This window comes from Neokomagataea thailandica NBRC 106555, assembly GCF_001598495.1.
Classification (GTDB): domain Bacteria; phylum Pseudomonadota; class Alphaproteobacteria; order Acetobacterales; family Acetobacteraceae; genus Gluconobacter; species Gluconobacter thailandicus_A.
In genome coordinates this window covers 1-57,296 of record NZ_BCZB01000010.1, presented here as the reverse complement: position 1 = coordinate 57,296, position 57,296 = coordinate 1, and the positions used below count along the sequence as shown (strand labels likewise).

The following is a 57,296-nucleotide window of genomic DNA, read 5'->3' as shown; positions in this document are numbered from 1 at the left end:
GGTTCAGTTGGGTTGCTCAAGGCAAGGATGAAGACAAGATGCCGGCCATTTATGCTGTTCAAGACCGTGGCGCGCGTGGGCGTTTATTTGCAGAAGATGAAGGCGCAACACGTTCCCCTTGGCAGCGCGACCGTGACCGGGTTGTGCATTCGACGGGATTTCGGACGCTGCAATACAAAACGCAGGTCTTTATCAATCATGAGGGTGATTTTTTCCGTACCCGCCTGACCCATTCTTTAGAAGTCGCGCAGATTGCGCGCTCTATTGCGCGGAGTTTGGGATTAAATGAGGATCTGACGGAAGCCTTGGCGCTGGCGCATGATTTGGGGCACACGCCTTTTGGCCATGCGGGGGAAGATGGCCTCTCGAAAGTGATGCAAGATTGGGGTGGGTTTGACCATAACACACAGTCTTTGCGTCTCGTGACCAAATTGGAAGCACGCTACCATACGTTTGATGGCCTGAACTTGACGTGGGAAACGTTGGAGGGGCTGGCCAAGCATAATGGCCCAGTTTTGAAACCTACGCCGTATATGGCGGAGTATGATGCTATTCATCACCTGGATTTGCAGAGTTTTGCATCGGCAGAAGCACAGGTTGCGGCATTAGCGGATGATATTGCCTATCACGGCCATGATTTGGATGATGGTTTGCGAGCTGGACTTTTGACATTTGAAGATATTGAAGACTTGCCGATTGTAGGCGAAGCGCTGGAAAAATCACGGGCTTTAGAGCGTGAAACGGGGCGTGGGAAGCAAGATCAGGCGCAGCGTGCGCGGCATGAGACGGTTCGTTTGGTGATTAATGCGCTGGCTACGGATTTGACGGAGCAAACGCGCCGGAATTTGGAAGTGTTGAACCCCCAATCAGCAGATGATATTCGTCATGCGCCGAAGGCAGTCGTCGCCTTCAGTCCCGAAATATGGGAAAAAAATAAAGCGATCCGGACATTTTTATATGCGCGGCTTTATCGCCACTGGCGCGTGAACCGCATGGCGCGTAAAGCACGGATTGCTGTAGCGGAGATTTTTGAAACCTTAACAGATGAGCCAAGGCTCTTACCTGATCCGTGGCGGGACCGGGCCGAGGCTGCTGATGATAAGCAACTTCGCCGTTTGGTGGCCGATTATATTGCTGGAATGACCGATCGTTTTGCGATGGAGGAACATCGGCGGTTGACGGATCTCTCTGTGCTGGGTTGATAAGGCCACGCTTTTTTTGACGATGATAGACACGACAGGACTCGAACGCATCATGGACGCAGCTTCTTCCACCCTTACGACCGACTGCTTGTTCGCACAGACGCGCGAATTAGTGTGCACGGCTCTGCGCTCTGTGGTGCCAGATGTGCCTGATGCTGTGTTGGCACGAGTGGAAGTCACGCCACCACGTGATGCGGCACATGGTGATATGGCGACGAATGCAGCACTGCTGGCTGCGAAGCCCGCGCGCCGTAAGCCGGTTGAGATTGCGGCGGACTTGGTTAAAGCACTGAGTGATTTGCCGATAATTGCAAAGGCGGAATCTGCAGGCCCAGGCTTTGTGAACATCACATTGAAGGCAGATGTTCTGCAGGACGTGACGCGTACGGTGCTGCGTGCGGAGAGTGCTTTTGGTCGTTCCCGTTTGGGGCATGGCACGCGGGTTAATGTGGAATATGTTTCAGCGAACCCGACAGGCCCAATGCATGTAGGGCATTGCCGTGGTGCTGTGGTGGGTGATGCGCTGGCCAACCTGTTGGAAGCGGCGGGCCATGATGTCACGCGGGAATATTACATCAATGATGCAGGGACGCAGGTTGTTGCCCTGACATGGGCTGTGTATTGGCGTTATTTGCAGGCTATTGGCACGGATATTGATGCAGAAACCTTTGGCAAGCTAACGCCAAATGGGCTGCAATATCAGGGAGAATATCTCATTCCGGTTGCTGAGGCGATTGCCGCAGAACATGGCCGCACATTGGCTGCTGAAGATGGTAGCCCAGCTGACGTGTCCGTCTGGTTCGAAGTCGTGCGCCAGACGGCTTTGGTACGGATGATGGCTGCTATCCGTGAAGATCTGAACGCTCTCGGTATTGAGCATAAGGTTTTTGCATCGGAAGCTGAGACGTTGGCTTCTGGTTTGGTTGATGACGCGATTGGTCAGTTGGACGCTAAGGGCCTGCTTTATGAAGGTGTGCTTGAGCCACCTAAGGGTAAGACGCCTGAAGATTGGGAACCACGCCCACAAACGCTGTTCCGTTCCACGGATTTTGGTGATGATACCGACCGTGCGTTGCGTAAGTCTGATGGAACTAACACGTATTTTGCCAATGATATTGGCTATCACGCCCAAAAGGCACGCAATGCTGATGTGTTGATTGACGTGTTAGGTGCAGATCACGGCGGTTATGTCTCACGGATGCGGGCAGCTGTCTCAGCGCTGACAGAAGGTAAGACGGGCTTTGAAGTTGTGATGTGCCAGATCGTGCGCATCATGAAGAACGGTGAGCCTGTGCGTATGTCCAAGCGTGCGGGAACATTCGTGACGCTGCGTGATCTTCTGGATGAAGTTGGGCGTGATGCGGTGCGCTTCACGATGTTGACGCGTAAGGCGGATGCGCAGATGGAGTTCGACCTTGACGTGGTCGTGGCACAAACGCGTGATAACCCTGTGTTCTATGTGCAATATGCCCATGCGCGTTGCCGTTCTGTCTTACGTTCTGCCGCGACGATGTTTGGTGCAGATGCGCTGACGGTTGAAAGCTTGAACGGTGCGGATCTGTCCGGCTTGTCATCAGATGCAGAAATCGCTGTGCTGCGCCGTTTGGCAGCCTTCCCGCGAACAGTTGAAGCCGCAGCCGTAGCGCGTGAGCCGCATCGTATCGCAACATATTGTGTAGATTTGGCGTCTGACTTCCATGCATTGTGGAACCGTGGGCGTGACGATGCAGCACTGCGTTTCTTGCATGAGAATGACCGTGCGTTGAGCTTGTCAAAATTAGCGCTGGTTTCTGCTCTTGCTCAGGTATTGCGTAATGCTCTGGCCATTCTTGGCGTGGAGCCGGTGGAGGAAATGTAATGGCAGATGGTGGTGACGGCTATCGGCATGATGAACCACCACGGCGGGATGATCTTCCTCGCCGCCCGTTAGGGGGCGGGGATGACCGTGGGTCTGCTGCACGGCCACCGGAGAGCCGTCCGCAAGGGCGTGAGCGGTTGAGCCAAGATTATGATGATGTGCCGTCTCGCCGTCGTGGCGCGGCACGTCCTGCGAATGCAGTGTCACCAGCTGGACAGGGGAAGGCAAAGGCTGTTGCTGGTGCAGGGGTTATGTCGTTCCTTGGAAGCGACCCGGCGACGCGTAAGCTGGTAGGTGGTGCTGTCGGCATTGGAGCGGTTTTGCTGGTTGCTGTCGGGGGCTGGAGCTTGGTTGGCAAGAATCACGGTGGTGTGCCCATTATTGGGCCGCCGTCTGGGGCTGTGCGTGAAGTTCCGGCAGATCCTGGTGGTATGCAGTTGATGGCCGGTGATGACAGCACAGATATGACAGGCAGCGGAGAAGCACACTTAGCTCCGGGACCAGAACAGCCTGATACGAAGGCTTTTGCACGGCAGTACGGTGCGCCTCCGGCACCAAAGCCGGTAGCACAAAATACGGTTACGTCTCCTGCGGCTACGGCAGAGAAGTCAGCGGATGCATCGTCACTGAATGCACAGCCGAAAGATGGTGTGGCATCTGACGCAGCAGAAGGGGAGCAGACGCAATTGGCTGACGCTGCGCCCAAAACCTCTTCTGCGCAGAGTGAAGCGCCTGCACCGGTCAAGCATGTGTCACCACCAGCACCTGTAAAGGCGGGGAATGTGGTAACACCGAGTGATGATGATGCGGATGCGGCCGAGACGCCTTCTTTGCCGGCTGTTCGGTCGGCGGTGACGTCCCGGCGGGTTTCTCCAGAGCGGGAGCGTATTATTCGGCAAGAGGTCGGGCCCGCTCCTGCGCCTGCGCCACGCCCTGCTGTGGCAGCGCCTTTGCCGCCGCCATCTCCTGTGCCGGAAAGTGATGATACGCCACGCGCGGCATCGGGTAATGGGCATCATGAGGTGCAATTGGCTGCGCTTAATAGTGAAGCCATGGCGCATCATGAATGGGAGACCTTGCGCGTGCGTGCTGCAGGTTTATTGAGTGGGCATACGCCGCTCTTTGAGCATACGACGCAGGGAGACCGTAGTTTTGTGCGTCTCCGTATTGGTGGTTTTGCTGATAGTAAGGCTGCCCGTGCGTTTTGTGTGAAGCTGCATGCGCAGTCTATCGCGTGTACGCCAGCGCAATTTTGAGTGTGCTTTGAACGACGATACGCTCCACCTCACGCTGGATGGTTATGAGGGGCCTCTGGATTTGTTGCTTGAGTTAGCTCGGGCGCAGAAAGTGGACTTGGCTCAGATTTCCATTCTGCAACTGGTGGAGCAGTATCTTGCTCTAGTGGAAAAGGCGCGTGCTGAGGCACGTTCTTTTCGGCTGGAATTGGCCGCTGATTGGTTGGTTATGGCGGCGTGGTTGGCGTGGTTGAAGTCACGCTTGCTGCTGCCTGTAGAACAAAATGATGCCACGGCTGAAGAAGCGGCAGAATTATTGCAAGAGCGTCTGGTTGCGTTAGAGCACATGCGTGAAGCTGCCTTGTGGCTCGGAAAACAGCCCAAGTTAGGCGTTGATGTTTTTCGGCGGGGGGCTGGAGAAGATCATACTGAAATTGATCGCTCTGGGTTGAAAGTAGACCTGACATCGTTGATCACGTCTTATCTGTCTGCACGTCGTAGAACGTTTAAGAAGCGTGTTTATACGCCCAAAATACGCCGATATTGGAGCTTGCAAGATGCTTTGGCGCGGTTAAAGGCCATGTTGTCAGATGGGGTGGGGGAAGAATGGTGCGCTTTGAATGCCATCGTGCCAGATATTTTTCCAGAAGAAGAAACGACTATTGGACGGCATGCGGCTCTGGCAGGTTCTTTAGTCGCAGGATTGGAAATGGCTAAAATAGGGCGTGTTCAGCTGCGGCAGGATGAGGCTTTTGCCGATATTCATTTTCGGAGTGTACCATGAAGGGCGCGAAGAGCATGAATGCAGCATGTTTGCTGGAGGCATTGATTTTTGCCTCTCCAGAGCCTGTTCGCCTCTCAGAAATGGTAGATCTTTTGCGTTCGCAAGGTTTAGAAGTACATGCTCCAGAAGTACTTCTGGAGATACAAAAGCGTTTTGAGCATCATGCGATTGAATTGGTTGAGGTGGCTGGTGGCTGGCAGTTTCGGACACGTGCCGAATATGCGGGGGCTTTGACGCGGGTTATCGAGAAACCACGGCGTTTGAGCAGGAGTACGATGGAGACGCTTGCTGTTATTGCATATCATCAGCCGTGTACGCGCTCAGAAGTGGAGGCTGTGCGCGGGGTCTCTTTAGGGCAGGCGGTGTTGGATGCGCTCTTGGAAGACGGTTTAGTGTCTCCCAAAGGGCGAAAAGATGTGCCGGGTCGGCCGGTATTATGGGGCACAACGGCGCGTTTTTTAGAAGTATTTGGTTTGTCTTCTTTGGCGTCTTTGCCGCGCCGGGAGGACTTCTTGCTAGACCGTGCGACGACAGAAGATACAGAAACGGTAGGAATGACGCGTGATCCGCAAGATGAAGGATAGGCGAGAAGGCCGTGAAGGGGTAGGGTTGGCGCATGTTCGACTTTAGTTTTTCTGAGATTGCGCTGTTCGTGATCGTGGCGATGATTTTTATCCGCCCGAAAGACCTGCCTGTTGCGATCCGTACAATTTCGAATGGGATTAAAGCGATGAGGCGGATGGCTTCAGAGTTTCAGTCTCATGTGGATGATATGGTGCGTGAAGCGGACCTCTCCGATGCACGTGATGAGTTCCGAAATCTACGGAATTTCAATCTGCGTGATCGTGTTGGGCGTTTTGTTGATGCAGATGGCTCTTTGAGAGAAGGTTTGTCACTGGATGACAAGCATGATCCATCGGCATTACCGCGTGTACCACCTGCGCCATTGCCTCCACCGCCACCTATGCCGGAAGCGTATGAGCCATTTGGTGGGGGAGCGCCGGTAGAGCAGCCAGTCGTTGAGCATGTGTTAAATGAGGATGTCGCGCAGGCGCCTGTGATTATGCCGCCAAGCACGGCGCGTCGTTTGTTAAGAGAGCGTTCCCGCTGGGAGGCTCCGCATATTTTACCCCCGGTGCGGACGCTCCATCATGGCCGCCGTGTGCCGATTAGACGTGAGGAGACGCAGGCATGAGCGAGGCGGATGCACTTGATGATAAGCCGATGCCTCTGCTGGAGCATATTGTAGAACTTCGGCGGCGGTTAATCTGGTCGATTGCAACGTTCGTGGTGGCTTTTGGGATTTGCTACCACTTTTCAGGTGAGTTGTATCGGTTTCTAGCTGCGCCTTTGGGCACAATCATGCGGCAGAAGGGGGAGCAGCCACATTTGATTTATACGGCGCTGTATGAAGCGTTTTTCACGTATATTCGTGTGGCGTTGTTCGGGGCGACGTTCTTATCGTTTCCGATGATTGCCATTCAGGCGTGGATTTTTATTGCACCGGGTTTGTACCGGAGTGAAAAGAAAGCTTTTGCACCGTTTTTAGTGGCAACGCCTGTCATGTTTTTGATGGGGGCAGCGCTGGCTTACTACGTTGTGTTCCCGTTTGCGTGGCAGTTTTTCCTATCGTTCCAGAGCGGTGCGCCCGGTAGTGACGGGATGCAGATTGAGTTACAGGCGAAGGTTTCAGAATATCTGACCTTGGTTACCAAAATGATCCTTGCTTTTGGGGTGTGTTTTGAGTTGCCGGTTGTTTTGACGCTCTTGGCGCGTGTTGGGTTGGTGAGCGTCGCTCAGTTAAAGAAATTCCGTCGTTATGCGGTTGTGGCGTCTTTTGCAGTCTCTGCTGTGATTGCACCGCCGGATGCGATTACGATGTTGAGCCTCGCAGTTCCGCTAGTGGCGTTGTATGAGGTCTCTATTCTTACGGCACGTTTGGTTGAGCCAAAGCCGGAGCCTGATGATGTTGATTGATTGTAAGACGAAGAAACGGAGCCTGAACCATGCACGACCTTAAAGCCCTGCGCGCGGACCCCGCCGCGTTTGACGCAGCTCTTGAGCGTCGTGGCCTTGCTCCGGTCGGGCAAAAGATTGTTGAAGAAGACGAAGCACGTCGTGCAGCATTAGCTGCACTGCAAGACGCACAAGCGGCACGTAAGACAATCGCGAAAGAGATCGGGCAGGGTAAGCGCAGCGGCGCGGATACGAGCGAATTGGAAGCGCGGGCAGTCGCTCTGCGTGAAGAGATCGTGACGTTAGAAGAAAAGGCGAATGCTTTGCAAACGGGCATTGATGATGTGCTCAAAGCATTGCCGAACCAGCTTGATTCTTCTGTGCCGGATGGCAAGGATGAGAGCGATAATGTTGTTGTGCATGCGCGTGGCACGGTGCGTGATTTTGCGTTCACACCAAAACAGCATTTTGAATTGGGCGAACAACTTGGCCTGATGGATTTTCCGACGGCCAGTAAATTGTCCGGTGCGCGATTTGTGGTGTTACGCGGTGCCTTGGCGCGCTTGGAGCGTGCGTTGGGGCAGTTTATGCTCGACACGCACACCACGGAGTTTGGTTATAGCGAAACGACCGTGCCGCTTTTGGTTGGTGATGATGCCATGTATGGCACGGATAAGCTGCCGAAATTTTCGGAAGAATCTTTTCGTACAGAAGATGGCCGTTGGTTGATTCCAACAGCTGAAGTGCCTTTAACCGCTTCGGTTATGGGAGATATTCTTCCAGAGACTACGTTGCCGATCCGTATGACGGCTTTGTCCGCGTGTTTTCGTTCTGAAGCGGGGGCATCTGGGCGTGATGTACGTGGGATGTTGCGTCAGCATCAATTCATGAAATGTGAGTTGGTGTCCGTGGTTGCGCCTGAGGCAAGCGATGATGAACATGAACGCATGACGCGGGCTGCAGAAACAGTGCTAGAACGGTTGGACATTCCTTTCCGTCGTATGCTGCTTTGTGCGGGTGATACGGGTTTTGGTGCGGCTAAGACGTATGACCTTGAAGCATGGTTGCCTGGGCAGGGAGCGTGGCGTGAAATTTCATCCTGCTCTAATACGCGTGCGTTTCAGGCGCGTCGTATGAATGCGCGTTATCGGACGGCTAAGGGGCCAGCCTTTGTGCATACGCTGAATGGTTCTGGCCTAGCGCTGGGGCGTACGATGATTGCGCTTATGGAAACATATCAAAATGAAGATGGCAGCATTACAGTGCCGGAAGCTTTGATCCCTTATATGGGCGGTATGAAGGTGATTACGGCCGTTTAAGCCATTATTGCGGAGTGATGTTCTTTCTGGCGGTTGTCTCTTCACAGATAGGTGATGATGGCAACAGTCAGGCAGGGGGCGGCGTTTTCTCGTGCAGAGTGCTCCTTACGTGTAAGGGGCAAAAATTTTGAGCGAGTTTCTGTCATGCCCACAAAAATCCCTCCGCAATCACAGGAACATCAGCCGGGCAAAGAGTCCGCGTTAGAGCCATTGGCTGTACATATCCGTGAAGATTATCGTGGGAGCGGTAAGCTTGCGGGTAAAAAGGCATTGATCAGCGGTGGTGATAGCGGGATTGGTCGTTCTGCAGCGCTGCACTTCGCCCGTGAGGGAGCGGATATCGCGTTTCTTTATCTGGAAGAGCATGATGATGCCCAAGAGACAGTCCGTCTCATTGAGGCTGAGGGGCGCAAGGCTCTGGCGATTGCGGGTGATGTCGCTTCCAGTAGCGTATGCAAAAATGCGGTCGAGCAGGTCGTTCGTGAGTTTGGTGGTCTTAATATATTAGTCAATAATGCTGGCATTCAGGTTGTGAGTGAAGATATTTGCTCAATTTCTGATGATGAATGGCAGCGCCATATGGATATTAATATCAACGGATATTTTTATCTGGCGCGCTCAGTTGTTCCGCATTTGTCGTCAGGTGGGGCAATTATTAATACGTCTTCTATTAATGCCTTTATGGGCAATAAGGCGCTGCTTGCATATTCGACTACTAAGGCTGCAGAACTCGGTTTTACACGTGCTTTGGCCTTAGAGTTGGTGTCTCACGGCGTGCGGGTGAATGCGGTGGCACCTGGTCCGGTATGGACGCCTTTGCAACCTGCAAGTTGGGGGCCTATTGATCCGCAGACGGTTGCCGATTTGACGAAAAGCACTCCCATGCAACGTTGCGCAGACCCTGCGGAGTTGGGGCCAGCTTATGTATATTTAGCCAGTGATGATGCTTCTTTTGTGACGGGTCAGACGTTGCATGTGAATGGCGGCATCATTGTGAATGGTTGATATTTTCATAGGGTGGGTCTTTTGTGCGAAGATCCACCCTATGAAAAGAGGTCTTTAGAGCCTGTTTGAAAATTGGCTGAAATGTGCCTTAAGCTCTGGATATAGTCGCTAGAGCGAAGAGGCTGTCATTTTTTTAACTTCTATTGTTTTATAAAGCTTTTATTTACACTTTTTCTGTATTTATTTTGCATAATTATTTTTTGTTTGGGTAAGTTGAGACGTTATTTTATTAGAGTATGGATGGAGTTTATTTCGTTCATGTGGGTCGTGTAGTCTAGGGTGTGGGTGGCCGACTGAGGGTGCCTGCGGTGACTATTTAATGTCTGGCTGATATAAAGCACTTCGGCATGATCATGATCTAGTAATTCGATGTATGCGCGCCAATCTCCGGCTATTTTATAGGTTTCGAGGTCGTTTTTACAGCGCTGTAGTGCGTTGCCTAGTGCAGCTCGTTTGAAGATGGCGCTGCTAACATTCAAGATGGTGTTGCGTTCGGAGAGGCATGATTGGATGAAGTGACGGCCTTTAAAGCATGCATCATGATCTAACAAGGTGCCGGTGCTTTCTGCGCAATAAGGTTTATAGCTGGGGTGGAGTACGCGTCCTTTCGGGTCGATGGCGCGACTATCCGAAAAGGCCATAACAGCGTTGGGTTTTTGTAGGGCGGCATTAAGAAGATTTTCTAGGAATGTTGAGTCGCAGAGGTCATCGGCTTCAGCGATCCATATCCACTCACCTTGGGCGAGTTCGAGGCCTTTTTGCCATTGGTGAAAGACGGAGCCTGATGAGGTGCGGTTGGTGACAAGGCGGATTGTGCGTCCCCAGTGATGTGCGGTTTCTTGCGCTAGGGCTGGGCTGCCATCATGGGATGCATCATCAAGAACAATAATTTCAAGAACGGGGTGAGTCTGGGCAAAAATAGAGGCCAGTCTTTGGGCTAGATATTGTGCGTAATTATAAGACGGCACAACAACAGAAACACGTGGAAGGTGTGGAATAGTATGAGCTAAGAGGTGATCCACATAATGTGTAAAATTAAAGCGCTGTGCCATCCGGTGTGATTGCAGTTTACGTTGCTGTGCTGTGAGTGCCGGTGTGGTGGATATGGAATGTGCCATATCGTGCACATGCCCAAAGGGTAGGATATGGTGCTGTAAGAGGGGCTGTGGTTCTACGTTGAGTTTTCTGAGTAGGTCAGGAATTCCTCCGGTCTCATCAAAGGTCAAGCAGGGAAGGCCAGAAGCAATCGCTTCAAGGGCGACGGATGGGTAGGGATCTTCACGTGATGTAAGGGTGAAGAAATCGGCGGCGGAAAGCCAGTGATTAACATCTTTAACGTGACCAAGCATATGAAACCGCTTGCTTTTTGAGGCGTATTCGAGGTCACGCATGAGGCCTTTATGGAGGGTGGGATCGATATCTCCCAACCAGAGAGCGTGTGTATCATCTGGTAGATTGCGCCAAAGTTGCACGAAGAGATCGAACCCTTTGCGTATATCTGCGTACCCGATGCCGATGACGAGTTTTTCTGTGTCGGAAATGCCTATTTGTGCGCGTAACTCACGTCGTATCGGTGTTGTATAATGAATATGTGTGTAGAGGCCTTGTGGGAGAATATGCAGTTTAGGGTTGCTTGATAAAAGAAGCTGGTGCGCAACAAACGGGGCGGGTGTAATGATGGTTTGAGCCAGAGCGCAGGCGATATCCATACTCGGCCGAAGTTGCCGTTCTTGGATAATATAAGGCAGCTCGTGAATTAAAAATGTAAAGGCAATCTGAGCGTTATTAAGTGAGGGAGATATGCTGGCGGTAGCGGCGCTGTTCAATATGGCGTGCTGAAAGCCGTTCTTATGAAGATGTCTCAGTCTTGCGGTGAGGTCCGGTGTATCTGAGGGGAGGATATCGACCGGTGCAATGGCACGATATTCATCAAGTAATGCTCCGCCATCAAGAAGAATAAATCGTAAATCTATTCCTCTTTTACTTTTGAGGGTACGTGCAATTTCAAGGAGAAGGGTCTGCGCACCGGCAGGAAAAGCATCGTGGCCAATGAGTAGAAGTTTTGTGGTGTTTTGTGTGGTATGAAAGCCTGCGCAGGCTTCTGCGGTGGCGTTTAAATAGGCGCTGCCGAAATGCTGGTCAGGCTCTAAATATGCGCCTTCAGCCCATTCATTCCATGCGTTTACGCATATAAGGGTTTCGTTATAAAATGGGTTATTTTGGGCATAGGTAATAAGACCATTGAGCCATTTTTTATAGAGAGCGGGGGTGGAGCCGTGCAGGACAAGGCCTTTGCCTTGGCGGCGTGCGTCATTGTCCCATGATGGGCATGCGGTACGGATGAGTGGGTAAGGAGGGGGGCTTTCCTGTAGGGCGTGTGTGACGATGTCTTCATAATCGTAAATTTGCCCGCTAAAATCTTCATCAAATAATGTGACATCGTCATTTAAGAGAGGGCGGCCATTAACGATTTTATGAGGGGGAAACTCGAACGCGCCATCAGCCCCGAATGGGCGCGGATCTGTGCTGTCGAAGGCTTGTCCTGTTATGATGAGGGGGCAAAGGTTGTGACGATTTTTAAAAATTTGTCGCCAGCGTGCAATGGTGCTGTGCGGGTTGGGGATGGTGTCTGGGCGGTAAATTTTTAGCAGTGGCCGTTGATTGATATGAATATAGCGCGGGTCTTTCATATAGCGTGCAAAGCAATCAATGAGGGCGTCATCATCTTCAGGATGGTAATTTTGTGCGATGAGGAGATCGTCCTCTGATCCATCCCATCGGCGGCTCCAGTTTTCATTGGCCCACATAAGGCAGAAGGGGAGATCAATTTCGGGGTGCTGTAATAAAATTTCGAGCGGCGTTTCGAGGAGGCGCTGTCTATTAAACCAATAAAAATAGAATACAAATCCTTCTACCCCTGAATCGCGGGCCATTTTGGCTTGTTGTGCGAGTAGGTGGGAAGAATTGATGGTATAATGTCCGAGATCACGCGGAATTCGTGGCTGATAATGACCAGAAAAGCGCGGCATGGTACGGGCTGTATTGGTCCATTCTGTAAAACCATTGCCCCACCAAGTGTTATTTTCTGGAATTGTATGAAATTGAGGGAGGTAATATGCCAATATACGAGCGCGTTTAACGGTATTTTGTGGGAGTGGTTTTTGTGTTTCAAAAAAAGGGCCAGCGCTGCTGAAGCGCTTTACATCTCGAAAAACGCTAATGCCATCAAGTGGTTGTGCTGGATGAATATCTGGTCGTGTTTTGTTGTTGAGATAGTGCAAAAGAGGGTTGCTGTCGGGCATAGATTTCAAATAACGCCGCCGATAATAAAAGGGGTCAAACCCTTCAAAGGGGCGTCTATTTTCTCGGAAACCTTGCAGCATATAATGTTCTAATGGGTCCATATTAGCTGCGGCGACGTCTGTGTATGTTTTGAGGTAAAAAGCGGGGTCAAACTCAGGAATGGGTCGTATATCTGGACGTTGGCGGTTTAAAAGATAATGCGCTAGAGCCAGCATGCCCTCAGGAATGGCATAGGTGTTTTTGTACCAAACGGGATCAAACCATGAAATTGGTTGGCGCCCTTCGTGTTCCCCTTGCGTGATATAATGTAGAAGAGGATCTTGTCGGACATCTCTGTTGTTGAGTATGTACCATCTTGGATCAAAGAGTGGATTTGGTTTTCGACCTTCTTTCCATCCGTAAGTATGATAATGCCTAAGTGATTCTGTTCCTATTTCTTTTAAATCTTTATTGTTATTGATATAATATATTGGATTAAATAACCCAGAATGACCTATTATATGAAGATTTTTTGTTTCATCTGTGGTTATTGTAACTTTCAATGTCTTGTTCCTAATATATTTCTTGAAAAATATATGTCTATTCACTCCTCATGGATCATATCACTCGTTAATTTATCGTCAATACCCCTGTGGGTTTACGATTTTGAGCCTGAGTGCCATATCTGGGGGGGCAGGTGAAGTGACTTTGTAGTCACGCTGTGGTCGCTATCGGTACGGCGGATGTGTAGGGAAGTGTGGTATGTCCAACGGTAATAATGAAAATGGTGCTACTGCGTCAGTTGGGCAGGGGGGATCTTTATTTACGCATAAAATGGTGCGGTTAGAGAATGGCTTATCACTGGAGTGCGGAGAAAGCATTGCGCCGTTAGAGATTGCTTATTGTACTTATGGAAACTTGTCTTCTGCGCGTGATAATGCTATTTTTATTTGTCATGCACTGACGGGGGATCAGTATGTTGCGGAACAAAACCCGTTAACCGGTAAGCCTGGGTGGTGGGCGCGGATGGTGGGGCCGGGTAAGCCCATAGATACGGATCGGTTTTTCGTTATTTGCTCCAATGTTTTGGGCGGGTGTCTGGGGACGACTGGCCCAACTTCTGTGTGTGCCGAAACAGGTACGGCATGGGACTGTGACTTTCCTCAAATTACGATGAAAGATATTGTTGCCGCGCAGGTAAAGCTGATTGATCACCTGGAGATTGGTCGGTTATTTGCTGTTATAGGTGGATCGATGGGAGGGATGCAGGCACTGACGTGGATTGCGCATCATTCAGAGCGTGTTTTTGCGGCGATGCCTATTGCGACATCCCCATATCATTCTGCGCAGAACATTGCGTTTAATGAGGTCAGTCGGCAGGCTATTTTTGCCGACCCAGAATGGCATAAAGGGCGCTATAGGGACTATGGCGCTATCCCTGCGCGCGGCCTGGGGGTGGCGCGTATGATGGCGCATATAACGTATTTATCGGAAGAAGCGTTAAATCGTAAATTTGGTCGGCGGGTAAGGCAGTCTGGCTTATCCTCTGACGCGTTTTTGTTTGGTGAAATGTTTGAGGTCGAGAGTTATTTGCGGCATCAGGGATCGACGTTTGTACGGAGATTTGACGCGAACTCGTATCTGACGATTACACGTGCCATGGATTACTTTGATTTATCGGCCGATCATGATGGAGATTTGTCGGTTCCGTTCCAAAAGTGCCCAACACGTATTTGTGTCGTGTCTTTTAGTTCCGATTGGCTCTTCCCGACAACGCAGTCTCGTACTTTGGTGAGGGCTTTGAGTCGGGCGGGAGCGAATGTCTCGTTTGTAGAGATCGAAAGTGACCGTGGGCATGATGCGTTTTTGTTGGATGAGCCTGATTTTGATCGCACGGTGAGAGGGTTCTTGGATGGGGCGGCTGAGCATGCCGGTTTGCGGAGAGGGCAAGGATAATGCGTGTTGACCAGCAACTCATTGCGGAAATGATTACCCCGGGTTCTCGTGTTCTGGATGTGGGAAGTGGCGATGGCACTCTCATTGATTATCTGTATCGCACGCGAAAATGCGATGCGCGCGGCATAGAATTGGATATGCAGAGTGTGACGCAATCTGTCGCGCATGGTTTGCCTGTTGTGCACGGTGATGCTGACCATGATTTGGCGCATTATCCGGATGATACGTTTGACTTTGTGGTTTTGCAAAGAACGCTTCAGGCTGTTGAGCGGCCGCAAGAGGTTTTGCGGCAGATGTTGCGTATTGGACGGCACGCTATCGTTTCATTCCCGAATTTTGGTTACTGGCGCTTGCGTTTGCAGCTATTGACCACGGGCCGCATGCCTATGACGCCGGTTTGGAGTACGCCGTGGCATCAAACGCCGAATATCCACCCCTGTACGATCCGAGATTTTGTCGCGTTGTGTGAAGAGGAAAATTATACGATCCGGCAGTGGCTGGCGATTGATGAAGATGGTGCAAAAGCGCCGTGGCGTCGTTCTGTACGGTGGGCTAATCTTTTTGGTGAGCAGGCGCTGTTTTTATTAAGCCGCCAGTGAATGAAACCTGTTGGGAGTGGGGCGTTAACGGAACGCTACTTCATCACGGAGACAATGTGCCATGAATGCTATTATTGATGCGATGCGTGCACGGCGTGCGCAAAAGAGCTTTGATGCTTCTTATGTCATTTCAGATGAAGAATTGACTTCTATTCTGGAAACAACGCGGCATGCGCCAACGGCGTTTAACCTTCAAAATTATCGTTTCTTAGTGGTGCGTGATGCGGAGCAGCGCCGTAAAATTAAAGAGGTTGCGTGGAATCAGCCGCAGGTTGAGGATTGTGCCGCACTGATCGTTTTATGTGCTGATGTTCAAGCATGGCAAAAAGAGCCTGCGCGTTATTGGAAAGATACGCCAGAACAGGTGCAAAACATTTATACGGGTCTTATTCAGCAGTATTATGAAGGAAAACCGCAGGTCCAGCGTGATGAAGCTTTCCGCTCCTGCGGTATAGCGGCGTATGCGCTCATGATGGCTGCGGCTGCGCATGGTTTGCAGACCTGCCCTATGGATGGGTTTGACTTTGATAAGGTGGCAGAGATTATCCGCCTGCCTGAAGATCATGCGTTGGTCATGTTTGTTGCTTTGGGGAAGGGGCTGGAAGCGCCTAAAGGACGTGGTGGATTTTTGCCACTGAATGAGATTGTCCTGCACGATACGTTCTAACCTCGTGTAACATTTTGGATGGTAAAGAGGCGTTTTGTGTCTCTTTGTCATGGTTCTCTTGCGGGCGCGAGGGAGTTGCTATAGTGGTGCCGCCCTCGGCTCGTGGTTTGTAGAGCCGAGGGTGATGGTTTTCCGTTACGTTGTTCTTATGGAGCACGGGCGTAACGATGCTGAGAGCAAAGCTTGTATCTTTGTCTTAAACGCTAGAAAGCATCTCCGCTTGCGTTCAGGGTTCGTGCCGCTATGCGCGCTATGATGCGTTGGACGCCGCTTACTCGCGAACCGTGTTTAGCCGTCCCTTAGGAGGGGGCCATGACAAATTTTGCCGCGCTGAATCTAGCGGATCCTATTCAAAAAGCGTTGACCGAAGCCGGTTACGTTACCCCGACCCCTATCCAAGCGGGTGCCATTCCGTATTTGCTTGAGGGGCGTGACCTGCTCGGTCTAGCGCAAACGGGTACAGGCAAGACCGCCGCTTTTGCATTGCCTATTCTTGACCATCTGTGCCGTGAACGCCGCAAGGCACCGCCAAAGGGTGTGCGTGCGCTGGTGCTGGCACCAACGCGTGAACTGGCGTCCCAGATTGCGGAGAGCTTTTCGACTTATGCGCGTCATATGCCGTTTAAGCATGCTGTCGTTTTTGGCGGTGTGGGGCAGGGGCGTCAAATTGAAGCAATGCGCCGTGGCGTAGATGTGCTGGTGGCGGCACCGGGACGTTTGTTGGACCTGATCGGTCAAGGCCATATAGATTTATCCGCTTTGGAAATTTTGGTTCTTGATGAAGCAGACCGTATGCTGGACATGGGGTTTGTGCGGGATATTCGTCGTATTATGGCGTTGGTTCCCGAAGAGCGTCAGACGCTGTTGTTCTCGGCAACGATGCCTGCCTCGATCAATGACCTTGCACATTCATTGCTGAAAAACCCTGCTAAAGTGCAGGTCACGCCTGAATCCAGCACGGTGGACCGTATTCGCCAAGCTGTGATGTTTGTGGATACGCCGAACAAAAAAGACGTGGTTCATATGCTGGTGGATAGCCCAAATGTGGTGCGGGCTGTTGTCTTTACGCTGATGAAGCATGAAGCCAATAAAGTGGCTGAATTTCTGAACAAAAAAGGCATCACGGCGGAGGCTATTCACGGTAATAAATCACAAGGTGCGCGTGAGCGCGCTATGAGTGGTTTCCGTAACGGTACGCTGAAAGTGCTGGTTGCTACGGATATTGCCGCGCGTGGTATTGACGTTGATGATGTGACGCACGTCTTCAATTATGACCTGCCAAATGTGCCTGAGTCTTATGTGCATCGTATCGGCCGTACGGCGCGTGCGGGCCGTGACGGCTGGGCGGTGTCGTTGTGTGATGCCGAGCAGCGTGCGTGGCTGCGTGATATTGAGCGTAAGATTGATAAGGAGATTCCGGTTGTGACGGATCATCCATATCATTCTGATGCAGCGCAAAATTCGACACAGCGTCCGCCCGTTTTAGGCGGTGGCCGTGGTGGTGGTGGTCAGCGCGGTGGTGGCGGCGGTGGCCGTCGTCGTCCGCAGCAAGGGGGCGGTGGTGCTCCGGGTGGTGCTCCGGGTGGTCGCTCGAATGGTGGCCCTCGTGCGGGTGGCGGCCGTCCACGCTCATCCGGGCGCCGTCCATCCTAAAAATCTTATGCCTGTATGGTGTTGTCTGTAGGGCGTAGATGATTTTTACGCCGGTACAGTGATGATATAAAGGGCATAATGTATTGGTACTCCGGGCTCTTTCTTCAGGGCTCGGAGTTTTGTTTTAAGTGCTAGAATATGCTGCTTTTGAGGGAGCTCTCTACGGGGTAGAGATAGCGCTCATCTCTTTTTAGCGTATTGCCGCCATCTGTTTTGAGTTCAAATAAGGGCTTTAGAGCGGATTTCTCTTAAAGCATTCTTGTCTTGCTGCCGTGCTGGCGCCGGTGGTGCGTTATGGTCACTGATTGATCGAAGATCTGTCTGCCCTACGAAGTGAAAGTGAACGCTATGATCATTCTGTATGGAATTAAGACGTGTGACACCGTGCGGAAAGCCTGTCGCTGGTTGGATGCAGCAGGGATTGCTTATCAATACCATGATTTTCGTAAAGATGGCCTCACGCGTGATGTTCTGGAAAGCTGGTTGCCGCAGGTTGGGTGGGAGACGTTGCTTAATCGTGGCGGCATGACATACCGCAAGCTTTCAGTGGAAGAGAAAGAATGTTTCAGCGCGGATACGGCTCTTGAGATGTTCTTGGAGCAACCAACGCTCATGCGACGCCCTATTATGGTAAAGGGTGGCAAGGTCTTACATCTGGGCTTTAAGCCGGAGCAGTATGACGCTTTGTTCGCGTTGTAAAAAAAGAAAAGCCGCCCCTTTGAGTGGGGCGGCTTTGCTGCTCGTACTTTAGAAAGTTGCGTTGATACGGCCGTAATAATAGCCGCCAAACATCGGGACCTGTGCAGAGTCTTGATCGTACACACTGGCTCCCAAGGAGTTGAGGTTTGCGGGGAGTTTACGCGGGCGGATGTTGAAGAGGTTATTCCCGCCAACGGCAACGTGCCAGTGATCATTGAAACGGTATCCGACTTCAAGATCGGTCAGCCAGCGTGGTGTGTTCTTAAACTGAGCAAAGCATGAGTTAGAGTATTGAAGAGCTTGGTTGTTGGCCTTGGGGCAGACTGCCGCAGATGGTGTCCAGTCTTCATAGGTCATCATACCTGTGGTTTCCCCGTAGCGGGTTTGACGCAGGTTGACGTCCCAGTTTTGGTAGGTCCAGTAAGCGTTCAAGATGAGCTTGCTGCGTGGATATTCCGTTGTAATCGCTGCGATATTTTGTTGGGTTAAGAGCTGTTCCCCATTGGAGCCAATACCATTGTGGTGCAGACGTGTGCGGTTCAAATCCAGTGCGGCGGTAACGGCGAGATTGCCGTATTTGTGTAGGTGGAAGAGATAATCCGTCTTGATATCCAAGCCCTGTGTACGGGTGCTTGCTCCATTGGCGAAGTACGAGGCTGTGACGTTGGAATAATCCGCAGGGCTCAGGTCGCTCGGGAGGGCAAGGCCCATTTGCTTGATCGCGGCAACGGCGGTCGGGCCATTGGTTGTGCCGCCTTGGACGACGCGGTCACGGATATTGATTTGATAGACGTCCGTTTCAATATGCCAGCCGGTGACAGGTTCAACAACGATACCGCCGCTTGCGCTGACGGAACGTTCCGGCTTCAGAGGTGACGCACCGAGAGAGCGTGCTGCGGCTGAGTTTACAGGAAGGAGGCCGCCAGCGCCGTTCGGGGCAACGTTGAGAGCGCTGAAGTTTTGTTCAGCCAGTGTGGGGGCGCGGAAACCATTGCTAATGGTGCCACGAATGCCAATACGCTTGGTGAAGTCATAACGGGTTGAGACTTTGCCAATCGCGTTATTGCCAACGTCGGTGTAGTGCTCATAACGGCCTGCGAAATCGACCTCCCATTTCGGGGTGAAGTGGAAGTCAGCATCTGTGTAGCCAGCCCAGATGTTGCGCCACCATTTACCTGCATCTTGGGGGGTCAAGCCTGCATAGCCTGCTGTGCCGCCCATAAGGTAAGATGCTGGGTTTCCTGCGGTAATCTGGTAGCCATCCAAGCGGTGCTGCGCGCCAAAGGCCCAAGTGACCGGAACGGCGTTAAACAGGCTAAAGTGACGGCGGAAGTCCAGCGTGTTGGTCCACTGGGACATGCTATATCCCTCAGCAAGGGCATCTGTCGGCGTATAGCCAGTGGCTACGTAGAGGGCGTGGTTGGCTGTGTTTTTATTGCCGATACGATCAATATCTTCGCCATATACAGTGCTTAGATCCCAATCGAAGCCATAGACTTGGCCTTTCAGGCCGAGGATCGTGCCGAAGTCGTTTTCTTCGTTGGTTTCAATAGGCGAGAAGCCGAAGGGGTGGACTTCAGGAGCTTTGTTGGGGGTACGGTAGTTTTCAAAGGCTTCCGAGTGGCGGTGCGCGTAGCTGACTTGTCCGTAGAAATCGATATTATCGTTGATGCTGCGGCCGAAGTTGATGAAGAGGTTTTCGCGTGTCTCTTCCGGTGTGCTCATGATTTTGTTGCTGGTAGCTGGGGGCTGATACCCACCAGCAGGTGCGGTGTATAAGACGGATGCTACACCGGGTGGTGTATAACCGATCAGGCGATGATCAAAGACGTTTTTAGTAATGAAATGGTCAGAATGTGTGAGCTGTGCGCCAATATGGACGTAGCCTGTGTCTCCCCATTTGAAGCCGCCATCGCCATTGACCTGATATTGCCAACCGTCGCCATTATAGGCATTCGCACCGCTTTGCGCGGAGATATTGAAGCCGTGGCTTTGTTTCTTAGTGATGATGTTCACAACGCCAGCGATGGCATCAGAGCCATACATAGCGGCTGCACCATCTTCTAAGACTTCAATATGATCCACCATATTGGCGGGGATCATGCTAAGATCGACCGGGGTGGCGCCAAATTCTGGCCCGCTATCTTGGTAGATATTCGCTGTGGTATGGCGGCGTTTACCATCGACAAGGACGAGAACTTGGTTGGGGTTCAGGCCGCGCATACGAATGGATGATGTGAGAGCGCCGCTATCTCCGCCCATATTGGAGACGTTGATCTGCGCGTAGGTATGCGTGATGGCATCCGCTAGGTTAACGGCACCAGACCGGCGGAGCGTTGCATTAGAAATAACGCTAATCGGCGCAATGCTCTGCCGTGCGTGGCGGTTCGTTGCATGTGTGCCAGTAACGACGACAGATTCATCTTCTGAATGAGGAGCGCTATGGTGCGGGTGTATGATTGGTCCTGCGTGTGATGGGGAGGGGGCAGGCATTGTGCTGAGAACGGGGCTCTGCGTGTGTGTATGTGCTTTATGGCTATGCGTTGTGGCTGCGAGTGCGCTGGAAGCTTGAAGGCTCCATGCCGTCGAGGCAAGAATGGTGGCTCGTAAAAGGTTCTGACGCAGTTTCATGATGGTCTCTATCCCAATGGCGATTGGGGTTAAGACCATCATGAAATGTCTTTGCGATCAATTATGTTTCTTAATCGTTATAGTTTTGTGTGGTTTTTTGTTGCGATTAAGTCACTGTTTTGGGTTTGAAATATCTTTTCTGCGCTCAGGTTTGAAATGAAACATCGTTGCAGAGCTCCGGAATCTAAGCCGCAGGTTTGAAACGTGCTGTGCTACGGTCCACATTATAGAAAATCGCCGTTTCATGGGGGTTGGAGGCGAGCTCTTTGACGGAGTTTAGGATGTATTCCACTTTCTCGTCGCTCATAAGAACGCTGAAATTAAGGCGTACCCAGCCGGGTTTTTGGATTTCTTCTCCGTTGATGATCTCTGACCGTATCGTTTCGGATTCAGATTCGTCGATACCGAGAAGGCGGTGTGCATAGGGGCCCGCACAAGCGCAACCTCCGCGTGCTTGTATGCCGTATTTATCGGAGAGCATGCGTGTGAAGAGTTGTTGGTGAATATTTCCGCCATTTTTAATATCACGAATACGGAATGAAAAGATTGGTAGTGCTTCAGCGTGTGTATTGCCAAGAATTTCAATGGCAGGGTGGTTGGCCCATGCAGAGAGTGCTTTTTGGCGCAGGGTTTCTTGGCGTTCTGCCAGATAAGCCGCGCCAATAGCGTCTTTGGCAAGAAATGCGAGAGCTGCGCGGATATCGCCGAGTACATTTGGGGTCCCGCCTTCTTCACGGGCAATGAGACTTTCGCTGTAATCATGTCCCCACGGAGAAACAAAGCGCACGGTACCACCGCCCGGGGCAGATGGTGTTTGACGGGTGAAGGCAGCATTGCGCGCAATGAGCAGACCGGAGGCGCCGGGGCCACCGAGAAACTTATGACATGAAATGACGACGGCGTCTTTCTCTTCTGGAGTGCCAGCTTTCATGTCGATGGGGAGGTAAGGGCCTGCGCCGGCATAGTCCCAAATCGCGAGGGCCTTATGGCGTTTGAGGAGGCGTGTTACGGCATCTGTGTCTGTAATAATGCCGGTGACGTTTGAGGCGGCCGAAAATGAACCAATTTTCAAACGAGCATTGTGAGGATCCGAGGCGGAAATTTTTTGGAGTTCGGCCTCTAGAATAGCCAGATCTGGGCCGCCGTTTTTTGCTTCTGAAATCTCGATGAGTTCAGCGCCGCTTTCTCTCCAAGGTAAGATATTGGAGTGATGTTCATAAGGGCCAATGAAGACGACGGGACGGTGCCCTGCGGCACAATGCGCTGGGATATCGGTAAGATGTACGAGGCGGTTAAGGCCGGATGTGGCGCCTGCTCCTGAAAAAATGGTGCTAAATTCAGCCTGAGGGGCAGAGCAGAGCTCCGCAATGGTACGGCGCGCTTCATTGCGCAGGCGCGTCATGCTGCTGCCGCAATAGGACGCTTCCGTATGGCTATTGGCATAAAATGGCAGCACATGCTCCATGATAAAGTGTTCAATAGGGGCAAGCGCACGACCAGAAGCGACGTAATCCGCGTAGAGTAATGGGACTGTTCCAAAATGGGTATGAATAAGCGTGCCATCACCAATGACGGTATTGCAAAGTCCTGCAGGTCCCTGCGCGCGGAGAGAGGCTGCAAAGGCTTGGAAGGCACTGACGCTGTCGGAGGGGAGGGGTGAAGGGGTGTTGTGGGGCGTCTTCATGATGATATATCATTTTCGTTTAGTGGTGAGGCGTTAAGAAAGGAATATCGTCTAATAGGTGAAAAAAAACGCTCTTTTTATAGGTTTTTGAGTCTATTTTGTTGTCAAATGAGGTTTTATGGACCGAAAATTAGATCATATTGATCGTGAAATAGTGAAGATCCTGCAAAAGCAGGGGACGCCGTCTCAGCGTGAACTGGCTGAGAAGGTGGGGCTATCACAAAATGCATGTTGGCGGCGCCTTCATGCGTTGAGGGAGCAGGGGGTGATCTGCCAAGATACCGTGCGGCTCAATGCCAAAGCTTTAGGGCTGGAATTAACGGTTTTTGTATTGGTACGGACACGGCATCATGCACGTGAATGGTTTGAATCGTTTCGAAATGTGGTGATGGGTATTCCAAACATTGTTGATTTTTTTAGGATAGCGGGTGAATATGACTACCTTATGAAGGTAGTCGCGCGGGATATGAACGATTTTGACCGTGTGTACCAACAGATCATCGGGCGCGTCGAACTTGATGCGATCACGTCTTATATGACGATGGAAACTTTGGCGGATAACCGCGACCTTCCCGTTTGAAATAAGGATTTTTCATGCAGCAGCAGGCCGGCAAACTCGCCCAAAGCCTCCATACACGCCATGTCGTCATGATTGCGCTCGGTGGCGTGATCGGTGCAGGTTTCTTTATTGGATCATCCGCAGCGCTCTCTTTGGCGGGGCCAATGGTCTTGCTGTCTTATATTTTGTGCGGCCTGTTTGTCTTTGTGACGAATTTGATGATGCGTGATTTGGCCTATGCTGTGCCAGGGCGACATTCTTTTCTGGGGCAAATTCAGCAAGCTATTGGTCCTCGCATGGCTTTCGTGGCTGGGTGGACGTATTTGATCACATGGATCATCGTTCTGGCCGTTGAAGCGATTGCGATTACGAATATGCTGGCTCCTTATGTCCCTATTCCTTATGTCGTTTTGGAATTGGGTATTATCGGGTTGATGACGGCGGTAAACCTGCTCTCTGTAAAGGGGTATGGAGAGTTTGAGTATTGGTTCGCCACGGTTAAAGTTGTCGCCTTAATAGCATTTATAGGGATTGGCGCGTGGTTGGTTATGACGCATCCAGCAGTCAATATTCAGCACAATCTTCAAAATCATGGTGGTTTTCTGCCTCATGGGCCAGTTGCTCTTTTGGCTGTTTTGCCGACGATTTTGTTTTCAATGGGGGGCAGTGAAATTGCGACGATTGCTGCTGTTGAAACGACAAATTCTAAAGCCAATATCACGCGTGCGGCCCGTACTATTCCGTTGCGGATTGGCGTGTTTTATGTGCTGACCATTGGACTAATTTTGTGTTTGGTGCCTTGGAGTGATGTTGTTTCTGGGCAGTCACCCTTCTTGTTGGTTTTGAACCATTATCATATTCCTTTTGCAGCTCCGGCCTTATTTGTTGTTATTTTGACGGCTGCAATTTCTTCTCTGAATTCTGGTATTTACGCAACTTCCCGGGTTTTATTTGAAATGGCTAAAGGGGGAGGGGCGCCTTCTGTCTTCTTAGCCGTTGATCCGAAAACACAGCTGCCACGGCGAGCATTATTGACCTGTGTTGGTATTTCGGTAGCTATCGCGCTCACGGCTATTCTGTCTCCAGATAAGGTGTTTGCACTGTTGGTGAGCCTCACCGGGGGCTTTATGCTGGTGTATAATGCTATTATCATTTTGGCACGATTGAAGGTGGTCCCAACAGGTCGGTGGATTTGTTATTTTGGGCTGGGCGTTATTGGTTGTGTATTGCTGGCTATGGTGATGCAGGCTGAGACGCGCTCGCAAATTGAGATGGCAGGTTCTGCTTTGTTGCTGATTGTGATTGCTGATCGTGTGCGTTCGCGCGTTCGGTCGCTGTCGTAGCGATCAAAAAGCACTTTATTTCTCTTTTCTATGGTGAGTTTGCTCTGAAGCGCTTGTCGGATTCGGGGTAAATTTGCCATAGGGTAAAGTATGGAAGCCTTCCCGCGTCGTTCTTTTCGCGCAGAGAGTAAGCCGCACATGCAGAGTGCGGCTTTGCCTGTTTTGTCACCTTTGCAGGTGCAGGATCTGTTTGCTGCTCGGCTGGAAGAGATTTGTACAAGTTTTGAAGCTTGGCACTATCCATTGCTTGTTGGGGGAAAGCTCGGTACTGCCGTGCCTGGTGACGAGCGTGATGCTTTGCAATTATCCTTGACAGACGCATCGTTCGGTACGGCGATATCGGTGGATATTCGATCGGTTGCCTTTGAGGCTAGCGGTGCTGTCGCGGGGGATGAGGTGCGCGTGAGTGGTTTTTTGCGTGCGCGCGGGCAGCGAGGGCAAGCTGTTTTACGCTTTGAGGCTATTGCGATAGAGCGCTGTGATCCTGCGCGTGAGTTGGCTGTTCAGTCGGAGAAGAAGATACTGGATGCCTTACGGCGTCTGCCAGCTACGCGGGGTGTGTACCCTGAGTTGGAAGCGTTTTCTATGCTGGTTATTTATCCAGAAAGTGAACGCGATGGTGCGTTGGCTCAGTTCCGTAGTGCTTTAGGCGGAGGGTTATACGCAGATTGTTCACGCTTTGTCGGATTGGATCATGAAGCGCCGCACCGTTTGTTGGCTGCGATCGAAACATGCCGTGAAACAGTACTTGTGTTGATCACTGGCGTGAAAGGTTTTCCGAGCGTTTGGTTTGATGATGCGTTGTTACTAGAGGCTTTGTCTCGTGTGGGCGCGTACCGCGTATTGGCTTTAGAAGATCACCATGGTCTTGCATGGGCAGCCCGCATTGTTGATCAAAGTGTGACGAGCGCGGAAGAAGCCGCACGCCATATACGCGCCAAGAATGGTCGGTTGTGGCATGCACAAGAAGAAGAGCGGGCGCAAATGGAAGAGATCACAGCCCTGCGGGAAAGTGTTGAAGGGCTGTCTTTAATAAAGCCTGCACTGTCAGTACAGGCACGTCTTGGTATCGCGTGTTTTATTTTTTTGGCAGGTATTGTTTTCGCGCTTGTTATCTCATCATTTAAGTAAATTTTTTTCTTCCTCTGTCGGGCGTATCCGTCGAATGGAGAAAGTGTCGAAGGTTACCACATCATCTTCGAAGGCTTTTTGAGGTTCGGTTAGGGTATTAATTGTAGCGTTTAAAGTCAGTGCATGGCGTAGAGGTGTTAAGTCTTCAATATCTTGATGGCTGTAGTGCTGTGCAAGATGTTGCGGCATGTCTGGATCTGCAAGCCATGGATAATGCAATATTCTAGGAGCGGCGGGCCCTTTTCGGGGGGCTAAAACAGATATGTGCTCGGTCCCGTCCCAAAAGGGCGAGGAGGTGAGGGTGTGGTGAGAGGGGCGTGCAAAAATCCGGCCGGCATGGTGGTCGATAAAATCATCTGGAGCGCGATGGGAAAACGCGCTGATGGAAAACTGTGCTGGTGTTTGAGATATGCTGGGGCCGAAGGTTTTCCAGTAAAGACCAATACCGTGCTCATCGGTACAATCTGCGAGGAAGGCGTCGAGAGGTTCATTCAGATCAAGGAATTCATCTTGGTCTAAAATGAGGAGCCAATGGTCTGATGGGGTGTGGTTGTGGGCTGTGTCGATAAGAACTATGCGGCGCTCTTCTGGGGGTAAGTTAGTGGTATCTGGGCGCTCGATAATCTCATACTCAATTTTGGTGTTTAGGGACTGGGCTAACGGCACTGTATGATCTGTTGATCCAGCATCAATAATGAGGATACGCTCAAAGCCCTGCATGATATGCCACGCAACCCACTCTGTAAGGGTGGATGCGGCATTGTGGCAGAGAAGTGCACAGGTAGCCTTTGTCATGTTTAACGTAGCTCCACGCGAATAACCGGTGTTTGTATCGTTGGGTCGGTTAACGTGTGCAGTTCTATTTGCAGAGGTTGTGCGCCAGCTTTCGCGATATGCTGAGCAACCGTGCCAAGCGTGCCTTGTGTTAGGCGTGTCAGGAGAGCTTGTTGTGCTGCGAGTGTCGGTTGTGGCGGGGCAAGAGCCTGCACAATGAACAAAACATTGTTTTTATGTTGCAGCGCAATATGAGCCGCATGCTCTACGACGGGGCCATACTCAGCTTCAGCTGTACCATCTGGGATGGATAAAAAGGGTGCAGGGGGTTTTTGTACTGCTGGTGCGGGAGGTTCGTATGGAACCGGTGGCTTGCCGGCCTGCGAGTCGAAACTACGCTGATCAATTAACTGGCACCCGCCAAGACCTGCTGTGGTAAACAGTACAAAAATGGTCAGGTAAAAAAAGCGCGATTTCATGCGGCCTCTAAGAGAATATAGAATTATAGATACGGCAATTTCTGATTGTATCAGGTTACAGGAACCAGCTGTTAGGACAAGATGGAAGTCGTGTTATGTCGAAAAACTGTCATGACCCCCTGTTGCTTCCAGCCAGTGGTGCTATGGATATTGCCGGTTCTTACGACATGCGGAGCACGCAGCCATGGCAGTAAAAGTTGCAATTAACGGTTTTGGACGTATCGGTCGTCTTGTCCTTCGTGGCATTATCGAGAGCGGACGTACAGACGTTGAAGTCGTTGCGATCAACGATCTTGGCTCAGTAGAGGCAAATGCCCACCTTCTGGCGCATGATAGTGTGCATGGCGCACTGCCAGGAACAGTACGCGCTGAAGGTAGCAGCCTGATTATTGAAGCAAATGGCCGTACCTATGGCCCGATCACGGTATCTGCTGAGCGTGATCCTTCTAAAGTTCCGTTCCAAGGCGTTGACGTCGCTATGGAGTGCACGGGTCTATTCACATCACGTGATAAGGCTGCGGCTCTTCTTGAAGCGGGCGCTAAGCGCGTTGTTGTTTCCGCACCGGCTTCCGATGCAGACGCAACAATCGTGTTCGGTGTGAATAATGACGCCCTAACGCCAGATATGAAGATCATCTCTAACGCATCATGCACGACGAACTGTTTGGCTCCAGTTGCCAGCGTTCTGGATGAAGCGTTTGGCATTGAGCGTGGCTATATGGTCACGATCCATTCTTACACAGGTGATCAACGCACCGTGGATACCCTGCATAAGGACCCACGCCGTGCACGTGCCGCAGCACTGAACATGATCCCAACCTCAACGGGCGCTGCTCGTGCGGTGGGTCTGGTTCTGCCACACTTGAAAGGCAAGCTGGACGGTACGGCTATCCGCGTTCCTACACCGAATGTATCGCTCGTTTCTTTGGACTTCGTGCCAGCCAAGAAGCCTGCTTCCATTGAGGAAGTGAACGATGTTGTTCGTGCAGCGTCAGAAGGTAAGCTTAAGGGCATTCTGAACTACAACACGGCACCGTTGGTGAGCTCGGACTTCAATCATTGCAAGGCGTCATCAACCTATGATGCAACGCAAACGGCATTGATTGACGGTGGTGAGCTGGTTCGTATCTGTGCTTGGTATGACAATGAGTGGGGCTTCTCCAACCGTATGGCCGATACGGCAGCTCTGTTCGGGAGCCTCTAATCATGGCTTTCCGCACGTTGGATAGCTTGGAAGCACGCGGTAAACGCGTGCTTCTCCGGGCAGACCTGAATGTGCCGATGCATGACGGAGTCATCACCGACACGACGCGCTTAGAGCGTGTGGCACCAACAATCCGTGAATTGTCTGAAAAAGGCGCACGGGTTGTTGTTCTGAGCCATTTTGATCGCCCGAAAGGGAAGGTTGTTCCAGCTATGTCACTGCGTCCAATCGCAGCGAAGCTGGGTGAAGTGCTGGGAACATCGGTATCATTCGTACCGGATTGTGTTGGGCCGACTGTGGCAAATGCGGTTTCTGAACTGAAGGACGGTGACGTTCTGGTTTTGGAAAACACACGTTTCCACGCTGGTGAAGAAGCAAATGATGCTGAGTTCGCAAAGGCTTTGGCCGCGAACGGTGATGTCTTTGTGAATGACGCTTTCTCAGCAGCGCATCGTGCACATGCCTCTACAGAAGGCGTGGCGCATGCATTATCCGCTTTTGCTGGGCGTTTGATGGAAGCTGAACTATCAGCACTCTCTGCGGCTTTAGAAAACCCAGAGCGCCCCGTCGGTGCGGTCATTGGGGGTTCTAAGATTTCCACGAAGCTCGACCTGATTGGGAATGTGCTTGCAAAGGTTGATGTTTTGTTCATCACCGGCGCTATGGCAAATACGTTCTTGGCAGCGGAAGGTGTGTCTGTCGGCAAATCTTTGCAAGAGCAAGATATGCACGCTACGGCACGGGAAATTTCAGCACGAGCCAAAGAAGTCGGGTGTGAGATTGTCTTGCCTGTTGACGCGGTTGTTTCGCGTGAATTCAAGGCAGGAGCCGCTTCGGAAGTTTGCTCTGTAAAGGCAGTTCCCGCGGATACGATGATTCTTGATGCCGGGCCGGAAACGGTTGAACTGATCAAGAAGCGTTTGGCTGGTTTGAAGACGCTGGTTTGGAACGGTCCGCTTGGTGCGTTCGAAATTGAGCCCTTTGATAAGGCAACAGTTGCTGTGGCGCAGGAAGCTGCACGCCTGACGCAACTGGGGCAGTTGCGTACAGTGGCCGGTGGTGGTGACACGGTTTCAGCACTGCGTCATGCAGGTGCCGCAGATAAGATGAGCTACGTCTCAACAGCTGGTGGCGCATTCCTTGAGTGGTTGGAAGGTAAAGTTCTTCCGGGCATTGAGGTTCTGCGTGCAAGTGGTCATGAGCTTGGCCTCGGTTAAAGCTACAAAACGCCGTGCGGAGGGACACTTCCGCGCGGCGTTTCACTTTGGTTAATAACATTTTGTATCTTAGCGAAATAATCGTGTTTCAATTGTTGCACAGCGCGGTCGCTATGGCGCAAAACTAAGAGGCATCAACACGAACCTTCTTGGAACACTCCCTCCAATGCCTACAACCCTTGCACTGCGTGTAGTGTCTGTTTTTTTTTGGCTTGGTTATGTTCGGGGCAGGCGGGGCATTATGTGCTGCTGAAAAGTCGGAAAGCAGTGCCTTTCACAAGATGTATCGTAATACAAAAATTATGGAAATGACGGCAGATCCACGTATTGGTGCGCGGCTGATGCGCACAATGGCAAGGCCTGTTCAGACAGTTAAAGGGGAGGGAGTACCGCATGGTTTTGTGCCTGCCCCCTTACCGGATGACGACATGTCGGCACCAACAGTACAGAAAGATAATACGGACCCATATTTGCGGCCGCAATTTTATCATCGGCGTATTGTAAACGCGAACGGTATGCAGACGAATGCCCACGACGATGAAAATCGCCGGGGGCATGGTGATCTATCAGGCGGTGTTGCGTTAACGGTACCGCTGTCCCAATAAGCGTCTGCGCTTGCTCCGAAGAGCAAGGTTTTAGTCTTGCAGGCCGCTTTCCTTCCGGCGGCGTTCAACTTCAGAGGCCATGGCTTTTTGTAGTTTTTCCATGGCGCGTGCTTCAATCTGGCGGATGCGCTCCCGAGAGACACCGTAATGGTGTGACAGTGTTTCGAGGGTCTGAGGTTCTTCTTTGAGGCGGCGTTCAGATAAGATATGACGTTCACGCTCATTCAGAGTCATCAATGCCTGATCCAGAAGAGCTTTGCGGCCGCTGAACTCTTCAGAGTCTGCAAAACTTTCTTCTTGGTTTTCGTGCTCGTCGACTAACCAATCCTGCCACTCGCCGTCGCCGTCTAAGCGCAGGGGAGCATTAAGGCTATGATCTGGCGCGGCAAGACGTTGGTTCATAGATTGAACGTCTTGCTCTGGTACACCCAGAGTCGTGGCGATATCCGTCACTTGCTCAGGGCGCAAATCACCATCATCAATGGCTTGCATTTGCCCCTTCAGGCGGCGCAGATTGAAGAAAAGTTTTTTCTGCGATGCTGTTGTGCCCATCTTAACGAGGGACCAACTGTGCAGAATGTACTCTTGCATTGCTGCGCGGATCCACCACATAGCATAGGTCGCCAAGCGGAAGCCACGATCTGGGTCGAACCGGCGCACGGCTTGCATCATGCCGATATTGCCTTCGCTGATCAGTTCATTCACGGGCAAGCCGTAGCCACGATAGCCCATTGCGATTTTTGCAACCAAGCGCAGATGGGACGTGACGAGCCGATGCGCAGCTTTGACGTCTTGCTTGGACTGCCAGAGGCGCGACAGATCTAATTCTTCCTGCGGGGTAAGCAGTGGGAATTTGCGAATCTTTTGCAGGTACTGGGTCAGGTTGCTTTCTGGCCCAACAGATATGACGGCGGGAGATGCCATGTACGATCACTCCTTTCGCCTGGAGAACCTCGAGGCTGGACGTTCGTTGTCTGTTTTATAGATGTACGAACGAAGAGCCGTTGGGTTTCTTCACCAGGTGACGCGGTCGGGATTTTTGATGTCCCCGCCTGCATCCCCCATTTTGGGCCTCTGCAGACGGTACGATCCACTCCAGTGGTGCGTCACTCCATCCAGATTGCCTGTTTTATGACAGGTTAAACCGAATAAGTCAAATATTAAAAAAGGTTTACCCGATTAATGACTGCTGCAATTCGTGGAAATCGGCAGGAAGGGGAGTTTCAAATTCGAGGCTTTTGCCAGTTCTAGGGTGCACGAAGCCCAATCGTGCCGCGTGTAGAGCTTGGCGCGGAAAATCGAGTGCGGCCTCACGAGCTTCAGGAGGGAGGGAGCGTGCTGCGCCAGGAATGCGGCGCAGATAGACGGGGTCCCCAACTAGTGGATGGCCTGCATGTGCCATGTGGACGCGAATTTGATGGGTGCGCCCGGTAGCGAGGCGGCATTCCACCAATGAAACACTGGCATGATAAGAATTGAGCAGTTTGAAGCGCGTGAGAGCGACTTTGCCGCCGGATGTGACGACGGCCATGCGCTTACGGTCTCGTTTATCTCGGCCGATAGATCCGTCAAACTCACCTTGTGGTGGTAAAAGGCCCCAAGCAAGGGCGTTATAGGCGCGGTCAATATCACGGGCGGCAAACGCTTCAGAAAGAGCATTATGGGCGAGAGATGTTTTGGCGATGACCATGACGCCCGATGTGTCTTTATCCAAACGATGGACAATGCCCGGGCGCTTTTCCCCGCCGATTCCTTCGAATCCTTCGCCGCAATGGCCGAGTAAGGCATTGACCAGTGTACCGCGCTCATTGCCGGGCGCTGGATGGGTGACGAGGCCGGCTTGCTTATCAATCACGATTAGGTCGCGGTCTTCGTATAAGATGGTAAGCGGTATGTTCTCCGCCTCTGGCCGTGCCGGGGTCGGTGGTGGGAAGGAGAGAAGAAAAGACTGCCCTTCCTTTAGAATTTCAGAGGGGTTGTCAGCGGGTGTGCCATTTTTTTTGAGATGGCCGCCTTCAATCAGGCTCTTGACCCGTGAGCGGGAAATCGTGCCGATGGCTTCAGCAAGTGCACGGTCGACTCTTTGCCCAATTAAAGGGGTATCGACGGTGAGTAGGAAAGGTGTGAGAGGGTCAGACATGGATATGAATGTAGCGAAACAAGAGCATGGCGGCGAGTCCGGTGGATCAAAAGCGTTATTGGCGTTGGTGATTGGGATGGGCGTATTGATCGTAATTGGTGTTGCGGTGTTGATTGGTGTGGTGGTGACGCGGATTATGCATGGCCATCATGCCGTACAAACTTCTGTTCCAGCTAACGTTGATCATGCCGAGAAAGTGACGATTCCACTTTTGCGCGGTGAACATATTACGCGTGTTATCGCGATGAATGACGGGGACTTGGCTGTTTCTGTTCAGGGTGATGCAGGCGAACGTCTTTTCGTTTGGGCCCCAGAAAGTGGACGTGTTGTCTCCGAAGCCGTCTTTATTCCTGCGCCCTAAGATGTGATGCGTGGCGTAAGGATGGATGTCATTAGGCCGGGGAAATACAGGTCTAACTCCTTACGCCGTAAAGAATTATAATGATGCAGCCCTTCAACGCGGGTTTGTAGAATACCGCTTTCTCTCAAGACATGAAAATGGTGAGACATGCTGGATTTAGGGCGGTTGCGTAGGAGTTCTGCGCAGGTTGCCTCGCCTTGTTCATGCAGTTGACGCACGATTTCCAAGCGAATGGGATCAGCAAGAGCGCGCAGGACTGTGAGTAGGTCGATAGATGAGAGGTCGGGGTTATCAAGATACGGCATGAGGCAAATATCCCTGCTTGCCTTTGTTTGGCAATGTTTTTAAGGTTCGATATGTATCGAACTAACGCTTATGCGTGAGCAGGAGTTTACAAAATGCCTTCTCTTTTTGATGCCATTAATCTTGGCGGATTTACGGCAAAAAATCGCGTTATCATGGCCCCTTTGACGCGTGCGCGGTCTCAGGTGGACGCTGTACCAACGGCGCTGATGGCTGAATATTATGGCCAGCGTGCTACTGCGGGCGTGATTATCAGTGAAGCAACGGGAATTTCACGTGAAGGACTCGGGTGGCCGAATGCTCCGGGCATTTGGTCGGATGAGCAAGTTGAGGCGTGGAAGCTAGTCACGGAGGCGGTCCACCAAAAGGGCGGTAAAATTGTGTGCCAGTTGTGGCATATGGGGCGGATGGTACATTCCTCGGTAACTGGAGTGCAGCCTGTTTCGCCGTCTGCTACAGCGGCTCCCGGTGAAGCGCATACTTATGAAGGTAAAAAACCTTATGAGGTGGCGCGCTCGGTCGATGCGGATGATATCGCGCGTATTTTGAATGATTATGAACGTGCTGCACGTAATGCGCTGGCCGCTGGTTTCGATGGTGTGCAGATACATGCAGCGAACGGGTATCTGATTGATCAGTTTCTGCGCGATAGCACCAATCATCGAGACGATGCGTATGGCGGTGTGCCAGAAAATCGGGTCCGTTTTTTGCGTGAAGTTGTTGAGCGTGTAATCGCAGTTGTTGGGGCGGATCGTGTTTCTGTTCGCTTGTCACCTAACGGTGATACGCAAGGTTGTATTGATAGTAACCCAGAAACAGTTTTTGTGCCTGCTGTTGAAGAGTTAGAGCGCTTAGGGGTTGCATGGCTGGAATTACGTGAAGTTGGTGCAAATGGCACTTTCGGTCGTACAGATCAGCCGAAGCTTTCCCCGGTTTTACGTAAAGTGTTCACGCGTTCGCTGGTTTTGAATCAAGATTATACGCGTGAAGAAGCAATCGCTGCGGTTGAAGACGGTACAGCAGATGCCATCTCATTTGGTCGTAAGTTTATTAGTAACCCAGATTTGGTGCGGCGTTTGCAGAAGGGGTTACCACTTTCTGACGGGGACATAGCAACGTGGTATCGCCCTGGAGCAGAGGGTTATACAGATTACCCTAACGCCGAATAAAGTTTTTTTATCTTTTGTGTTTTATTGTAAATATGTCAGTACCGATCCATTGTACAATAGATCGACACTGACATATTTTAATGATTATAGGTTATTTTATTTGAGTATTAGGCATAAAAACGATCTTCATTGCGATCATCTTCTAAGATGTAATCAACGCTTTCCACTTCTAAGCTCAGGAGGGCGTGATCCTCTGGGTTGGTACGGTTTAGGGGGAGGAAGGCGTTGCCTGTTGTCCAGCGCTTATCAGCTGCATCTTCAAGATTATTCCATCCGTCTAGGGTTTCGATTTCTTTATGTGCAGTGATGGGGGTTCTTTGGTTCCATTCAAAGACAGACACTTCACCGATACCAACGCCGATGGAACGACGGTCATCCCAGAATGCTCCTACAATATCACATGGTCGTGAAGCACGAGAGATGATGCGTACGGCTTGAGTGTCTTTGGGGAGCATAAAGACCATGTGGCCATTCGTTTCACGCATTTTGTGTAATGCAACGCCTTGATCTGTTAAGAGAAAGACATTGGCATCTTGTGTGATGTGTGGCGCTTTTGATTGTGGCGCGACATTGTTTGTGAGGGCGCGGTGTTCAATCGCGCGGAAAATGGGCTCTACAATGTCTGGGGTGGTGCATAGCGGTGCGGCGGCATCCATCTCCCAAGTTTTGGGCTGATAGCCGATAAAAAACACATTCTTATTGCGGAAAGAGGAGCGGTTGCCCGTATCCAAGTAGCTCTCGGTGAGAACGCCATTGGCTGTAATGACGGAATGTTGTGCCGTTTCAATGTGGTAGTAGTCGTATGACGTGTAGCTTTTGTCATAAAAGACAGAACGGTTATTAATGAGCATGCGTGCGGGAATAAATTTGCCATCGAAGAAAAGGCAATGCTCAGGGGTGACTAAAAGGTCCTCGAAGGGGGTACCTTCAGCAATGGCATCTTTTAGAATGCGGACAGGATATCCAGCCTGATCATCGGGCAGGTCTTTGTTGATTGTGCAATGTGCTTTGCCAACCCACGTTACAGTGTCGTCTGAGAGGGTGTCATTGGTGGAGATAACAACACGATCACCGATATTGATATCTTCGATATTGCTTAACCCTGCGGGTGTTTTGATCTGGCTACCTGCAAGGAAGCAGACATCATACTGAGAACCGAAAATGCCGCCAATGATGCTGGAAATGTTGGTGGTGGAGTTGTAGCCCGCGTTCAACCCGAAGGGGTTGCCGGTGATGTTAATGACGAGTGGTGTAGCTGTTTTTGTAACAAGTCCATAGGTTGGTGCGCCTAAAAAACTCCCGGTTTGTCCGATAACTTGTTTGCTGAAGTTAAGTGTTACCTGTGTGGTTGTTCCATTGTAGGTTTTTGTAACACTAACGTTTAGCCCATTCGAAAGGCCGCCTAAGAGGGCAGTTGTAAAGCCAATATGAAAATTGGTGTTATCTGCAGATGTCACATTGATTGTTTGTACTGATGTCGTGTCAGCGTTCAGGGAGGGGGCAACAGTGACATTCAGGTATCCACCCGCTGAGCCAGCATTCAGAGATGTTGTGGAGTTATTTCCATCGCCTGTGCGAATGCCGAATTCTTTGCCGGTGATGTCTTGAGCCATTGCGGCGACTCCTGTGTTTGGATTTTAAAAACTTAACAAGGAAACATAACATATTTTTGAGGTTGGTGTTATTTTTTTTGAGTTAGATTTAATAAATGGAGTTTTTAGTTATTATTTTTATAAAATTAACATTGATGAATGTAAGTAATAAATAATTACATTCATCAATGTGGTGTATTTTTATGATCTTAAAGTATTTTTTCTATAATAATTAATTAGAGTTATTGGTTTTTATCTTATATTATTTTATACGCGCGATTTCATATAAAGCGACTGCGGCAGCATTGGAGACGTTAAGGCTTTCCATATTGCCTGGCATATAAACACTTACAATTTCATCGCATGTTTCTCGTGTAAGTCGGCGTAAGCCAGCGCCTTCTGCGCCGAGAACGAGTGCGATGCGGCGCCCAGAAAATGCGGCACCATCGAGGCGTGTACCGCCTGCATCGAGGCCAACGATCCAAAGCCCTTCGCGTTGTAAAGAGGCGAGTGCGCGGGAGAGATTTACTTCACGCAGGATGGGTACAATATCGAGGGCTCCTGAGGCGGCTTTGGCCATGGAACCGCTCTCTTGAGGGGTGTTTCGATCTTGTACAAGCACTGCACATGCACCGAAAGCTGCGGCAGACCTTAGAATGGCGCCGATATTGCGCGGGTCCGTAACTTGATCCAAGACGAGGATAGGGCCGGGTCGTGATAGTGCGTCAAGAAAATGTGGTGGCGTGAGTGGCTCTACGCGCAGGCATACGCCTTGGTGTACGGCATCACGGTCACAGAGACGATCAAGGCGTTCACGGTCCACGACTTGTGGCGATACGCGAGCATGTGCGAACTGCGCCGAGGCTTCATGAGTTGCTAAAAATTCGTGGATAACTCGATCTGGGTTATCGAGGGCTGCTTCGACGGCATGATGGCCGTAGATCCAGTACCCGGGCTGATTGCGGGTGGGGCGTCCCGCGCGTGAGGGAACGGAAGCGTCATGTTCCTTAGGAAGGGAAATGCGCTTGGGGGAGGGGAGGGAAGTACGTTTAGCCATAAAATTTATATAATCGAAAAAAAGCGTTTGACATACCCAGTGATCCGACCTATCTATCCACCCGTCCCGGAGAGGTGCCCGAGTGGCTAAAGGGGGCGGACTGTAAATCCGCTGGCGTACGCCTACGTTGGTTCGAATCCAACTCTCTCCACCAGGACGCTTCCTATTATTGGAAGAATATGAGGCCCATACTTAAGAATCCCATATGGGATGATTAAGTATGGGCCTTTTTCATTCTATATACAACTCCTGTACATTAAATAAGACTTCACAAGTTTGTGCACTATATTGGACTGGTTTAGGTCTAAATGAGGCGTTAAAAAGGCGTTTAAGTCATTTAAACGCTTCAGCAAAGGGGACGTTGCTGGAAATGCAACACGATAAAATTAAAAAGACTGGCATTTTAAGCTTGGTTTGCGTTTTAAGTTCGCTGTCATCTGGGGGGTATGCTTATGCTCAAACTCCTGATGGGGTGAGTAAGGATAAGACGGAAGAGAAATCTGTTTTTACGCCTGTTGTGCGCCGCGTCGTCTCTGCGCCATCAATGCCAAGTGTATCGGACACGACAGAAGATCATTTTCTTCCCGCTAGTCTTCATGATTGGTTGACGCAAAGCACAATGACTGGGAATTGGGCAGGGGCGAGAACGCGTCTTGCGCAGCGTGGCCTGATTATTAACGGGCATTATCTGCAAGATTCAGCAGGGAATGTGAGCGGCGGCCGTTCTCAGAATGTGCGTTATGCAGATGAATTTGGCGCAACGGTTGATGCAGATATTAAAAAGCTGACCGGCTATAGTGCAGGCTTTATTCATTTCGCGGTCACGGCCCGTCAGGGATTGGGGCTTACGTCGAAGATTCCGGTTATGAACAGTCCGCAGGAAATTTTTGGTTCTGGTGAAACCGTGCGTTTGACGCGTCTGTCTTGGGAAATGCCTTGGAACCGCTACGTTTCTACAGAAATGGGTGAAATTAATAGTGAAAACGATTTTGAACAATCGTCGATCTATTGGGGCGGAAACTTGTACTGCCAGTTCGAATCAAACGCGATTTGCGGTATGCCGCAATCAATTGCTATGAACTCTGGTTATGGTTACTACCCAACCTCCCATCCGGGTGCATGGGTTAAATTCTATCCGGCAGGCAATAAAGAGTATTTGATTTCTTTCGGTGCCTATTCCGTTGATCCAACGATCTCGAATACACATAATGCGTGGAAGATGAACCTCCACGGTGCAACGGGTACATTTTTGCCGTTCCAGTTGGGGTGGCATCGTGGGGGTGATAATGATTTCACCGGGCCACTTCAGACGAATATCAAGATCGGTGGGTATTGGGATACGTCTGAAACGAAAGATGTTTATGCGCAACTTTCGAGCTTTGAGATTGCCCCTCGGTATTTAGCGTCAGCCCCGGTGTCCAAGGTTCGTGGGCGTTTTGGTGGTTGGTTACAGGCAGACCGGATGTTGGAGCGCGATTCTGATGATCCGCAGCGCAGTACGGCTCTTTTCGGGTCGTTCACTTGGGGGGATCCACGTACGGCTGTTGTCCCGTATTATGTGACGTTTGGTGTGGTGCGTAAGGGCACATTCTCCAGTCGTCCAAATGATACGGTCAGCTTGGGCATGAAGTCTGGTTGGGTGAATGCTAAGCTGGGTAACTGGGCGCGGCAAATGCAAAAAAATGGTGCAGATATTTTACGCCCATCAGGCGAGCAATCCGTAGAGTTTAACTATGGTTGGCGTCCGATGCCATGGCTGTTGGTGCGTCCAGGTGCGCAGTATTACTGGAGCCCAGGTGGCACGAACCGTTATAAGAATCCTGTCCTACTTGATCTTGAAACAGGCATTACATTCTAAAAGAAAAACCGCCCTTCGGGGCGGTTTTTTTTATGTGCTTAACAGTGATGCTTGGACAGAAATTGGTTTGAGATCGGCGGGAAGATACAGGGGGTGCTCAGGGCGCCCTGATTTGCTGAGGCGTAAGGTATGGAGACGAACGCCCTGCTGTTCGAGCATGAGGGCAACATCTGTACCGCGTTGACGTAAAGCGCGGATTTGTGGAGAGCCATAGGCCAAGAGAACCAAGTCCGCATCTTTTGCGAGCTCTAACAGATGCGTATCATTCTCTGGGCCGACGGGGTCATCAACTTCCGTAAGGCGCTTTTGGTCGGTGCAGCGATAAGCAAAGCTGTTGCCAACTAAGATGCTGCCATACCCCCAACTACGTGCATAACGTTGGCATTTGGCGACTGTACGGTCATCACCAAATTCGGTTGCAACGGAAGGATTCATCATCAGCCACATGAGTTTGGGGGCATTTTTATGCCACACGCGCCGTAATGTGTAGCGGTAGCAGTCTTGAGGGCCACCATAAACAGCAGTGCTGGTGACATCATCGGTCAGTTTGAGTGGCTTGGCCTGACCGACGTTATGCTGCGTTTCAAAGAGGTCTTTCATTGAGGGGATGAAGGGGGCTTTGTATTTTGTAGGGCTTTTACGGCTGCGAGTGTCCGTTCAACATGTTCATCTGGAGACATGGAAGCGTATGTTAAAACAACGCGCCCATTCTGTGCGATGACATAAGACGTACGGCTAGCCATGTGCAGAAGAGGCATTTTTGCTTTATAGCTATTTGTGATCTTGCCATCAGGATCAGCAATGACGCCGAAAGCAGAGCGGCATTCACTGACAGAGAATTTGTCTAGCTTGGCGATAGGGTCCATCGAAATACCAAAAATAGACGCGCCGGCGGCCTTAAAATCAGGGACGGCATCTGCAAAGTCATGCGCTTCAATCGTGCAGCCTTTGGTGAAGGCGGCAGGATAAAAATAGAGAACGACCGGTCCTTTTTGGAGGGCTTCTTTGAGATGGAATGAAATTTCATGCCCGCCGATGCTTGCGGTGGCTGAGAAGTCTGGTGCGAGAGAGTTTGTTTCAAGGGCCGCATGGGCTGTTTGAGGCAGGACGGCGCTAGCTCCAAGAGCAATGCTACCGAATACCATGGCATATTTGAGTGATAGTGCGAAAAAACGACGCATAAATGTGATTCCTGAAAGTTCTCTTAAATGAGATCGAGTGGATGTTGAATGAAAGAAGCGAGACTAGAATGTTTCGGGAGGCACGACAACGCATGCTGTGTGAGCTTGCAGGTGTTGGCATGCATTTTCTGCGGTGGTGTGATTGAGGTTTGTGACGCGGGCGCGGTACAATAGACCGTGTGCTGTGTGAATAGGGGTGACCTGTACCGTGCCGCCTCGGGTTTTATGTGCTTTGTTTGCAGCAGCAAGCGCCTGCGCAGAGGAAGCATATGCACCGACCTGAATAGCCCAATGCCCCGGCGTGTTTTCTGCCGTTGCGGCCGTAGTGTGTGGCATGGGGGCTAAGCGATAATGAAGGCCGGATGCTGGTACCTCTGCGACAATGGACTGGGCTTGTAGTCGGTGTCCAACGGGTAGAATTTGAGCTGTGATGCGGTTATCGCTGATTGTATCGTCGGATAGTTTATTCGTGGGGGCAGGGTGCGGTGCTGGGGGGGGGGCAGTTGGTGTTGAGTGTATGCCGCGTGCGGCCCAAGAGGCGCTGACATCAGAAGGGCTTTCTGGGGTGGTGGATGTCGGCGGTGTACTGGGTGTTGACGCGCCTTCGCTTCCTGTTGAGGTGTCGGGCGTATCATCTGTATCAGATTGTTCGTTTTGTTGGTCACGCTTTGCCCAAGCTGAGCTTACATTTTGACTGGCTGCACTTGGAGGGGGGCTGCTGTCATCATCAGCCGCGATGTGGCTGTTGGGATCATGATGAGAGACGAGAATATCCGCCGCAGAGCGGTTATGGGGCCAATAACCAGCGATTTTTGGGCCAATGGATGCGACGTAGCGCCGGGTTTCACGCGGTAGGGCGCGACCGCGCCGTAAGTAGCTATCCAAGCTGCCCGGGCCATCATTATAAGCGGCTAAAAAGCCCGGATTACCATAAATGTCGTACATTTGGCGGATATAGGCTGTTCCTGCCAAGATGTTGTCATGCGGATCATATGGGTCATCATTAAGGTTATATTGGTTACGTAGGTCATCATAGGTTGGGGGCATTAATTGCATAAGCCCCATTGCCCCCGGGACAGACGTGACAAAGTGGCCGCTTGAATCAAATAGTCGTCCGCCGGATTCACGCTCAATCACGGCACGGATCCAGCGCTCTGGTACGTCGAACCGGTCTGAGGCTTCGTGAATATAGGGGCCCCATGGGTCATTGGCGGGGCCGGGGGGGGCGTAATACGATTTGGCGCGCGCTTGATAATGCTCAGCTTCTTGCGCAACGGGAAGCGAGTTACCTGAGGGGGTAATATCAGCTTGATTAGCACAGGCGGCTAAAAGGCTGATGGCGCCCAGTGCTATGCCAGAGCGCATTAAGTTCATGTGAGAGCTTTTGATGGAGCTGGGGCATGTAGGGCTGGGCATGGGCGGCATGAGACCTAGCGGCTAGATGGACGGAAGTTCTGTCATTCGTAGACTATGAATGAGGCAAAACTGAGAAAATATGACGTCTTTTGACACTGGAGTGTAAGGAGTGCCTACGACAGTGGCTAGGGTGTATTCTCCGGATGTTCTGTAATTTGTAGAAAATATGCTGACGTTTGTCTTGGCGGGCAGGGGCATATGCGGGCTGAAGGCATATCTGAACATGTTTTGCAGCGTTGCTATGCCTGCGCTATCATGGGGGCGTTGAATGTCTTTTGTGAGTGGAGATACAGTATATGTCTTATGCAGCCATTGATGCGAAGCGAGTGGTAAAAGCAGCGCAATCAGCACTGAAAACACTTTCGCACGCGCAAGAACAATCCGAGGCTCATCAGCGCAAGACGTTGATGATTGAACGGATTGCGGCTTTGGCCTTGGCGGCTTCGGAAACTGAAGGCAGTAATGCCATTACGCTGACATCGGAAGAGTTTTGGATGATTTCTAAAAACTGGTAAAATTCTCATCCTTTATAGGATGCAATTTCGACTAGGTTGCCATCAGGGTCGTGGCAATACACAGAGGTTAAAGGGCCGAGCGCACCAATGCGTGCCGTCGGTCCTTCGACCACCTGCACGCCGCACAATGTTAAGTGCTGAATAATATGTGTGCTTTCTATAGCCGTCGTAAAGCACAGGTCTGATGTGCCTGGTTGAGCACCTTCGGCAGTTTTCCAGCCTTCTGCGGCTTCGGGGCGAAGATTGATTTTTTGGCCGCCAAAATTGAGGCTAACGCGATTATTGCGGCCGTATTCTTCGATATCCATTCCCAAAACACGCTGATACCACGAGGCTGAAACATCACGATCGCGAACGGTCAGGACGATATGATCAAGGCGGTCAACGGTGAAGCGCATAGAATGATGTGCTCGTTGTTATGGTGGGAATGGAGCCCGCTACTGGAAGGTAGCAGGGGATTAGGGGGTTGGTCGCTTGCGGAAAGCCGCTAAGCTGACAACTTCAGCTTCGCCCGATGTGGTTTCATCGGTTTTGGAGGTTTCGGTCTCTGGTGGGGAGGCGGGAGTGCTTTTAACGCTGGCGACGTCTTCCGCAACTGTGGGTTCTGAGAAGCGAAAGGCCATATGCATGTGTGGGTCTGCGAACGCTACAACCGCAGAGACAGGGATAATGAGCGGGCTAGGAACGCCACCAAAAGAAAGGGTGACGCGAATTTCTTTGTGTTCGGCGTCAACGCTCAGATTAGTAAACTGGTGCTGTAAAACAATGGTCATCTCTTGCGGGTATTGCGCAGAAAGGCGACTTGGAATGTTAACACCAGCAGCATTTGTTTTGAAAGTTAGGTAGAAGTGATGCTCACCGGGTAGGCCTTCTTGAGCAACGTGTGAGAGTGCGCGGCACATAACGCTACGATAGGCGTCTTCTATCCACGCATCATAAGGGAGAAGGCTCTCCGGTAGGTTGGCTTCGAAGTCGTCGTTATGGTCGTCACTCATAGTCGCAAAACCGTCAAACTTTTTGATAAAGGTTCTTAAGGTCTGCGCCAGAGATAAAGACTTGGCAAGGTCTTTTTATATATAAAAAGAGGTGGGAGGGCTTCTGTTGCCCGGTGCCCTCCCGAACCGCGCTTATCGCTTATGCAGCAACAGCGAGCACCTGTGAGTTATCATTGGCACTTAAAAGTTTAGCCCGATAACGGCGGTACAATGCCGGGCAAAAGGTAAGTCTTTACCATGCGTGTCGAGCCTGTTTCGTCCCCACAAACACCTGCTTAGTGCGGGTGTGTTGTTTTGGTGGAGACGCCGGGCACTGCCCCCGGGTCCACAACAATTATTCCACTTACCGTTTATCACCATAGCCAGGAAAACCTGAGCGAGATCGTTATAGTCTTTTTGATTTTCGTCTGCAAGTCTCATCATGAACGTGGGTGACTTATGGTGGCTTTTGATGGTATGCCATCGGCATGGCATTGACATCTGAACAACGCGCTGAGATTGAATCTCTGCGCCTCGAACCTAAGCTGACCTCTCGGCCGACTGTCCCGGCGATGGAAGAGCTTCTTGCTAAGCCGATCGAGGTGCTCGATCATGGTTTTTTACGTGTTGTTGATTACATGGGCGATGATAGCGCGGTCGTGCAGGCTGCGCGCGTTTCCTATGGTAGAGGCACACGCAAGACATCAGAGGATGCGGGACTTATCCGCTATCTGATGCGTCATCGTCATTCAACGCCCTTTGAAATGTGCGAGATCAAGTTTCATGTGAAGCTGCCTGTTTTTGTGGCACGGCAGTGGATTCGGCACCGCATGGCGAGTGTGAATGAGTATTCGGCGCGTTATTCTATTCTGGATCGTGAGTTTTATTTGCCGAATTTAGAGCAAGTGGCCTCACAAAGCTCGTCCAATCGGCAGGGGCGCAGCGACGCGCTGGACGCTGATAAGGCGCATGAGGTGTTAAATCTTCTGCGCAGTGATGCTAGCCGTTGCTATGATCATTACGAGGAGCTCTTGGACGAAGAGCGTTATGGGCTTGCTCGTGAATTGGCGCGTATGAACTTGACGCTGAATACCTATACACAGTGGTACTGGAAGATTGATCTGCATAACTTTATGCATTTCTTGGCACTGCGTGCAGATCCGCATGCCCAGTATGAAATTCGTGTTTATGCTGAGAAGATGCTGGATATTCTGCGGGCATGGGTTCCTCAGACAGAAGCAGCTTTCCGGGAGTATCGTTTAGGGGCGTTTACATTTTCTGCCGGTATGCTGCGCGTGTTGCAGCGTCAGCTGGCTGGTGAAAACGTTATTCAGGAGACTTCTGGGCTTACAAAGCGTGAATGGTCCGAAATGCATGCGGCGTTGCAAGGCGCATGAGCGATCTGCATTCTCTCCTCTCTTCCGCAAGGGAGGGAGGGCAGCCGGAGCTAGCCCCTAAGCCGCGTTTTTATGGTTTATGGGTTATTCTGGTGATTGATGTTATTTTGGTTTCTGCTGCGTTATTAATTCATTTCTTATGGCCTGTTTCACATTGAATTTAGGCTCGAATGTATTAATTATATACAAACAGTTCGTCTGAGTGAGGAGCGTGGTGTGAGTCTCGAATATAGTGACTATTATGATGGTCAAGCTATTTTGGAGGCTGCTATTGCGCGGCCGTCACGCGATAAAGCTCCGGTTGTGTTGATTGCTCATCAGTGGGCGGGGCGTGGTGTTCTTGAGCATACCATCGCTGAGCGCGTTGCTGATCTGGGCTATATTGGTGTTGCTATCGATTTATTCGGTAAGGGTGTTGTGGGTTCTCCCGGTGGAGATAACACGCATCTTATTGAGCCATGGCTGAAGGATCGTGCTGGGCTAGCGCGTCGTGTTGGGGTGGCTGTTGAATTTGCGCGCTCTTTGTCTGGGGCTGAGCCAGATAGGCTGGCGGCTTTGGGGTACTGCTTTGGCGGCATGGCGGTGTTAGATGTTGTACGCTCTGGGCAGGGAGGCTTACGTGGTGTTGTAAGTCTACATGGCCTGCTAGGGAGTGACCCCGCCTTGGAGAGGGGGGACATTACCGCTAAAATATCGGTTCATCATGGATGGGATGATCCTTTGGCGGTGCCGGAGCAGGTATTAGACTTTACGCAGGAAATGACGCGTAGAAAAGCGGATTGGCAACTGCACGCTTATGGGCATGTGGGGCATGCATTTACGAACCCACATGCAAATGCACCTGAGCGTGGGTTGATGTATAATAGATTGACAGATCAGAGATCGTGGCAGGGTATTGTTGGCTTTTTGAAGGAAGTGTTTGAATAATGTTTTTATAATCTTTATTGATGGAGGCGATTTAATATATGGTCAATATATTGGTTAAATTTCTTTTAAAGATTTTGAGCGGTTATTTTTATATGGTTAAGTGTATTGAAGGTGTGAGTTGTTGTTTTTTATTTATCTCTTGAGGCACTAACTTTTTTCTTAATTTATTATAATTAATAGGTATAAAAATGACGTCTTTATTAAAAATTTTATCGGACCGTGAAGCGGATTCTTCTGTCTTTAGACTGAAATTAATCGGTCATATGGAAGCGTGTGCAGTAGACGGAACAAGCCTCTTACCTATTGGCGGAAAAACACGTGCGTTGTTGGCCGTTTTGGCTTTGGCGAACCGGAAGCCTGTTTTGCGGTCACATTTGGCGGAGCTGTTGTGGAGTAAGCGCCCAGAGGATATGGCCCGGGCGTCCTTGAGGCAAGAAATTCATCGCTTGCAGGAGGCGCTGCGGCCGTTGGGGGGTAGTGTTATAGATGTCCAGCGTAGCTCTTTGACGTTAAAGCCTATTTTGACTTCTGTTGATGTGGAGCGTCTAAAATCGGGCGGTCTGCAGGCTGCGTCAATCTTTATGGAGTCTGGTGAAAAATTACTTCCAGATTTAGATGGGATTGATCCTGCTTTGGATGAGTGGCTGGATCTTCAGCGTTTGAATTTACGTAAATACTCGATCGCGCAATATGAAGCATCTCTCATGGAGGTGCAGGATGTCGTTGGGATGGAAGAGGCCGTTACACGGTTATTGGCGATCGATTCACTCAATGAGGTAGCTTGGCGGGCGCGTATTGAGGGATCTGTCCGGGTCAATGATTTGGCGCGGGCTCGTTCTTTTGTTGTTCATTATAAGAGATTATTGTCAGAAGAGTCGGTAGAGATAAATATCGATCAAACGACGCGGGAGTTATTAGAGCAGGTATTGCGCTATGATCAAAGTGCACAACCGATGCGTATTGCGCATGAAGCAGAGGCGGTTGCTGCTCTCTCTCAGGAAGGGCACTTTCTTCGGGACCGTAAACAGGCACAAGGGTTTGGTGCGCATTTTGGTTTAGTGTCAGATGCTGGGGAGGTGTCTTTTATTGATCGCGACCCCATGCTGGTAAGCTCTTCTCATCCCCAAAATGGACAATTTGATACTGTTCGGCGCATCTCGGTCTATATTCAGGAGCCAATGATTTTGGAGCCTGAGACATGGAAGGATTGCCCAAGCTCAGAGGACCTTCATGAATGTTTGGAAATGTTTTTCTTGAGGGCTAAACTTTTTCAGGTCGTCCCTTTTCAAGGAGAGAGTGAAAGCGAAGATTTTATTGAATTATGTAAAAAATCTGGGATCGATTATGTGGTTCGCAGTGTTTTGCGTGTTGGTTTTCAGGATAATGTTCCAAGAATTATTATCCGCTTAATAGATGTTCGTTCGGGTGGTATTGTGGTGTGGGGAGGGTATGAGAGCATCTCTGCCTTAAATAGTACCAATATATATAAAGTTTTGGGTGATATTTTTTCTGATATTCATTGGTCGATCATTTTTTCTGATGTGATGCGTGTGTCAAACCGGAGGGATGAGGAGCTTTCAAGATTTGGACAATCTATGAGAGCCTTGAGCTTATCTTTGCGGTTTAATGTGGAATCTTTTGATCGTATTACGCATCTTATTGGTAAGCCTTCGGACGGAGCGCATACGGCGTTAGTAACGGCCATGACGGCGCTATCGCGTTTGAATGGTGATTTTCATTCCTCGGCCGCAGATATTATTCAATGGGGTGTTGAGGGCGCACGTCAGGCAATAGCCTTGCAGCCAGAGCGCTCTGCCGTTGCTTTATTGTGGGGGGCATTGACAATGGCGGAAGGGGGGCTTTTGCTCTCGTCCGTTTCGCATAAAACCTCTTTACGCTCCGTCATTCGGGGGGCTGGCGTCTCTCTTTCTGTGCGAGAGCGTTTTATGTGCGCGGCGCTTGAGGCACTTTTGGATCAAGATATCACTGTAGCAGCAGAAAGTGCGCAGGAGATGCTGGATGCGATGCATGGATCTCCGTTGAGAGCATATTATGAAATGTTTTTTTTAATGACGTTGGTTGTGGGGCTACCTGGGGAGAAGGCATTAGAGCAGGCTAATCGTATGGTTTGCCTTTATCCTCGTCATCCAATGAGCGCGGTTGCCTTGGTGGTTGCCTCGGCACAGGTGGGGCAGATGAAAGATGAGCACGCCAGAAGTGTTCAGCATTTACGCTCTCTCTTGCCGGATTTAACGATAGAGGATGTTGTGACGCGCTGTGCTTATTTGCCTCAGCAGGGATTGGATATGATTCGTGAAAGCTTGATGCAGGCAGAATTTCAGTGAAATCACGCTGTTAACAGTTCAGATGCTTGGCCTAATCGTATAGGCACGATAAGAGTGCATATTCGCATTGCTTTTGGTAGGGTTCGCCACCTTGCCTTTTTGCCTATGAGTGGCCTTGGCGTGGCCTGCAGGACTTTTGATAATGTCTCGCAATAATATGATTGCTCGGTGCGCACTGTCATCTGCTGACATTTGTGTGAAAATGGTCGGACGTGCTCGTGGTGAGGTTGCTTCGCCTTGGAAACTTGCAGGCTTGTTTGCTTTTGGTGTTTTGGCTGCATGCGGTAGCAGTCGTGACCCGGGTAGCTTGGCAACGCCGCATAATCATCTGTTAGGGGTGGATCGCGGTGCTGAAGGTGGCGCTGATGACTTAAAGGGCGGCGTAAATGCCTATTTGTGGCGCGGTGCAATTGATACTCTGTCTTTTATGCCACTGTCTTCTGCCGATGCGGTCGGTGGTGTGATTTTGACGGATTGGTATCAGCCTGCTGCAAGCCATGGAGAGCGCTTTAAAATTGCGGCTTACGTGCTGGATCGGCGTTTGCGTTCGGATGCCCTGCGCGTTGCCGTATTCCGGCAGGTTTTTCAAGATGGCGCATGGCAAGATACGCCTGTATCCGCCACGACAACGTCTGACATCACGACGCGTATTTTGACACGTGCCCGTCAGTTGCGTGCAGAGAATGGTGAACGGGACAACTGAAACGAACATGAACGACGTACCAAACGCTTTTGATTTTCACGCGCGTGAACCTTTCTGGCAGGCAGAATGGGATAAGCGCCAAGCATTTTCTGTGCCGGATGTTCCGGAAGATGGGCGCCCCAAATACTATGTGTTGGAGATGTTCCCATATCCATCGGGGCAACTGCATGTAGGTCATGTGCGGAACTATACCCTTGGGGACGTTGTCGCACGTTATAAACGTGCACAGGGTTTTTCCGTATTGCATCCGATGGGGTGGGATGCTTTCGGCCTTCCCGCAGAGAATGCAGCGCGTGAGCGTGGTGTGCATCCGGGTCAGTGGACTATGGATAACATTGCAGCTATGCGCGAGACCCTTCAGCGTTTGGGGTTCTCGTTAGATTGGGACCGTGAGGTCGCAACATGTCAGCCAGAGTATTATGGCCAACAGCAAAAGCTGTTCTTGGATATGTTGGCTGATGGTTTGGTTGAGCGCCGTGATTCACAGGTTAATTGGGATCCTGTTGATGAAACAGTCTTGGCCAATGAACAGGTTGTTGACGGGCGCGGTTGGCGTTCTGGTGCGCTCATTACCAAGAAAACACTGTCACAGTGGTTCTTGAAAATCACAGATTTTGCTCAGCCTCTTCTGGATTCCTTGGGAGATCTGGATCGTTGGCCTGAGCGTGTGCGTGTGATGCAAGAGCGCTGGATTGGCCGTTCAGAAGGGGCGCGTGTCCGTTTTGCGCTGCATAACCCGCCAGAAGGTTATGGTGCTGATTTTGATGGCGTGGATGTGTTTACGACGCGTCCGGATACGCTGTTTGGGTTGAGCTTTATAGGTCTGTCGCCGGATCATCCGCTCGCCGCTAAAATTGCTGAGACGAACCCGCAGGCGAAGGCATTTATTGAAGAATGTCAGCGTGCAGGTACGTCTGAAGAGGTGATTGAAGCTGCGGAAAAGGTCGGTTTTGATACAGGCTTGGAAGTCGTAAATCCACTGAACCCTTCGCAAAAGGCACCTGTCTGGATCGCGAATTTTGTGTTGATGGGGTATGGTACTGGCGCAGTCTTCGCGTGTCCGTGCGGTGATCAGCGCGATCTGGATTTTGCACGGAAGTATAATCTTCCTGTGCCGCAAGTTCTGCTGCCAACTGGAGAAGAGGCTGCTAGTTTTGTAGTCGGCACAAAAGCCGTCTCCGGTGATGCGTCTTTGTATAACTCTGACTTTTTGAATGGTTTGAGTGTTGAGGACGCTAAGCACGCTGCGTTGGAGCGCTTAGAGGCTCAGGGCGTTGGGCGTAAGGTTGTGAACTGGCGCTTGCGTGATTGGGGTATTTCTCGTCAGCGTTACTGGGGTTGTCCTATACCGGTCATTCATTGCCCAGATTGCGGCACTGTGCCGGTGCCGGATGAGCAGTTGCCCGTTGTTTTGCCTGAAGATGTGACGTTTGACCGGCCGGGCAATCCTCTGGACCATCATCCTACATGGAAGCATGTGGCGTGTCCTCATTGTGGTCACGCTGCGACGCGTGAGACGGACACGTTTGATACGTTCGTTGATAGCTCGTGGTATTTTGCACGCTTTACGAGCCCACATGCTGAGACACCGACGTTGCCAGAAGCGGCTAATGCGTGGTTGCCGGTTGACCAGTATATTGGCGGCATTGAGCATGCAATTTTGCATCTTTTGTATGCACGTTTCTTCACCCGGGCCATGGAAAAGACGGGTCATGTCGGTGTGAGTGAACCTTTCGCGGGTTTGTTTACACAAGGCATGGTGACGCATGAGAGCTACCGTGACGATTCTGGATGGCTGTATCCAGAAGAAGTGGAGCGGCGCGGTGAGCAAACTGTCCGTAAGGATACGGGTACGGCTGTGAATGTCGGGCGTTCTGAAAAGATGTCCAAGTCAAAGCGTAATACCGTTTCACCGTTAGAAATCATTGAGCGTTATGGAGCGGATACGGCACGGTGGTTTGTGCTGTCTGATAGCCCGCCAGAGCGTGATATGGAGTGGACGGCATCAGGCGTTGCTGCTGCTGCTCGTTTTGGTCAGCGCCTCTATCGTTTGATTTCAAGTGTTTCTGAACAAGATGCGCGTGATGCTGCCTTCCCCGAGGGTGCGCTGTGCTCTGTCGCGGATGATCTGCGGCGTGTCACGCATCGTGCCGTACAGGCGGTTACGGAGGCATTAGATGCTTTCACGCCGAATGTGGCTGTGGCGCGGTTGCATGAGCTGACATCCGCTCTGGCCGATGCTTTGAACAAGAAGGGTGACGGCTTGCCTGCGGCACGTCGTGAGGCGGCTGTGGTGCTCTGTCTTTTGACTGCGCCAATGATGCCCCATCTGTCAGAAGATATGATGGCGATCCTTGAGCCGGGTGAAGCATTGGTTGTTGAGCGGGCATGGCCGGTGGCTGATCCTGCGCTTCTGACCGCACGTCAGGTAACGCTCGCGGTTCAGGTTCTTGGAAAGCTGCGTGGTACGATTGATGTACCGCCAGATGCGCCGCGTGATGTTGTTTTGGCGGCAGCTAAGGCGGAGATCAATGTTGCACGTGCTCTGGAAGGGAAGCGTCTTGTGAAGGAAATTCACGTGCCGAACCGCATTGTTAACTTTGTGATTGCAGGCTGATTATGAGCATTTTCAGTCGGTTCTGTGCCGGTATAGCACTAACAGGTGCTTTAGCCGGGTGTGGCTTTACCCCCCTTTATGGGGGGGGCGCGCAGGGGCAGGGCGTTTCACCAGAATTGGCGCAGATTTATGTTGCCAATATTGGTGGGCGTTATGGTCAGCTTCTGCGTTTGGCTTTGCAAAAGGACCTGACAGGTTCTGGAGCGGAGATGCCGCAGCTTTATACGCTGCAAGTCGCGTCAGGATTGGCTGAAGAATCAGTTGATATTCACCAAGATAATACGTCTGGGCGTATTCGTGGAAATGCGAGTGCGCATTGGCGTTTGTTCTCTGTAAAGCCGGTTCCGGAATTGCTTGCTGAAGGCAATGTTCGGACGATGGATGGCTATAATACGTTGTATGAGCAGTATTTTGCGCAGACCTTGAACGAAGAAACGTTTCAAGGGCGTGTGGCCGATACTCTTGCTCAGTCTATGAAGCAGCAGCTCGCGGTGTGGTTCCGTACGCATCATGCGCCGGGGGCTGCGCAGGCTGATGATCTGCCGCGTTATGTCGATACAGATGCGATGCCTGAGGATAATGGTGCGCCAACGCAGAGTGCAGGTGCGGATGGCTTCCCAGCTTCGGCAACTGGGCGTTTGTCTCATAGTACATCGACCTCAAACCCACAGTGAAGATTGATGCGCGCCAGGTTGGGCGTGCTCTAAACGATGCGGGGCAGTGGCGTGCTATTCTTTTATATGGAGAGGATAGCGGCCTTATTCGGGAGCGTGCAGCGCAGGCAGTCAAGCTTGTGGCGGATACGCTGGATGACCCCTTTCGTGTGGCGCAGCTTGACCGTGAAACACATGACCGATTGGAAGAAGAGGCAACGGCTTTATCTCTGATAGGGGGCCGCCGTGTCGTGTGGGTACGTGAAGGCAGTGATGCGCTCGTAGCCCCGTTGATGCGGCTTTTGGCTCTTTCGACGGATACTCTGGTTGTGCTTGAGGCGCCGGGATTGGCGTCGCGTTCTAAGCTACGTGCCCTTGCCGAAAAACAGCCGCATGTTGCGTCAATCGCGTGTTATCCTGAAGAGGGGCGTGCTTTGGCGCACACTGTGGCGGATGCGCTGAAGCAAGACGATATTACGATTGATCGTGATGCTATGGCGTGGTTGCATGGTCGATTATCGTCGGATCGCGCCGGCGTGCGTGGTGAAATAGAAAAACTCATTTTATTGGCCGGTCCTCATGGGCGCTTAGATATAGAGACTGTACAAGACTGCGTTGGTGACGCTGGAGGGACGTCCCTTGATGATGCTGCATATGCGGCTATGGCAGGGGAGGTGGAGGCTGTGGATCAAGCGTTAGAACGTGCGTTTTCTGATGGAGCAGCACCTGTTGCGGTGGCGCGTGTGGTCTTGGGGGTCATTAACCGTTTGTGGCGTGTGGCGCTGGCTGTAGAAGAAGGGCAGATGCGTACAGAGGCGATTAAGGCGTTGCGCCCTCCTGTATTTTTCAAGCGTATGCCCAGTTTTGTAAAAGCGGCTGAGCGCTGGCCAGCAGGGGCTTTAGCGCTGGCGGCAGAACGTACGCAGGCTTTAGAGTTGGCGTGTAAGAAAAGCGGAATGCCTGATGAGTTGTTGTGTCGGCGGCATTTGGCTTCTTTATGTCTGGGCGGGCGTGTCTGGCTGCGTGGTGCTGGCCGTTAAGACGAGAAGGCTGGTTCTTTATTCGTTCTCGCGTTAGTGTTGAGGGAGTTTGTACTTTCAAAACATATGGCGCAGCATGAAGTTTATTCACACGGCAGACTGGCAGCTTGGTAAACCTTTTGGGCGTTTCGATGAGGAACGCCGTTCTGCGCTGACGCAAGCGCGTTTTGATGTGATTGATCGTATCGGTCAGCATGCAAAAAATCATGATGTGCGCCATGTTTTGGTTGCTGGTGATGTCTTCGATACAGAAGGTCCGCAGGACAGGACGATTGCTCAGGCCTTAACGCGTATGGAGCGTTACCCGTGTTGCTGGTGGTTATTGCCGGGCAATCATGATTTTGCGCGCAATCATGGGTTATGGGACCGTGTTCGTGCGCGGTTGGGGCGCGGACAGGTGGGGGAAGTCAAGCTATTGACGGAGGCTGTTCCTCATGAAATCGAAGATGGTGTATGGTTATTGCCAGCGCCCCTTCTTGGGCGGCATACGCAAGATGACCCAACAGCAGTTTTTGACACGATGCAGACGCCTCAGGCGCGTTTAAGAATTGGTTTGGCGCATGGTGGTATTACGCAGTTTACACAAGGTCATGATGCTTCAGCAGAAAATTTGATTGCGCCGAATAGAGCGCATTTGAGTGCTTTGGATTATCTGGCTCTAGGTGATTGGCACGGTCGTTTAAAAATTGATGCGCGTACATGGTATTCGGGTACGCCTGAAGTTGATCGCTTCCATCCGGCGGAAGGGCGTGACCGGCCTGGGGAGGTCTTGTTGGTGACGCTTTCGCCCGAGCAGGAGCCTGATGTGCAGGTTTTGAGTACGGGGCGATATCGTTGGATAGAGCAATCATGGATGGTGGATGGGCTGACGTCCTATTGCGCGCAGTTAGAGCGCTTTTTAGCGGGGGTTGATGTGCCCGAGACGTTATTGCGTTTGAAGCTGGCTGGTATGATGGATTTGTCCCAGCGTGTCGCTATCCTTTCGGCGTTAGAAAACGATATCGCTGATCGTTTGATGTTTTTGGAGGCGCAGACGGATGATATTTTTGGACGTCCGGGCGAAGAGGACTTGGCGCTTTTGGACGGGGAAGGAATGCTGGCTCTTGCCGCACAAAAGCTGAAAGCACGTATTGAGTATGGCGGAGAAGAAGGGCGTATAGCCCGAAAAGCGCTTGAACGTCTTATTGTTGAATATAAGCGAGTTGAACACTCATGAGCTTTTATCTTCGTCAAATTCAAATTGAAAATTTCCGACGTTTTCGTTCTCCTATTCTGTTGGATAACCTAGGAGAGGGGCTTAATGTTTTGATTGCCCCGAATGAAGCAGGGAAATCGACCTTACTGGAAGCTGTGCGTGCGGCTTTTTTTGTGCGTACAAAAGGGCAGAGCAAGCAGTTAAAATCATATGTGCCGTATGGTGATAAAGTTGGGCCTTATGTTGCGGTTGATTTTGCGCTGCATGGGAAGGAATGGCGTATTGAAAAGCGTTTTATACAAAGCGCGAAAACAACATTAAGTAGCCCAATGGGGCGTGCAGAGGGGGAAGATGCAGAGCATCAACTGCGTGAGCAGTTGGGGGCATCTGTGAGTGCTAATACGAAAAAGGCTGAGCCAGAAGGCGCTTTAGGGCTGCTTTGGGTTCGTCAGGCGGAGGCTCTTGAGTTAACGGCTCCGGATGAATTGGTGAGGGACCGTCTTCGGACGACGTTAGAGCATGAAGTTGGCTCCATTCTGGGTGGTGGGGCGTTTAATCGTGTTAACGAGAGCATTGAGAATCTCAGGACGCGCCACGGTACAGCACGGAGCCGAACACAAGGATTGTTGCCAGAAGCGCAAACGCGTTGTGACCGTGCGCACAGCAATTATAGACAGACTAAAGAATTGTATGATGTTTTAGAGACGCATTTTGCACGGTTAGAGCAGGTTCGTACGCGTTTAAAGTTGGTGGAGCGTGAGCTTTATCATGAAGCAGACCACGGTCAGCGTGACGCATTACAGCACGAGCTGAAAGCGGCAGAAGGGGCGGCGCAGCGTTTGCAATTGCGCCGTGTAGAATGTGATGCGGCGCGAGGTGTTGTCGTACATCTGGAAGCTATGCAGCAGCGTGCTGAGGATTTGGCTTTAGAGCAAAAAACGGATCAAGATGTTCTGAATATATTGGAGCAAGAGCGGCGTGAGGCTGAAGGGCAGGCTCTTGAAATCCGTGAGAAGATTACGATTTTAGGAAGAGAACTCGAGGAACAGCGAGAAGTCTTAAATCAGCAAAAGAACGCCGTGCGTGAGGCTGAGCAACGTTATGCAGAGGATGCAAGAGCTCAAGCATTAGACGCAGCACGGGAGCGTTATACGCAGTTAGTCGCGTGTGAAGCGGCTTTGGTTGAGGCGGAGTGCTTGAGCCGTACTATCATTCCAGATGCGTTGATGGCACGATTGGATAAGGCTGAGCGGGAAGTTCTGGAAAAGCGCGCATTGATGGGGATGGATGGTGCGCGTGTGACGTTATCTGGCGACATGGCGCCGGTTATTGTGAATGGTGTGGTCGCGCAAGCTGGTAGCTTTACGATTGACCAGCCGATGACTGTGCAGATCGGCGCAACGATTTTGCAGTTGGAACCTTCACTTGGTACGCAACGGGCGCGCCATAATTTTGAAGTTGCACAGAGTGCATTGGTGGAGATGTTACAAGAGGTTGGGGTTAAGGACCTTGAAACGGCTCGTCAGCGCAATGAGCAGGCACGTCAAAATACGGTTCGTGTTCAGCATTTAAGAGAGAGGATTGTGTCTTTATGTCCGGCAGATGCGGCTCTGGGTCTCAGTGCGGGCGAGGATGCTTTGAAGGTTTTGGTTGCTAGAGAGGGTGCAGAGAAGCGCGTTTCAGTACATATGAAAGCACTTCCAGATCTTCAAGAGATGCGCAAAAACGTTGAACATCAAGAAAATAATTGTCTTAAATTACGTACTATCCTTGATATTTCGAATTCTCAATTGAAAGAAATGGAAGGTATTTCTCATCCTGTATTATTAAAAATTGCGCAAGTAACGGCATCTCTCTCCCGAAATGCGCGTGATATGGAGCAGTTAAAAGGGCAGGAGGACTGGGCGGATTTGTCTGCAAACATGATGCGGGCGAAGGCGCGTCTGTCTGCCATCTCTTTGGACGTGCAGGACGCGGAACGCCTTGTCGTGGTTAGTAACCCTGATGTGATCCGCCGAAAAATTGAAAGATTGGAGCAGGATAGAGCCGCTACAGAACGAACGCGCGTGCAGTTGCGAGAAGAGCAATCGCGTTTAGAAGCAACCATTTCAGCCGAGGGTGGCCGAGGAATAGCAGAACGTTTGAGCGCAGCAGAAGATGAACGGGATGCTGCGGATGAGGCACTGTCACGCGTGACGGAGGATGTGAAAATGCTTCAGCTTTTGCGACATGTGATGGATGAAGCCCGCTCGGAGATGGGGGAGCGGTTTGTCCGGCCTGTTGCTTCACGGGCGAAGTCCTATGTGGAAAAAATTCTTCCTGGCAGTGATCCGGGTTTTGATGAAACGCTCAAATTATCACGTTTAACGCGTGGGCAGCATGAGGAAGGAAGTGATGATTTGTCCAAAGGAACGCAGGAGCAGTTGGCGTTAATGGTACGTTTAGCTTTTGCAGATATTTTGCAGCAGCAAGGGCAGCCCGTTTCACTGATTTTGGATGATCCGTTGGTCTATGCGGATGATGCACGTTTAGATTTGATTTTGGATATGTTGGAGCAGGCATCGAAACGATTACAAATTGTTATTTTGACATGTCGAGAGCGGGTGTTTCGCAACACGTCTGGGCGGCGTTTGTTTTTGCCATGTACGTGACGGGAGTAAAAACTTTGGTTTTTCTAGGGCGTTTAGTGCCGTTAGGAGAGAAGGCGAAAATTGTTTTTTCTAATTTTGACGATACTTCTTTGTGACAGGAAAAAACATTTTTTTCAAGGTTGAAAGGCAAATTTTCGTGTTTAATCTCTAAAGGATAGATAGTCATCAAAAAACCGGGAGACGAAAATGGCTGAGAACCTTCCAAAGAAGGAAATTTCGCTTGTAATATTCGACTGTGATGGCGTTCTTGTCGCAGGCGAACACTTATCAACTGCTTTGATGTCGGCTGAAGCTCGTAAATATGGGTGGAGCATTACTGATAAAGAGGGCGACTCTATTTTCTCCGGTGGTGAATTGAAGAAAATTGGGGAACTTATCGCAGAGAAGAGTGGTGCCACGCTCCCGGCTGACTGGTCCGATATGATGGAACGTCGTATCGCGGAGATGATGAAAATTAAAGCTGTTACCGTTGATGGTGCAGAAGATATGATCATCGAAATTATCGATATGAATTTGCCTATCCGAGTGGGTTCAAATTCCTCATCTCAGGAAATGAAGGCAAAATTTGAGCGTACAGGTTTGGATGAACACTTGGAAGAAGGGCGTATTCATTCAGCGCGTGATTTGAATATTCCTAAGCCTAATCCTGATATTTATTTGCATGCGGCAAAAGAAGAGGGCGTTTCGCCTGATAACTGCATTGTTCTTGAAGATTCGGATGCTGGTGTTGAAGCTGCGGTGCGTGCCGGCATGACGTGTGTTTTGCTGCGTGATCCAGAAAAGCCAGGTACAAAATTTGAAGGTGTGATCCGTATTGCGCATCTTTCTGAATTCCCCGGCGTCGTTCGTCAAATTGCCACGAACCTGTCATAATTTTAGGGGATACAGATCACATGCGTATTGGGATTATTGGCCTTGGGCGTATGGGCGGGAACATAGCGGTTCGCCTGACGCGTCATGCACATGATGTTGTTGCGTTTGACCGTTCAGCGGAAGCGACGTCGAAGATTGTTGAGCGTGCGGATGGTGGTCGTGCGGTTGGCGCTACGAGCGTTGAGGACCTGACGGCGAAGCTGAAGGGTGATGAGCGCCGCGTTGTTTGGGTTATGCTTCCGGCAGGCCCGATCACGGAGAGCTGCATTGAGCAGCTTGGTGGTCTTTTGACTGAGGGTGACATCATCATTGATGGTGGCAACTCGTACTACAAGGACGACCTTCGCCGTGCGAAAGCACTGGCGGAGAAGGGGATTTCCTACATTGATGTTGGCACGTCCGGCGGTGTGTGGGGCCTCGAGCGCGGTTACTGTATGATGTATGGCGGTGAGAAATCTGCTGCGGATTACGTGGACCCGATCCTTGC

51 protein-coding genes, 1 tRNA gene and 1 other RNA gene are annotated in these 57,296 nt (G+C 50.9%); 37 read left to right on the top strand and 16 right to left on the bottom strand.

Annotated features, from left to right (window positions below):
• Positions 1-38: 38 nt before the first annotated feature.
• From NTH01S_RS04855 to NTH01S_RS04815, 9 genes are all read left to right on the top strand, one after another.
• Positions 39-1,202: a deoxyguanosinetriphosphate triphosphohydrolase gene (locus NTH01S_RS04855; protein WP_068170297.1), complete on the top strand. Its 1,164-nt coding sequence runs from the start codon at positions 39-41 to the stop codon at positions 1,200-1,202.
• 52 nt (positions 1,203-1,254) lie between these two features.
• Entirely contained in the window at positions 1,255-3,060 is a 1,806-nt protein-coding gene (argS, locus tag NTH01S_RS04850; RefSeq protein WP_068170411.1) for an arginine--tRNA ligase, read from the top strand.
• Positions 3,060-4,316 (top strand): SPOR domain-containing protein, encoded by a 1,257-nt coding sequence (locus tag NTH01S_RS04845; protein ID WP_068170295.1) that lies wholly within the window; start codon positions 3,060-3,062, stop codon positions 4,314-4,316. Before argS ends, NTH01S_RS04845 begins: the two co-directional genes overlap by 1 nt.
• Positions 4,317-4,323: 7 nt before the next feature.
• Entirely contained in the window at positions 4,324-5,079 is a 756-nt protein-coding gene (locus NTH01S_RS04840) for a segregation and condensation protein A (protein WP_245642183.1), read from the top strand.
• Positions 5,076-5,663 (top strand): SMC-Scp complex subunit ScpB, encoded by a 588-nt coding sequence (gene scpB, locus NTH01S_RS04835; protein WP_068170285.1) that lies wholly within the window; start codon positions 5,076-5,078, stop codon positions 5,661-5,663. Before NTH01S_RS04840 ends, scpB begins: the two co-directional genes overlap by 4 nt.
• A 32-nt stretch (positions 5,664-5,695) precedes the next feature.
• A complete protein-coding gene (gene tatB, locus NTH01S_RS04830) occupies positions 5,696-6,274 on the top strand; it encodes a Sec-independent protein translocase protein TatB (RefSeq protein WP_068170282.1) in 579 nt (192 codons plus the stop codon).
• A complete protein-coding gene (tatC, locus tag NTH01S_RS04825; RefSeq protein WP_068170279.1) occupies positions 6,271-7,056 on the top strand; it encodes a twin-arginine translocase subunit TatC in 786 nt (261 codons plus the stop codon). Before tatB ends, tatC begins: the two co-directional genes overlap by 4 nt.
• Positions 7,057-7,085: 29 nt before the next feature.
• Positions 7,086-8,354, top strand: a complete 1,269-nt coding sequence (gene serS / locus NTH01S_RS04820) for a serine--tRNA ligase (protein ID WP_068170276.1) — start codon at positions 7,086-7,088, stop codon at positions 8,352-8,354.
• 144 nt (positions 8,355-8,498) lie between these two features.
• A complete protein-coding gene (locus tag NTH01S_RS04815; RefSeq protein WP_068170270.1) occupies positions 8,499-9,359 on the top strand; it encodes a glucose 1-dehydrogenase in 861 nt (286 codons plus the stop codon).
• Positions 9,360-9,580: 221 nt separating this feature from the next.
• On the opposite strand, the gene NTH01S_RS04810 is transcribed toward NTH01S_RS04815, so the two are convergent.
• Positions 9,581-12,877, bottom strand: coding sequence for a glycoside hydrolase family 99-like domain-containing protein (locus NTH01S_RS04810; protein ID WP_068170267.1), 3,297 nt, complete (start codon positions 12,875-12,877; stop codon positions 9,581-9,583).
• A 598-nt stretch (positions 12,878-13,475) separates the two neighbouring features.
• Between NTH01S_RS04810 and metX the strand changes: the two genes are divergently transcribed.
• The 5 genes from metX (at position 13,476) to NTH01S_RS04785 (ending at position 18,215) form a co-directional block, all read left to right on the top strand.
• Positions 13,476-14,597, top strand: coding sequence for a homoserine O-acetyltransferase MetX (gene metX / locus NTH01S_RS04805; protein WP_068170409.1), 1,122 nt, complete (start codon positions 13,476-13,478; stop codon positions 14,595-14,597).
• A complete protein-coding gene (metW, locus tag NTH01S_RS04800; protein WP_068170264.1) occupies positions 14,597-15,196 on the top strand; it encodes a methionine biosynthesis protein MetW in 600 nt (199 codons plus the stop codon). Before metX ends, metW begins: the two co-directional genes overlap by 1 nt.
• Before the next feature lie 61 nt (positions 15,197-15,257).
• Positions 15,258-15,863, top strand: coding sequence for a nitroreductase family protein (locus NTH01S_RS04795; protein WP_068170261.1), 606 nt, complete (start codon positions 15,258-15,260; stop codon positions 15,861-15,863).
• Positions 15,864-16,175: 312 nt separating this feature from the next.
• Positions 16,176-17,516 (top strand): DEAD/DEAH box helicase, encoded by a 1,341-nt coding sequence (locus tag NTH01S_RS04790; protein WP_068170255.1) that lies wholly within the window; start codon positions 16,176-16,178, stop codon positions 17,514-17,516.
• A gap of 348 nt (positions 17,517-17,864) precedes the next feature.
• Positions 17,865-18,215, top strand: coding sequence for an ArsC family reductase (locus tag NTH01S_RS04785; protein WP_068170253.1), 351 nt, complete (start codon positions 17,865-17,867; stop codon positions 18,213-18,215).
• A 48-nt stretch (positions 18,216-18,263) separates the two neighbouring features.
• Here the strand turns inward: NTH01S_RS04785 and NTH01S_RS04780 are convergent, their stop codons facing one another.
• Entirely contained in the window at positions 18,264-20,846 is a 2,583-nt protein-coding gene (locus NTH01S_RS04780; protein WP_068170407.1) for a TonB-dependent receptor plug domain-containing protein, read from the bottom strand.
• A gap of 184 nt (positions 20,847-21,030) precedes the next feature.
• The gene (locus NTH01S_RS04775) at positions 21,031-22,530 is read right to left on the bottom strand and encodes an aminotransferase class V-fold PLP-dependent enzyme (protein ID WP_068170251.1); all 1,500 of its coding nucleotides are present in this window, start codon (positions 22,528-22,530) and stop codon (positions 21,031-21,033) included.
• Positions 22,531-22,648: 118 nt separating this feature from the next.
• Here NTH01S_RS04775 and NTH01S_RS04770 point away from each other — a divergent pair, with 118 nt between their 5' ends.
• From NTH01S_RS04770 to NTH01S_RS04760, 3 genes are all read left to right on the top strand, one after another.
• Entirely contained in the window at positions 22,649-23,110 is a 462-nt protein-coding gene (locus NTH01S_RS04770; protein ID WP_068170249.1) for an Lrp/AsnC family transcriptional regulator, read from the top strand.
• 14 nt (positions 23,111-23,124) lie between these two features.
• Positions 23,125-24,432, top strand: coding sequence for an amino acid permease (locus NTH01S_RS04765; RefSeq protein ID WP_068170247.1), 1,308 nt, complete (start codon positions 23,125-23,127; stop codon positions 24,430-24,432).
• Positions 24,433-24,522: 90 nt separating this feature from the next.
• The gene (locus NTH01S_RS04760) at positions 24,523-25,563 is read left to right on the top strand and encodes a hypothetical protein (RefSeq protein WP_068170245.1); all 1,041 of its coding nucleotides are present in this window, start codon (positions 24,523-24,525) and stop codon (positions 25,561-25,563) included.
• Here the strand turns inward: NTH01S_RS04760 and NTH01S_RS04755 are convergent.
• Together NTH01S_RS04755 and NTH01S_RS04750 are read right to left on the bottom strand one after the other, a co-directional pair.
• Positions 25,552-26,358, bottom strand: coding sequence for a glycosyltransferase family 2 protein (locus NTH01S_RS04755; RefSeq protein WP_068170243.1), 807 nt, complete (start codon positions 26,356-26,358; stop codon positions 25,552-25,554). The two genes, NTH01S_RS04760 and NTH01S_RS04755, sit on opposite strands and share 12 nt — an antisense overlap.
• A 2-nt stretch (positions 26,359-26,360) precedes the next feature.
• Positions 26,361-26,816: a hypothetical protein gene (locus tag NTH01S_RS04750; RefSeq protein WP_068170240.1), complete on the bottom strand. Its 456-nt coding sequence runs from the start codon at positions 26,814-26,816 to the stop codon at positions 26,361-26,363.
• A 184-nt stretch (positions 26,817-27,000) separates the two neighbouring features.
• Here NTH01S_RS04750 and gap point away from each other — a divergent pair, with 184 nt between their 5' ends.
• The 3 genes from gap to NTH01S_RS04735 all read left to right on the top strand — a co-directional run bounded on the left by gap (position 27,001) and on the right by NTH01S_RS04735 (position 29,842).
• Complete coding sequence (gap, locus tag NTH01S_RS04745; protein WP_068170238.1) at positions 27,001-28,020, top strand: type I glyceraldehyde-3-phosphate dehydrogenase; 1,020 nt, start codon at positions 27,001-27,003, stop codon at positions 28,018-28,020.
• 2 nt (positions 28,021-28,022) lie between these two features.
• Positions 28,023-29,237 carry a phosphoglycerate kinase gene (locus NTH01S_RS04740; RefSeq protein WP_068170234.1) on the top strand — a complete coding sequence of 405 codons (1,215 nt, stop codon included), beginning with the start codon at positions 28,023-28,025 and terminating at the stop codon, positions 29,235-29,237.
• Positions 29,238-29,545: 308 nt separating this feature from the next.
• The gene (locus NTH01S_RS04735) at positions 29,546-29,842 is read left to right on the top strand and encodes a hypothetical protein (RefSeq protein ID WP_157070867.1); all 297 of its coding nucleotides are present in this window, start codon (positions 29,546-29,548) and stop codon (positions 29,840-29,842) included.
• 30 nt (positions 29,843-29,872) lie between these two features.
• Here the strand turns inward: NTH01S_RS04735 and rpoH are convergent, their stop codons facing one another.
• Both rpoH and NTH01S_RS04725 read right to left on the bottom strand, forming a co-directional pair.
• Complete coding sequence (gene rpoH, locus NTH01S_RS04730) at positions 29,873-30,766, bottom strand: RNA polymerase sigma factor RpoH (RefSeq protein ID WP_068170229.1); 894 nt, start codon at positions 30,764-30,766, stop codon at positions 29,873-29,875.
• Positions 30,767-31,013: 247 nt separating this feature from the next.
• Positions 31,014-31,982, bottom strand: coding sequence for an RluA family pseudouridine synthase (locus tag NTH01S_RS04725; RefSeq protein ID WP_068170225.1), 969 nt, complete (start codon positions 31,980-31,982; stop codon positions 31,014-31,016).
• Here NTH01S_RS04725 and NTH01S_RS04720 point away from each other — a divergent pair.
• The gene (locus NTH01S_RS04720; protein ID WP_068170223.1) at positions 31,981-32,343 is read left to right on the top strand and encodes a hypothetical protein; all 363 of its coding nucleotides are present in this window, start codon (positions 31,981-31,983) and stop codon (positions 32,341-32,343) included. The two genes, NTH01S_RS04725 and NTH01S_RS04720, sit on opposite strands and share 2 nt — an antisense overlap.
• On the opposite strand, the gene NTH01S_RS04715 is transcribed toward NTH01S_RS04720, so the two are convergent.
• Positions 32,340-32,648 carry an ArsR/SmtB family transcription factor gene (locus NTH01S_RS04715; RefSeq protein ID WP_068170220.1) on the bottom strand — a complete coding sequence of 103 codons (309 nt, stop codon included), beginning with the start codon at positions 32,646-32,648 and terminating at the stop codon, positions 32,340-32,342. The two genes, NTH01S_RS04720 and NTH01S_RS04715, sit on opposite strands and share 4 nt — an antisense overlap.
• 93 nt (positions 32,649-32,741) lie before the next feature.
• On the opposite strand from NTH01S_RS04715, the gene NTH01S_RS04710 reads away from it, so the two are divergent.
• The gene (locus NTH01S_RS04710) at positions 32,742-33,815 is read left to right on the top strand and encodes an alkene reductase (RefSeq protein ID WP_068170215.1); all 1,074 of its coding nucleotides are present in this window, start codon (positions 32,742-32,744) and stop codon (positions 33,813-33,815) included.
• Positions 33,816-33,922: 107 nt separating this feature from the next.
• Here the strand turns inward: NTH01S_RS04710 and NTH01S_RS04705 are convergent, their stop codons facing one another.
• Together NTH01S_RS04705 and rlmB are read right to left on the bottom strand one after the other, a co-directional pair.
• Positions 33,923-35,428 carry a Hint domain-containing protein gene (locus NTH01S_RS04705; protein ID WP_068170211.1) on the bottom strand — a complete coding sequence of 502 codons (1,506 nt, stop codon included), beginning with the start codon at positions 35,426-35,428 and terminating at the stop codon, positions 33,923-33,925.
• A gap of 241 nt (positions 35,429-35,669) precedes the next feature.
• Positions 35,670-36,464: a 23S rRNA (guanosine(2251)-2'-O)-methyltransferase RlmB gene (rlmB, locus tag NTH01S_RS04700; RefSeq protein WP_084366995.1), complete on the bottom strand. Its 795-nt coding sequence runs from the start codon at positions 36,462-36,464 to the stop codon at positions 35,670-35,672.
• A gap of 68 nt (positions 36,465-36,532) precedes the next feature.
• Between rlmB and NTH01S_RS04695 the strand changes: the two genes are divergently transcribed.
• Together NTH01S_RS04695 and NTH01S_RS04690 are read left to right on the top strand one after the other, a co-directional pair.
• Positions 36,533-36,618, top strand: a tRNA-Tyr gene (locus NTH01S_RS04695).
• A gap of 216 nt (positions 36,619-36,834) precedes the next feature.
• A complete protein-coding gene (locus NTH01S_RS04690) occupies positions 36,835-38,322 on the top strand; it encodes a carbohydrate porin (protein WP_068170208.1) in 1,488 nt (495 codons plus the stop codon).
• A gap of 30 nt (positions 38,323-38,352) precedes the next feature.
• Here the strand turns inward: NTH01S_RS04690 and NTH01S_RS04685 are convergent, their stop codons facing one another.
• From NTH01S_RS04685 to NTH01S_RS04675, 3 genes are all read right to left on the bottom strand, one after another.
• Positions 38,353-38,922 (bottom strand): DUF1643 domain-containing protein, encoded by a 570-nt coding sequence (locus tag NTH01S_RS04685; protein WP_068170205.1) that lies wholly within the window; start codon positions 38,920-38,922, stop codon positions 38,353-38,355.
• Positions 38,919-39,467, bottom strand: a complete 549-nt coding sequence (locus NTH01S_RS04680) for a peroxiredoxin (protein WP_068170403.1) — start codon at positions 39,465-39,467, stop codon at positions 38,919-38,921. Before NTH01S_RS04680 ends, NTH01S_RS04685 begins: the two co-directional genes overlap by 4 nt.
• A gap of 99 nt (positions 39,468-39,566) precedes the next feature.
• Positions 39,567-40,877: a lytic transglycosylase domain-containing protein gene (locus NTH01S_RS04675; RefSeq protein ID WP_068170204.1), complete on the bottom strand. Its 1,311-nt coding sequence runs from the start codon at positions 40,875-40,877 to the stop codon at positions 39,567-39,569.
• 338 nt (positions 40,878-41,215) lie between these two features.
• On the opposite strand from NTH01S_RS04675, the gene NTH01S_RS04670 reads away from it, so the two are divergent.
• Positions 41,216-41,434: a hypothetical protein gene (locus NTH01S_RS04670; protein WP_068170196.1), complete on the top strand. Its 219-nt coding sequence runs from the start codon at positions 41,216-41,218 to the stop codon at positions 41,432-41,434.
• 5 nt (positions 41,435-41,439) lie between these two features.
• Here NTH01S_RS04670 and NTH01S_RS04665 read toward each other — a convergent pair whose 3' ends face one another.
• The 3 genes from NTH01S_RS04665 to ssrA all read right to left on the bottom strand — a co-directional run bounded on the left by NTH01S_RS04665 (position 41,440) and on the right by ssrA (position 42,846).
• Complete coding sequence (locus NTH01S_RS04665; RefSeq protein ID WP_068170193.1) at positions 41,440-41,832, bottom strand: VOC family protein; 393 nt, start codon at positions 41,830-41,832, stop codon at positions 41,440-41,442.
• Between the two features lie 60 nt (positions 41,833-41,892).
• A complete protein-coding gene (locus NTH01S_RS04660) occupies positions 41,893-42,429 on the bottom strand; it encodes an SspB family protein (RefSeq protein WP_068170189.1) in 537 nt (178 codons plus the stop codon).
• A gap of 92 nt (positions 42,430-42,521) precedes the next feature.
• Positions 42,522-42,846, bottom strand: a transfer-messenger RNA (tmRNA) gene (gene ssrA, locus NTH01S_RS04655).
• A gap of 50 nt (positions 42,847-42,896) precedes the next feature.
• On the opposite strand from ssrA, the gene thyX reads away from it, so the two are divergent.
• The 12 genes from thyX to NTH01S_RS04600 form a co-directional block, all read left to right on the top strand.
• Entirely contained in the window at positions 42,897-43,805 is a 909-nt protein-coding gene (gene thyX, locus NTH01S_RS04650) for an FAD-dependent thymidylate synthase (protein ID WP_068170185.1), read from the top strand.
• Positions 43,802-43,963, top strand: coding sequence for a hypothetical protein (locus tag NTH01S_RS11740; protein WP_157070865.1), 162 nt, complete (start codon positions 43,802-43,804; stop codon positions 43,961-43,963). Before thyX ends, NTH01S_RS11740 begins: the two co-directional genes overlap by 4 nt.
• A 58-nt stretch (positions 43,964-44,021) precedes the next feature.
• Positions 44,022-44,732, top strand: a complete 711-nt coding sequence (locus tag NTH01S_RS04645) for a dienelactone hydrolase family protein (protein ID WP_068170183.1) — start codon at positions 44,022-44,024, stop codon at positions 44,730-44,732.
• Between the two features lie 188 nt (positions 44,733-44,920).
• The gene (locus NTH01S_RS04640) at positions 44,921-47,077 is read left to right on the top strand and encodes an AfsR/SARP family transcriptional regulator (protein ID WP_068170180.1); all 2,157 of its coding nucleotides are present in this window, start codon (positions 44,921-44,923) and stop codon (positions 47,075-47,077) included.
• Positions 47,078-47,219: 142 nt separating this feature from the next.
• A complete protein-coding gene (locus tag NTH01S_RS04635) occupies positions 47,220-47,780 on the top strand; it encodes a DUF3576 domain-containing protein (RefSeq protein ID WP_370664299.1) in 561 nt (186 codons plus the stop codon).
• Positions 47,781-47,787: 7 nt separating this feature from the next.
• Positions 47,788-50,397 carry a leucine--tRNA ligase gene (gene leuS, locus NTH01S_RS04630; RefSeq protein WP_068170397.1) on the top strand — a complete coding sequence of 870 codons (2,610 nt, stop codon included), beginning with the start codon at positions 47,788-47,790 and terminating at the stop codon, positions 50,395-50,397.
• A gap of 2 nt (positions 50,398-50,399) precedes the next feature.
• A complete protein-coding gene (locus NTH01S_RS04625) occupies positions 50,400-51,071 on the top strand; it encodes a hypothetical protein (RefSeq protein WP_068170179.1) in 672 nt (223 codons plus the stop codon).
• Positions 51,068-52,090 carry a DNA polymerase III subunit delta gene (gene holA, locus NTH01S_RS04620; RefSeq protein ID WP_068170176.1) on the top strand — a complete coding sequence of 341 codons (1,023 nt, stop codon included), beginning with the start codon at positions 51,068-51,070 and terminating at the stop codon, positions 52,088-52,090. Before NTH01S_RS04625 ends, holA begins: the two co-directional genes overlap by 4 nt.
• A 76-nt stretch (positions 52,091-52,166) precedes the next feature.
• Positions 52,167-53,306 carry a metallophosphoesterase family protein gene (locus NTH01S_RS04615; protein WP_068170172.1) on the top strand — a complete coding sequence of 380 codons (1,140 nt, stop codon included), beginning with the start codon at positions 52,167-52,169 and terminating at the stop codon, positions 53,304-53,306.
• Positions 53,303-55,936: an AAA family ATPase gene (locus NTH01S_RS04610; RefSeq protein WP_068170167.1), complete on the top strand. Its 2,634-nt coding sequence runs from the start codon at positions 53,303-53,305 to the stop codon at positions 55,934-55,936. The genes NTH01S_RS04615 and NTH01S_RS04610 overlap by 4 nt, the downstream gene beginning before the upstream one ends.
• Positions 55,937-56,122: 186 nt before the next feature.
• Positions 56,123-56,809: an HAD family hydrolase gene (locus NTH01S_RS04605; RefSeq protein ID WP_068170164.1), complete on the top strand. Its 687-nt coding sequence runs from the start codon at positions 56,123-56,125 to the stop codon at positions 56,807-56,809.
• Between the two features lie 20 nt (positions 56,810-56,829).
• The coding region (locus NTH01S_RS04600; protein ID WP_169802043.1) for an NAD(P)-binding domain-containing protein at positions 56,830-57,296 on the top strand (467 nt) is incomplete at its 3' end.

What these genes read in the sequence shown, in the direction of transcription:
- serS (WP_068170276.1), top strand. Translation starts at nt 7,086, where the DNA reads ATGCACGACCTTAAAGCCCTGCGCGCGGACCCCGCCGCGTTTGACGCA.
- NTH01S_RS04810 (WP_068170267.1), bottom strand. Translation starts at nt 12,877, where the DNA reads ATGCTGGCTCTAGCGCATTATCTTTTAAACCGCCAACGTCCAGATATA.
- NTH01S_RS04610 (WP_068170167.1), top strand. Translation starts at nt 53,303, where the DNA reads ATGAGCTTTTATCTTCGTCAAATTCAAATTGAAAATTTCCGACGTTTT.
- NTH01S_RS04795 (WP_068170261.1), top strand. Translation starts at nt 15,258, where the DNA reads ATGAATGCTATTATTGATGCGATGCGTGCACGGCGTGCGCAAAAGAGC.
- NTH01S_RS04815 (WP_068170270.1), top strand. Translation starts at nt 8,499, where the DNA reads ATGCCCACAAAAATCCCTCCGCAATCACAGGAACATCAGCCGGGCAAA.
- rpoH (WP_068170229.1), bottom strand. Translation starts at nt 30,766, where the DNA reads ATGGCATCTCCCGCCGTCATATCTGTTGGGCCAGAAAGCAACCTGACC.
- NTH01S_RS04705 (WP_068170211.1), bottom strand. Translation starts at nt 35,428, where the DNA reads ATGGCTCAAGACATCACCGGCAAAGAATTCGGCATTCGCACAGGCGAT.
- NTH01S_RS04755 (WP_068170243.1), bottom strand. Translation starts at nt 26,358, where the DNA reads ATGACAAAGGCTACCTGTGCACTTCTCTGCCACAATGCCGCATCCACC.
- NTH01S_RS04845 (WP_068170295.1), top strand. Translation starts at nt 3,060, where the DNA reads ATGGCAGATGGTGGTGACGGCTATCGGCATGATGAACCACCACGGCGG.
- NTH01S_RS04615 (WP_068170172.1), top strand. Translation starts at nt 52,167, where the DNA reads ATGAAGTTTATTCACACGGCAGACTGGCAGCTTGGTAAACCTTTTGGG.
- rlmB (WP_084366995.1), bottom strand. Translation starts at nt 36,464, where the DNA reads ATGGCTAAACGTACTTCCCTCCCCTCCCCCAAGCGCATTTCCCTTCCT.
- NTH01S_RS04625 (WP_068170179.1), top strand. Translation starts at nt 50,400, where the DNA reads ATGAGCATTTTCAGTCGGTTCTGTGCCGGTATAGCACTAACAGGTGCT.
- NTH01S_RS04775 (WP_068170251.1), bottom strand. Translation starts at nt 22,530, where the DNA reads ATGAAGACGCCCCACAACACCCCTTCACCCCTCCCCTCCGACAGCGTC.
- NTH01S_RS04670 (WP_068170196.1), top strand. Translation starts at nt 41,216, where the DNA reads ATGTCTTATGCAGCCATTGATGCGAAGCGAGTGGTAAAAGCAGCGCAA.
- NTH01S_RS04740 (WP_068170234.1), top strand. Translation starts at nt 28,023, where the DNA reads ATGGCTTTCCGCACGTTGGATAGCTTGGAAGCACGCGGTAAACGCGTG.
- NTH01S_RS04780 (WP_068170407.1), bottom strand. Translation starts at nt 20,846, where the DNA reads ATGAAACTGCGTCAGAACCTTTTACGAGCCACCATTCTTGCCTCGACG.
- metX (WP_068170409.1), top strand. Translation starts at nt 13,476, where the DNA reads ATGGTGCGGTTAGAGAATGGCTTATCACTGGAGTGCGGAGAAAGCATT.
- metW (WP_068170264.1), top strand. Translation starts at nt 14,597, where the DNA reads ATGCGTGTTGACCAGCAACTCATTGCGGAAATGATTACCCCGGGTTCT.
- NTH01S_RS04735 (WP_157070867.1), top strand. Translation starts at nt 29,546, where the DNA reads ATGACGGCAGATCCACGTATTGGTGCGCGGCTGATGCGCACAATGGCA.
- NTH01S_RS04675 (WP_068170204.1), bottom strand. Translation starts at nt 40,877, where the DNA reads ATGAACTTAATGCGCTCTGGCATAGCACTGGGCGCCATCAGCCTTTTA.
- NTH01S_RS04785 (WP_068170253.1), top strand. Translation starts at nt 17,865, where the DNA reads ATGATCATTCTGTATGGAATTAAGACGTGTGACACCGTGCGGAAAGCC.
- NTH01S_RS04635 (WP_370664299.1), top strand. Translation starts at nt 47,220, where the DNA reads ATGTCTCGCAATAATATGATTGCTCGGTGCGCACTGTCATCTGCTGAC.
- NTH01S_RS04640 (WP_068170180.1), top strand. Translation starts at nt 44,921, where the DNA reads ATGACGTCTTTATTAAAAATTTTATCGGACCGTGAAGCGGATTCTTCT.
- scpB (WP_068170285.1), top strand. Translation starts at nt 5,076, where the DNA reads ATGAAGGGCGCGAAGAGCATGAATGCAGCATGTTTGCTGGAGGCATTG.
- NTH01S_RS04690 (WP_068170208.1), top strand. Translation starts at nt 36,835, where the DNA reads ATGCAACACGATAAAATTAAAAAGACTGGCATTTTAAGCTTGGTTTGC.
- NTH01S_RS04725 (WP_068170225.1), bottom strand. Translation starts at nt 31,982, where the DNA reads ATGTCTGACCCTCTCACACCTTTCCTACTCACCGTCGATACCCCTTTA.
- NTH01S_RS04790 (WP_068170255.1), top strand. Translation starts at nt 16,176, where the DNA reads ATGACAAATTTTGCCGCGCTGAATCTAGCGGATCCTATTCAAAAAGCG.
- NTH01S_RS04760 (WP_068170245.1), top strand. Translation starts at nt 24,523, where the DNA reads ATGGAAGCCTTCCCGCGTCGTTCTTTTCGCGCAGAGAGTAAGCCGCAC.
- gap (WP_068170238.1), top strand. Translation starts at nt 27,001, where the DNA reads ATGGCAGTAAAAGTTGCAATTAACGGTTTTGGACGTATCGGTCGTCTT.
- tatC (WP_068170279.1), top strand. Translation starts at nt 6,271, where the DNA reads ATGAGCGAGGCGGATGCACTTGATGATAAGCCGATGCCTCTGCTGGAG.
- NTH01S_RS04715 (WP_068170220.1), bottom strand. Translation starts at nt 32,648, where the DNA reads ATGCCGTATCTTGATAACCCCGACCTCTCATCTATCGACCTACTCACA.
- NTH01S_RS04720 (WP_068170223.1), top strand. Translation starts at nt 31,981, where the DNA reads ATGGATATGAATGTAGCGAAACAAGAGCATGGCGGCGAGTCCGGTGGA.
- tatB (WP_068170282.1), top strand. Translation starts at nt 5,696, where the DNA reads ATGTTCGACTTTAGTTTTTCTGAGATTGCGCTGTTCGTGATCGTGGCG.
- NTH01S_RS11740 (WP_157070865.1), top strand. Translation starts at nt 43,802, where the DNA reads ATGAGCGATCTGCATTCTCTCCTCTCTTCCGCAAGGGAGGGAGGGCAG.
- NTH01S_RS04605 (WP_068170164.1), top strand. Translation starts at nt 56,123, where the DNA reads ATGGCTGAGAACCTTCCAAAGAAGGAAATTTCGCTTGTAATATTCGAC.
- NTH01S_RS04710 (WP_068170215.1), top strand. Translation starts at nt 32,742, where the DNA reads ATGCCTTCTCTTTTTGATGCCATTAATCTTGGCGGATTTACGGCAAAA.
- thyX (WP_068170185.1), top strand. Translation starts at nt 42,897, where the DNA reads ATGGCATTGACATCTGAACAACGCGCTGAGATTGAATCTCTGCGCCTC.
- leuS (WP_068170397.1), top strand. Translation starts at nt 47,788, where the DNA reads ATGAACGACGTACCAAACGCTTTTGATTTTCACGCGCGTGAACCTTTC.
- NTH01S_RS04770 (WP_068170249.1), top strand. Translation starts at nt 22,649, where the DNA reads ATGGACCGAAAATTAGATCATATTGATCGTGAAATAGTGAAGATCCTG.
- argS (WP_068170411.1), top strand. Translation starts at nt 1,255, where the DNA reads ATGGACGCAGCTTCTTCCACCCTTACGACCGACTGCTTGTTCGCACAG.
- NTH01S_RS04685 (WP_068170205.1), bottom strand. Translation starts at nt 38,922, where the DNA reads ATGAAAGACCTCTTTGAAACGCAGCATAACGTCGGTCAGGCCAAGCCA.
- NTH01S_RS04855 (WP_068170297.1), top strand. Translation starts at nt 39, where the DNA reads ATGCCGGCCATTTATGCTGTTCAAGACCGTGGCGCGCGTGGGCGTTTA.
- NTH01S_RS04765 (WP_068170247.1), top strand. Translation starts at nt 23,125, where the DNA reads ATGCAGCAGCAGGCCGGCAAACTCGCCCAAAGCCTCCATACACGCCAT.
- NTH01S_RS04680 (WP_068170403.1), bottom strand. Translation starts at nt 39,467, where the DNA reads ATGGTATTCGGTAGCATTGCTCTTGGAGCTAGCGCCGTCCTGCCTCAA.
- NTH01S_RS04750 (WP_068170240.1), bottom strand. Translation starts at nt 26,816, where the DNA reads ATGAAATCGCGCTTTTTTTACCTGACCATTTTTGTACTGTTTACCACA.
- NTH01S_RS04665 (WP_068170193.1), bottom strand. Translation starts at nt 41,832, where the DNA reads ATGCGCTTCACCGTTGACCGCCTTGATCATATCGTCCTGACCGTTCGC.
- NTH01S_RS04660 (WP_068170189.1), bottom strand. Translation starts at nt 42,429, where the DNA reads ATGAGTGACGACCATAACGACGACTTCGAAGCCAACCTACCGGAGAGC.